Below are 57,671 nucleotides of genomic sequence, written 5' to 3'. Positions count from 1 at the left end.
TCCTCACATACTCTATAAGCTTCATTTATATTATGTGTTACAAATATTGTGCTTCCCTTATATCTGTTCAGTATAACTCTTAAATTTTCTTCAATTTCATCTCTTAAATGATAATCTAATGCCGATAATGGTTCATCTAAAAGTAATATATCTGGTTCTTTCGCTAAAGCTCTTGCCAATGCTACTCGTTGCTGCTGCCCTCCTGATAGTTGATTTGGTAAATTATTTTTTACTTTTTCTAAATTAAAATCTTCTATGTATTTATTACAAATTAAATTTTTGTTTTTTTTATCTATATTTTTTAATCCGATTTCTATATTTTCATATACAGTCATGTGAGGAAATAACGCATAGTTTTGAAATACAAAACCCACATTTCTTTCTTGAGGTTTTAAATTTATATTTTTCTCTGAATCATATAAAACTTTACCATTCAAAGTAATTCTACCTTTATCTGGATTTTCAAGTCCTGCGATGCATTTCAAAGTCATGCTTTTTCCGCACCCAGACTCCCCTAATAATCCTGTAATTTTATTTGTTTGGTCTATAAATACCCTTAGCTTATAATTTTTTAAAGTTTTTTCTATATCCACATATAAAGACATTTTAATTTCCTTTCCCAAATTTTTTATCTCTAGATTTAGATATAAAATTTGATATAGTTATTACAATTGCTGAAATTCCAATGATAATCATAACCCAAATCATAGCTTTATTCATATCACCACTTTCAACTGCAAAAAATATTGCAATAGGCATAGTTTGAGTTTTTCCAGGTATATTGCCAGCAATCATAAGTGTAGCTCCAAACTCTCCAATGGCTCTTGCAAATGATAAAATTACAGCTCCGATTATCCCAGGGTATGATATTGGTAACATTATCTTCATAAATATTTCCTTCTCACTAAGCCCTAAAGTCTTTGCTGCAAATATCATGTTATTATCTATTTGTTCAAATGAACTTTTTAAACTTCTATACATTATAGGAAAAGATACGATTACAGCTGAAATTACAGTAGCTGTCCATGTGAATATAAGATTTATATCTATTGTTTTAAGTATCATTCCCACAGGTCCATTTTTTCCTATTGTAATTAATATAAAAAATCCTACTACTGTGGGAGGTAATACAAGTGGTAAAGTTAGCATAGTATCTATCAAACTTTCATATCTGCCTTTATACCAAAATATTTTATACGATATAACAATACCTAAAATAAAAGTTATTAAAGTTGCAACAAGTGATGTTTTGATAGATATAATTAACGGCGAAATATCCATATATTGCTCCAATCTAAAATATTAAAAGATTATAAAATTTTTTCATAACCTTTTTACGCTTTATTAATTTATACTTTTTATTATATATTCAGCTCATTTCTTAGTCAAATATATGCGTTTGTTTATATATTTTTACATTTTCCGACATTTTCCCTATGTTATAAGTACTTATTCTGGGGTATAATAATAGATATTAATATAGGTGGTGATTTTTTGTTAGATTTAAATTTAGAAGCTAATAGATGTTTAGTTTGTAAAAATGCTAGATGTAAAAGTGCTTGTCCTATAAGTACAGATATACCTACTGTAATAAATTTATATAAAGAAGGTAAAATAAAAGAAGCTGGTGAACTTTTATTTAATAATAATCCTCTTTCTGCTGTTTGTGCAATTGTTTGCCCTCATGAAGATCAGTGTGCTGGTAATTGTATAAGAGGAATTAAAGGAGAACCAATTCAGTTTTATAAAATAGAAGAGGAAATTTCTAAAAATTATTTAAAAGATGCTGATTTTTCTAATATAAGCAAAAACGGAAAAAACATTGCTATAGTTGGATCTGGCCCTGCTGGTCTTACAGTTGCATTTGAGTTAGCAAAAAAAGGCTATAACATAACTGTATTTGAGAAAAATGAGCAGCTTGGAGGAATTCTTAGATACGGTATACCTGAATTTAGGCTTCCAAGAGAAATAATTGATAATTTAATCAATATACTAAAAAATATGGGAGTTAAGTTTAAAATCAATGCTACAGTTGGTCCTATACTTACATTAGACAAGTTACTTGAAGATGGATATGATTCTATATTTATAGGTACTGGAGTTTGGAATCCAAGAAGGTTAGAAATAAAAGGAGAAAGCTTAGGTCATGTACACTATGCTATCGATTACCTACGTTCTCCTAAGAATTACGACTTAGGAAATAAGGTTGTTGTTATAGGTGCTGGTAATGTTGCTATGGATGCTGCTAGAAGTGCTAAACATTATGGTTCAAAAGATGTTTTCGTAGCATATAGACGTGACTTTGATAATATGACTGCAACTAAAGCTGAAATTCATGAAGCTATTGAAGAAGGTGTAGAGTTTATGACTTATAAAGCTCCTATAAAAATAGTTAATGAAGGTATAATTTTAGCTGATACTAAAAAAGTAGTTAATGAAGATGGAACTACGTCTTTAATTACTGTAGAAGATAGCGAAAAGTTATTTGAATGTGATTCTATACTAGTTGCAGTTAGCCAAGTTCCTAGAAATACTATTGTTTCTAATAACAAAGGCTTAGATGTTAATAATAGAGGACTTATTATGACAGATAATAGTGGCCATACTACTCGTGATGGAGTATTCGCTTGTGGAGATGTTACTCATGGTGCTAAAACGGTTATAGAAGCTGTTGTAGCTGCTAAAATTGTTGCTCAATCCATAGATGAATATTTAAAGTAAAACTTATTAACAAATTAGATTTTGAATAGTTATATAAATTAAAATGGAGATGATTTAATGTCAGAAAAAATAGAGAATCTAGCTCAGATTTTAAAGGAAAGTAATAATATAGTATTCTTTGGTGGAGCTGGAGTGTCAACAGCGTCTAATATACCTGACTTTAGAAGTTCCAACGGATTATTTAATGAGAAATTAAATATTACTTTAACTCCAGAGCAATTAGTTTCACATACATTTTATTTGAAATATACTAAGGAATTTTTCAATTTTTATAAGAAAAAACTTATCTATCCTGATGCAAAACCTAATAATGCTCACATTGCTTTGGCTCAACTTGAAAAGATAGGTAAACTTAAAGCTGTAATTACTCAAAATATCGATGGGCTTCATCAAATGGCAGGTAGCAAAAATGTATTTGAACTTCATGGGTCTGTACATAGAAATTACTGTGTTAGTTGTAATGAGTTTTATGACTCCAATTTCATTCTTAATTCAAAGGATGTACCAACTTGCACTAAATGTGGACATACAGTTAAACCTGATGTAGTTCTTTATGAAGAAGGTTTAGATGATTCTATAATAAAAGGATCCATTAATGCTATATCTAAAGCTGATACTTTAATTATCGGAGGGACATCACTTGTAGTATATCCTGCAGCAGGACTTATAGACTATTTTAAAGGGAAGAATTTAATCCTTATAAATAAAAGTACTACTCCTGCTGATAATAAAGCTGATTTAGTTATAAATGATAGTATTGATATAGTATTATTTAATGCTTTAAATAAAATTTAATTAATTTAATTAATATAGAGATTTTGTATATATAACTTAATCTCTATATTTTTATTTTAAATAAAAATATAGAGGATACAATGTAACTTTATATACATCGTATCCTCTTCTTTTTAATATATAATCAATTAATTAATCTTCACTATACTAATACTTTAAATTGATATCCATTATCTTTATAGTATTTTATTAATTGTGGAAGAGCTTTTGCAGTATTTTCTTTACCATAAGTATCATGCATTAAAATAACTACCATTTCTTTTCCCTCTGAAGTTTTTACTGCATAGTTGTATAGTTCTTCAGGTGATTTCTTTTTACCTTCAGCATCTCCACTTAAGGCATTCCAATCTATTGCAGCCATACTATTAGCAGCCATATATTCATCTAAAGGTTCCATACCTTTCCATGACATATGTCCACCTGGACATCTTATAACCTCTGTTGAGAAGTACGGTCCTAAAACTCTTTTTAATATATCATCAGTCTTTTTAAAGTCACCTTTGAAAGCTTCTAAGTCTAATGTTCTATTTGGGTATAATATACCATAATCATGGCTATATGAGTGATTTGCTATTGCATGTCCTTCTTCAAACTCTTGCTTTAGTAAATCTTCAGCTTTCTTTCCACCACGCTCTATATTAGATCCTGTTACAAAAAATGTAGCTTTAACATCTTCATCTTTTAATGTTTTTAATATCTCTGGAGTAACTGTAGTTGATGTTCCATCATCAAAAGTTAAAAATACTATCTTTTCTCCATTATTTGAATAGTCTCCGCTTTTTAATTTCTCTGCAACTTTTTCGGCACTGTAGCTATAACTTTCTGCTCCATGCTTAACTCCGATCATTTTCTTTTTAGCTTCTTCTTCTTCTTTACGTTTTTGTTCTTCTGCTGCAAGTCTTTTCTCCTCTGCAACTTTTTCTTCTTGTTTTTCTTTTATTGTTTCATCCACATAAGCTTTAACTTTATTAAAAGAACCAAATATAACTACACATACTACCATTAGTAAAAATGCTCTTTTAACATTTAGTTTTGCCCGTTTCTTATTTTTATTAGAGCCAGAAAAAATATTGTTATTTTTTTTCATAACTTCCCCCTTACTGTCACTTAATGTCACTTTTTATTATATATACATTATACTCTAATTAATCCATTATGTGTATTACAGCTTCGTAACAACTATTTCAAAATGGTAACATATTGAAAAAATTAAAACAAATTTAATAATTTTATTCCTGTTTTTTAAATTTTATTAAATCATTATATATTATTTTTAAGTTTTATTCGTTTATCTAATGCGCAAAAAAACTGCATACGCAGTTTGTTTTAAGACTAATTAAATTTTTTCTTTTCCGATTTCTTCGTTTTCACTGTAATTATATACAATGCTTCCAAACTCTTGTTGATATCGCATAGTCGTATTTATAATTATATAACCTAACCCCAAAAATATAAAAACTAAGGTAATCCCAATTACCAGTTTTATCTTTAGCCTCATATGGGACCTCCCCTTTTTATTTCCATTTTTTACCTAATTAAATTATATAACATTTTCTGACTATTTAACAGAAATTATTATCTATTTTTTTCTACAAATTAATGCATAAAAAAAAGCTGGTTAAAACCAGCTTTTTTATTTAAACTTTATTTGTCCATTTTCTATTGATTCTAAAACTACTAATGATTGTAAATTTATATTTTTTTCATCTAAAAGTTTAGCCCCATCTTGGAATCCTTTTTCTATAACTATTCCAACTCCAACCAAGTTAGCTTGAGCTTTTTCAACTAATTCATTTAAACCTATTGCAGCTCTTCCATTTGCTAAAAAATCATCTAAAACTAATATATTTTCACCTTTATTTAAATATCTTTTTGAAACTCTTATTGTATAATTTTTAGCTTTAGTAAATGAATATACTTCAGATTCATAAACGTCCTTATCTAAATTTTTAGATTCAACTTTTTTTGCAAATACTACCGGTACATTCCCAAAATGTTGAGATGCTATAGATGCTATAGCTATACCTGAAGCTTCTATTGTAAGTATTTTATCTATTTTTTTACCTTCAAATCTTTTTGAAAATTCTTTTCCTATTTCATTTAAAAATGCTACGTCTAATTGATGATTTAAAAAACTATCTACTTTTAATATATCATTACCTGAAATTCTTCCTTCAGTTAATATTTTTTCTTTTAACTTTTCCATAAATATGCCTCCAAATTTTAGTATACTGCATAAATAATGTTGAGAAAGTTTAAAAAAACTCCTGTCTAAAAAGACAGGAGTTGTATTTACTATAAAAAATAATAAACAAACTTCCTGTAGTCAAATCATTTACGGTGATTTGGTAGAAACTCTTGACCCTTATCGTCAAATTTATACAGATATTGTAATCAGTTTATCTAATTATAAATCATTAGTATGTATTAATCAATATTTATTTTATTTATCTCATTTATGCTAAGTGGCTTAAAATAATAATATCCTTGTATATACATCTTTTCATTTTTTATATTTTGTATAAAATCTTTTTGACATTTATATTCTACCCCTTCACATACAATCGACTTATTCGTGGCTTTACATATATTAGATAAAAATATAATAATTTCCTTTACAAAAATGGAACTTTCTATACTATCTATAAAGTATTTATCTATTTTAACTATATCAAAATCTAATTTTTCTAATATGTCTAAATTGGAATATTCAACACCAAAGTCATCTATAGCTATCATAAATCCACATTTTTTTAATTTTTCTATAGACCTATTTATTTTACTTAAATCATTTATTCCAACTTTTTCTAAAATTTCTATACATATACTATGTTTTTTCATATTCATTAAATTTGATATATCACATATTTGTTTTATAAATGTATCATTTTCAATTTCATTTAAAGACATGTTTAGTGATATATAAAATTCATCAGTTTTCATATTATTGTATTTTTTTATAATGTCATAATCATTTATTGCAAGTTTTAATATATGTAATGAAGTTTCAAATAACATATCATTGTTTTCAATATCTTTTATAAAAAAATAAGGGGTTAGTATTTTATTATCTTTTCTCAATCTCAATAATCCCTCAAATCCAATTATTTCATTTTTTTTAGGATTTATTATAGGTTGGTAGTATAAAAAATATTTATTTTTCTTCAAATCTTCTCTTATGATTTTTTTCATCTTGCACTTTTTAATATATGGTAATTTTTTTTTATAAAAGATATATGCTAAAAATGCAATAATGCTTAATCCTATTAAAATAATTATTTTGAAATTACTTTTATACACACCATCACCTTTATTGAAATATATATCTTTAAGATTATCTATTGGACTATATTTTTGTTTAGAATACAACTTTAACTTGTTATCTATATCTTTTACAAGTTGTTTATTTTTTTTATTTCCAGCTATGTAAACAGGTCCTGTTGAGTATTCAAAAATCTCATTCATATCGCTTAACTTTGTATTATTTATATGAGAAATAGTAGCATCAATTTCATTTTTTATTAGTAAATCATCAAGTTCTTTATAAGATTGCGCTTCAACAGGAATTACTTTTATATCCCTACTTTTTAATAAATCCATTATCCATTTCGAGTTGGTCTCTCCAGGTATATATCCAAATCTTAAATTGTTCAAACCTTTTATATTACCATAATCTATAGGCTTATTAGTATATAATCCATAAGTTTCTAAAGTTATATAGCTATCTGTAAATTCAAATTCATTAGCTCTATCTTCTGTTCTATTAATTCCAATAAGTAAATCTAAATCTCCATTTTTCAACATACTCATTGCTTGTAAAATATTAGTATATTTATACTCATATTCAATTCCCAAATCGTTGCATATAGTGTCTAATATATCATTATAATATCCAGTTGGATTTCCTTTGTCTATATAAAAATACGGGTTATAATCATAAAATCCAACTTTTATAACTTTATTTTTATATGGTTTCTCCTGTGAATATATATTATTATCAATTATGGGTATTAATACTATGAGAATAACTAAAATGTTACTTATTTTTTTAAGCATAATTCTCTCCGTTTCAATCATTTTGTATTTAATAATAATATTATCTTTAATCTTTCCTAACCATATATTCCCATTTTATTCATACCATAGTTTAATAAAATTAATACTCTCTTTTGATGGGTAAAACATTTTATCTTTACCTTTTTCTCCTACAGCAAAAATAGAAAAGCCTTTAATATACTTTTCATCATCAAAGACTATTTTATATGCGTTAAAACATCTAGCTTGCTCATCTCCACTTACCAAGTCAGATACATTATTGTTCCAAGGGTGTGTTGCCGCATATTCAAGTCTTGGAAATCCTAATTCCCCTAAAAAAATTTTTTTATTATATTTATTTGCAAAATTTTTAATTTCTTGTTTTATATTTTGATTTCTATTATTTACTGTAGAACTATTGATGCATTTAACCAACTCCTCAACTGTATTTATAGGTTTATCACTAAGCTCAAAATAAGCTGCAATAGATATAAAATCTACTTTTGAAAACAATTTGTTATTTAATTTTTTATTATATAACTCTTTACTTTTAAGATCCCATTTAGCAGTGTACCACCATGAAGTTTTATATGTTACAAGTCCTTTGAATCTCTTTTTCGTAAAATCGATTATGTCACACCAATGTTGTTCATAAGGTTCAAGCTTACTGAAATTAGACGCTGTATTTATAATATCTACTTTACATGGAACTGCTACCTCATCAATTAGCTCACTTAATATACTTTTCCAATCATTAAAAAATTGTTCTTTATCTTTAGGATTATATTCAGTTTCATATTTACTTCCATTGTCAATCCATGGAAATGCTTCTAATATTACTGTTTTATTATTTTCTTTCAAAATTTTAATAATTTGTATAGCCTTGTTTTTACTATATTCATCTATAATCATTTTGTTAGATTCTAAAGAAGGTATTTTTATAACTATAGGTACATTTACAGTATTTGCATTTAACATTTTTATATCTTGTAATGCCTGATCAATTTCATAATCTGTAGATAAATTTACTGAATTTAATTTATCTGGTACTTCTGCTTTATTATGTCTATATACAACTATGCCTCCACATAAAGCTAATATAAGTGTTAAAATTATTACCTTTTTCAAGATTATCAACTACTTTCTATATTTTAATATTAATAATATAGCTGATATTATTACAGTTAAGAATAAAAATCCTGCAATAAGTATAAATGTTAAACTTGATCTCTCTAATTTAAATTTAGTAGAGTTATCTTCGGGTTCTTCATCTTTTGTGTTGTTTTCTTTGAAGTTTATATCCTGAATACCTCCATCTCTATTTACTACAGCTGCATCCCCTTTTAAATCTCTGGTTAAATTGTTATCAGATAAATACCTTACTGATGAACTCAAGCTATTTTTATCTAAAGAAGATACTATAATAGCTGAATTTGATTTACTATAAGGTGAATTTATAAGTTGTATTGTTGATAATTGTTTTGAATATTTATCATCTAAAAATTTAATCTTATCGTTATTTTCAAATCCACTAAAATTCTTATCAAATTTAATGTATAAGTCTTTATTTATATCTTTTAAAATACTATTATCATCTGGAGTTCCTATAACTATAAGATTTCCTTTTTTATTCGTGTTTAAAAATTCACTATCAGTTAATACATTTAAGTTTCCTGTATTATAAACTGCATCTCTTCCCATATTTCCAATTATATTAGCTATATTACTTAAATCTGAAGAGTTTAAATTCTTAGAAACAACTACATTTATATCATTTGCTTGTTGATTATCTATAAAAGGATATGGATAACTTTTGAAATTCAAACTATTATTGTCTTTAAAATCAAACTTTATAAATGAACTATCCAAAATATAAGCCCATGGGTTATCTGTATCCCTTGTAACGCACATTAAATCTTTTAACTCTAAATTAAATACAACTTTTATTTTATAATAATTTTTGCCTAAAACATCCGTTGGAAGGTTTACTTCTAAATTATCATTATCTGCTTTTTCTAAAGATAATTTTTTACTTGAAATAGGCTTATCATTTACATATACAGTAACTAATGATCTTCCAAAATCTAAATTTTTAGCGTATCTAAACTTTAAATTCAAAATTGATCCAGCCGTACTTATTTTATTTTTAGGTATAGATACATCAAAGTTAGTTTCTTGTGAAAAAGGTCCCTTAAGTAAAAAATCATTATACCCTAAGTCATTTAAAGTCAATTTATTTTTAGTATCTTTTTTTATCTCTGAAACATCTTTAGTTTCATCAATTATGAAGCTACTACTATTTAATTCATTTAACAGCTCATTATTACAGATTAATTTAGTTGCATTTTCAAGAGCTTTGCTATTATCTGAGATTATTAAAATCATTCTTTTGTCTTTATTAAACGGAGAAATTACTTGCTTTATAACAGCTTTATTTTTAGCCTGATTTTTTTCGTCATTGCTTAGCAAGTTCAAAAAATCTGTAGATGTATCATTTGTTCCACCTACATAGATAATATTGTTATTATATTCTTTTAAATTTGACTTTAGTTTTACATCCAATTTGAAATTGTCAGCTTTTAGTTTTTGTCCCATATTTAAGCTTAAGTTCATTATGGAGCTTAATTCATTGCTATTATACTTATCTGGTAATACAAAAGTTGTATCTACATACTCCTCATTACCTATATTTGTAAATATACTATTATAGTCTTTTATTTCATTTGAGTTAGATTTTAATGAATAATTCAATTCTATATCTGATTGTTTATGTATTACTAACCAATTTGCAGTATTAGAATCATCTCTACATATTTTATCTGATATAGTTTTATATGCTTTTATAGAAATGCTATTATATCCTGGTTTTACAAGTTCTTTAGGAATGTTAACTTGCCATTTATCCTGATATTTTCTATCTCCATCTAACCTTTTTGAACTTACAGGCTCTCCATTAATAAATACTGTAATGGTTGAATAGTTTACATCCAATAGCTCACTTTTTGTATATACTAAATTTAATTTCAAATCCTTAACATCCCAATTTTGAGATACATTAAAAAATCTTTCGGTGCTTCCAATAACACCATTTATAGTCACGTCATCTTGAAATTTATATGCTTTTACATCTTCATTATCTGCAAATATCAAACTAATATTAGAAAAAGTTAGTATTAACGATAATGCTATAGTTATTATTCTCATTAAGTACCTCCCTAAAACCTTTCTGTTTTATACCATTTAGCTTCTCTTTTTAAAAATACATCTTGGAAATGTCCAAACATACCCTTAATCGCTACTAATAGCCACATTTGTGAATATGTGAAATACATAATTGCAACTAAAAATATATTTTCAAGTCCACTTTCTCCTTTTTCCATAGATAAAGTTATGCTAACTTGCAAAATAAATAGGACATATGATAATACCCATACAATCCAAAAGTTAAACGGTATATTAACCTGTACTATATTAAGTAAGCTTAAAACAAATATACAGTCTGATATTACAACTGAAGTTAAAAATAAAAAATATACTGAGAAGAAATATACTATATCGAATAATACTCTATTTTGCTTACCTTTAAATATATTTTTTATATACTTAACTAGTACATATATATTTCCTTTAACCCATCTAGTTCTCTGCTTTATCCATACATTTATAGTCTCTGGCTCTTGTTCCCAAGTTACAGCTTGAGGCACATACGTTATTCTTTGGCCTAATTTATAAATTCTAAAACTTATCTCTGTATCTTCGGCTATTGCTTTCGTATCCCATCCACCTAACTGCTCAATAGTTGTTTTTCTTAATACAAAGTTAGTTCCTGGTATCGTACAAAGTCCTAATAATTGTCTTCGTCCTGCTTGAGCTATCCATTGAAAACTCAATGTTTCTATGTTTATAAATTTTGTTAAAATGTTTTTATGTTTATTTCTAGTTCTAAATTTTCCAATAACAGCGCCTAACTTATCATCTTTTACTATGGTTTGGATTAAATATCTAAGTGCTGTTTTTTCTGGAGTATTATCTGCATCATATATTGCAATAAACTCTCCTATTGCTTCTTGATATCCAATATTTAGTGCATTTGATTTTCCTTTACCTCCAGTAATATTATCTGTATTTATAATGGTAAAATTATATTTTTTGTATTTATTTTTTATACTCTGAAGTATATCTTTAGAATTATCACTTGAATTATCATTTATCACTATTAATTCCATTTTATCTCTAGGATAATCTAATAATAACAATGACTCCACAGTTTTTCCTATAACCTTTCCCTCATTATGAGCTGGAACTAATATAGATACAAATGGATATTCTTTTAATCTTTCATCTTTAAAATTAAGATTTTTAAGATAATATACATATCCACTTGCAGCTAAAAGAATATTTATAAAAAGTATTGCCCATATAGATATTAAAGAAAATAAAAATAAGTAATCTACTATAGTAAATCTATTCATAACTATCTCCTTCTAAATTTTCGTCTATTTATAAATCTAAAGAATATAAATATTATCGTAAATATAACCAATACAACAGACACAAATATTACGATTATTTTATTTATATTAGACATAGAGTTTTCAAAGTTTATCTCAGATTTAGATTTTTCATTTGACTTATTCTTATCATACGTAACATCTATTTTGCCATCTTTCGATTTTATATTTATATCATCAATTTTTACATAATTATTTATATCTTTTAAATTTAAGAACTCTGCATCACTGTCTTTTAAGTAAGATATAACTTGTTTTAAATAATCTATATTCATATAAGGATGAAAGAAAAAACCTCCAGTGTATCCTCTTACCATAGAAAGTTTATAAAAGTTATTCTTTATAATATCTATCGAAAACTTATTATCTCGTTCTATATATCCTAAATTCTCAGGAATTAAAATGTTGAAGTTTTTACTTCCTTCTATGATATATGGAAAACTACTTGTAGCAAAGTTTTCGTTATTATTTTGGTATTGCCCAACATAAGTTGAAAAATATTTTTTTAATTCTGTATAGCCATTTTGATCCATAGCATAGTGAGGTGCTTCAAATGCGAGAGGGTAAATACTCTGTTCTACACACAATCTTAATCCACTTAAAACTCTATCCTTAACATAATTCTCCATATTTTCAGATATAGGCTCATCTTTTTCCATATCCCAAAACTCATATCCTTCCCCTGAAATCTCTCTTTTATCTAAAGAATGCATATATCCATGTAAAATAACGCTACCACCTCTATCTTGCATATACTTTATAGTTTGTATAAACTCGGGATCATCTTTTATGGTATTTATTTTCCCAGTTTTGCTATCTACATATGCTGGAATCAATGCTATCATAAAAGGTATGTCTTCAGAATATAAATAGTCTGCAATCTCTTTTAGGTTATTTTTATCTCTAAATAAATGCACATCCTCAATCCTTACAAATACTTTACCTTTTTCAAAGTTTTTTATATTATAAAAATCATTTAAAGTATCTTCAAATATGAAGGACTGATCTATTTTGTACTCTGCAATGAAATATAAATTTTTATCGTTTATAACATAAGGATATTCATTATAAGAATCTTTCATAGTTGCTAATACCTTATTATTTTCACCCTTAGTGTTAACTACATCAAAATAATCACTTCCAGATATAGTTAGCTTTTTCCCTTTATAATTTAATTCATTTATGCTATTTACCTTTTTATCATATATTAAATCATACTTTTTACTATAACTTAAAAAGTCTTCAATTCTATTTCCTATCCAATATATACTGTTTTTATAATTTGATAAATCATCTAACAAATCAGTATTATTTATTTCATTTTCTATATTTATTACAAATATTGAATCGTATTTTGTTAGATTTCCTTTTTTGTAATCATTTACATATATATTATCTACACTCTTGTTAAACCTATATAAAAGTTCATTTAAGTGATTTACTACATTTTCTTTATATGAAAATGTCTTTTGATTTTCATATATTATTAGAGCTTTTTCTTTTTTCTGTATATCTGCAAAAACTATGCTGCTACTACTAAAAACTAATAAAACACTTAGAATTATAGCAATATATTTTTTACACATCATACTGAAGCTCCTCTTCACATAAATTTTTAAATTCTATAGAACCATTTATACTTTCTTTATATTCAACAATAGCTATTTTTGTATCTATGTCTATATATGACTTTCCTTGATTTAATTCTAAATTTAATTCACTTATATTTTTTTTAATTCTTTCTTTTACTGTGTTTGCACCATCAAAATCGGTATATGGCATTATAATCCCTATCATGTCACTTTCCAAGTAATATCTCTCATCTTCAGATCTTGTAGAATCTATTATTATATTGCTTACACTTTTAACTAAGTTATATGTTTTTTCTTCTCCAATTATTTTTCTAATTTCTTTATAATAAGGAAGCTTTATCATCATTAGTGTTAGCTTATTTTTGTGTCGATTTGATTTACTCATTTCTTTTTCTAAAGTAGAATAGAAATGTTTAATGTTTCCAAGACCTGTTACTTCATCAACTGTAACAAGATTTTTATATTTGTCTTTTAATACTTTGTTATCTTTTTGAATCGCTAAAATAACATTAGATAACCTTCCACTAGTCATACATATGATAGGCATACTTAACATCCAAATATAAGATATATAGTTTATATCTATATTCAATACTGTATTTCTATAAAATATTAAAGATGCATATAAAAATATTGCTACTGATGTTAATATAAGACCAAATATAATGCCTCCTATATATGTTGTTATAGAAATTAAAAATGTAATTCCTAGCATGATAAAATTCAATAAAAAATTAGTATTTTCTTTTGATATAAATAATATCATTACAACAATAAATAATTCTAATACTAGTGTTATAATATATGAGTCTATTTTCTTTGATAACTTATCCATTTTCCCCTCCTATTTATATTTTTTACTTAATTAATCATGTGTATATTATACTCCTTTTTTTGCTTTTTTCGCGTTTTTTCGATTTTTTTTAACATTTTTTGCCTTTTAAATTTCTAAATAAAAAATAGAACACACTTAGTGTATTCTATTTTTTATTTAGTTATTCAATTGGTAGTATTATAATGAATTTACTACCTTTTCCAAATTCACTTTCAATATAAATCTCTCCTCCATGTAGGTTTACTATTTCTTTAGTTATCGTTAGACCTAATCCACTGGAGTTTTGAATTTCTTCATTTGCATCTACTACTTGTCTAAATCTATCAAATATAATTTTTTTATGTTCTTCATCTATTCCAATTCCATTGTCCTTTACATATATCTCTACTTCATTTATATGATCTTTTATACCTAATTCTATAATTCCACCTTCTGGTGTGTATTTTACAGCATTACTTATTAAGTTCTCTATGCATCTTTTTATTTCTATTTTATCAAAGCTAACTATTTTTTCTTCTATTTCTGGATCTATTATTAGATCTATTCCTTTACATTCTACATGATTTTTCAACCTTAAGGCTTCATTTTCTATAACCTCAACTATATCTTGCTTAGTTTTATTGATTTTATATTTTCCATATTCTATTTTTTCTATATCCATTAAATTTGTAATTAATTCTAATAACCTCTCTGCATTTTTATTAATTACACTCATATGATACTTTAGATTTTCTTTACTTAAACCTTTTTTATCAAGCATAATACTTATTAGCTGTTCAGTTGATGATATAACATTTAATGGAGTTCTTAATTCATGAGACAAGTTTACAAAATAGCTATTTTTTTTCTTTTCTAAACTTAAAACTTTATTAAATAATTTTTCATTTTTTTCAATTTCCTTTGTAAGTGCCTTTGTTCTTTTATTTACCATAGAGTCAAGCAATTTTACTTTACTATCATAATATAGGATAGCAAATATACATATAATTCCATAGATAACCATAGCTATTTTACTTTTCCAAATCGGTGGTTTTATAGAAAATTTAATTGTTTTTTCATTAGATTCAGCTACATTATTATTTATTGCCTTAAGTTTTAAAGTATATTTACCTGGGTTTAAATTTACCAGGTTTAATTTATTACTTTTAACATCTTTAAAATCTTTGTCTACTCCCTCTATCTTATAATAATACTTAGTATCCCTCATATTCTTATAGTATGGTAAAAACATCTCTATACTTATATTATTTTCATTGAATTTAAAGTTAAAATCCTCGATACTGTTATATCTTTTTTCATTTACATATATATCTCCTATAGATAAGTCTATATAATATTTCTTCTTCTTTAACTCTTCACATCTAAACGAATTTAAGCCGTTCGTTCCTCCAAAGAAAATTTCACCATCATCACTTATATTAAATGATTTTCCATTGAATTCTCTTCCTTGTAATCCATCTACTATATCAAAATTTGTAAACTCATTTTTTTTGTAATCAAATTTTGATAATCCGTAATTTGTACTTACCCATATATGATCTAATTTATCTATAACTATTCCATATATAGTATTATTAGGTAATCCATCTTCCATTGTGTAAACTTCAAACTTTTCTGTTTTTGGATTAAATTTATTAAGCCCATAATTTGTACCTATCCACAAGTTCCCCTGTTTATCTTCATTTATAACTCTTACAGAATTATTACTTATAGAGTTTGAGTCATTTTCTCTCATCCTGTATAATTTTGTTTTTTGAGTCTTAGGATCAAATTTTAAAAGCCCTCCATCTAAAAAATAGCCTACCCAATACATTCCATTACTATCTTTGTAAATACATCCATTTAACTTATCTTCTATATTATATTTAGATGACAAACTAGACATATCTACTATTTCACCTGTAGATATATTTAATGTTAAAACCCCTTCAGTTGTTCCTAGCCATACCTTATCATCATCATCGATAAGCACACTTCTTATATTGCTATTTTTTAAACCATTGTCTTTATTATACACCTTTAACGTTTTTTCTTTTTTATTTATTACATTCAGTCCATCATCTGTCGAAATTACTATTATGTCTCCTTTTCCCTTTATATCATACACTTTGTTACTACTTAACCCATCTTCTCTTTTTATATAATAAGTTTTTTCCTTTTCTCTATTTAAAACCGTTACTCCTTCCGAATTTGTTCCAACCCATAGCACACCATCATTATCCTTATAAATCCCACTTACCATATTGTCTGAAATGGATGTCTTATCTTCTGGATTTGGATCATGTTTATAATAATTTATATTAGTCTTTGAATCAAATATACTTATACCAGAATAAGTGCCAAGCCATAAAAGACCACTTTTATCTTCCATTATGCAAAATATTAAGTTATCGGTTAACCCATTTACATCGTACTTTCCCTTTTGATAAACTCTAAACTTATCTTTTAACTTATCGTATTTTACTAATCCCGAGTCTGTAGCTATCCAAAGTTCTTTATTTTTATCCTGTAATATGTCTCTTATAGATGAGTTTTTATCAATTCCTTCTGGAGGGTCATACTCTTTTACCTTATTTGTTTTTGTATCTATTTTATATAAATTTTCATTTCTAGTACCAACCCATAAATTCTTATCCCCATCAAAATAAACTTTGTATACCGTTAAATCTTTTCCACAAGTATCTTTAGTCAAAAACTGTTCAACCGTTTCATATTTTTTATCAAATTTATATAGTCCCTTTTTAGCCCCAATCCAATAGTTGCCACTATCATCTTCAGTTATATCGTATATATGTTTACTTTTTAATTCATTCAAGTTTTTAATTGCTGGTTTAAACTTATCATTTTTTTCATCATATATATCTACACCATTTGCTGTTGCAATTAAAACCTCACCATCTTTGTTTATTAAAATATCATAAACACTACTATCTGATAAATTTCCATTATCCTTGCTATTGTAGTAGTTTTTTATAGAATCGGTTTCAGTATTTATTTTGCTTACCCCTCCTATAGTTGCAACCCACAAATTACCTTTCTTATCTTCTTTTATATCGATAATATAACTATTTGCTATTCCTTTTTTGGGGTCTTTTTTTTGACCATACACTTTAAACTCATATCCATTGTAAACATTTAGTCCATCATTTGTTCCTATCCATATTCGCCCTTTACTATCTTGTTCTATTGCTTGTACTGTTCCCTGAGATAATCCTTGGTTTATAGTTATATTTTTAAAATTTATACTTTCTTGTGCATTAGAAATATCAGCCCTGAGTATCATTACAAAAACTATAGATATAAATAGTTTTAAGTATTTTATTCTTTGCATAAATTTTTTCTCCTAAATATTTACTTATTAATCGCTGTGTAGACCTTCAGTATAGTTTAAAATTTTTTTATACCTTAATCTTGGGTAACTATCACTTATAAGTGCATAGTTCGAAAGCTTATTTCCTATCCATCTAGAATGTATTTTGCTATATATCCTAATTGATGCTAAAAATATTTTGCAATCTGGACACGTATATATATGATGTATCCTTTTATTTTTATTTTTAAATTCGGTATCTATATTATATGCTCTAATTTTGTAAAGCATATGACTATTGCAGCTAGGACATATATATAGAGATTTATAATACAGTGAATTTTTTTTAAATTCAGAGGTATAACAGTCTTCTTCATTTAATGATTTAATTTCTTTTATTCTATCACTAGACTTAGCCCAATCTATTTTTTTTAAAAACCCTTTACCTCCAGATTCAAAATCAGACTTATCTAAGTAGTCTTTATTTAAGTTAAATTCTTTTAAGTAACTATATCCTGCATACTTTCTATTTAAATAGCTTTTGTTATTTTCTGCTATGTAATTTTTTTCATTACAGTTAGAATTTTCCCGTCTAAATAAATCAAATTTTATTTTCATGGAATCACTCCTTTAATACTTTTTGTTATTACTACGAGTATACACTTTTTAACTGTAAGTTTTTGTCGAAATTAGTATTTTTTTAAAATTTTGTACAGAATCTTAAAAAAATACTATTAAATCTTTAAATTAAAAATAACAGGTATTATGAGTAGCGTTAAGGTTTGTCCTAAATATAGTGATTGTTAAATGGTATGAGTAAAATAAATAAAAAAATTACCAATATAATTATATATTGGTAATTTTTTCATTTATTAAAAGTTGTTAAAATTCAACGTATTTCTTCACATATAGTACTATAATTAACCCCATTTAAATTTATACTGTAAAATTTTTCATTCACTAATTCAAACTTTTTTATATTGTTCTTAATTTCAGAAATTTCATCTTCATATTTTTTTAAAGTTCTATGCGCCTCATATATATCTACTTCTTTAAATTTAACTTTATCTCCGGGTTTACATTGAGCTAATTTGCATAGATCTACGCTTATAACATTAGCTATTTTTGTATAACCTCCTACTGTCTGTCTATCCGACATCATAATAATAGGATTTCCATGTCCTGGAATTTGAATTGCCCCAAACGCTATTCCATCTGAAACTATATCTGCACCATCTAAATGATTAATTTTATCCCCAGATAATCTATACCCCATTCTGTCACATTCATTTGTTATAGTATATACAGAGTTATAAAAAGTTTTTATATTTTTTGAGTCAAACATATTATCTTGTGGTCCCCTTATTGCTCTTAATATAATTTCTTTATCATACTCTTTTGCATATTTTTTAGGCAAAATTGAGTTTATATTTCCATCAAATTTTAAAAGTCTTATATAGTCTTCATCTCTGAGTTCCCTACCTTTATATCCTCCTAGATTGCCTTTTATATACGTTGACTTACTCCCCATAACAATAGGTACGTCTATTCCTCCACCAAATGCAATATAAGTTCTACATCCATTTTTCATCCCAGAAAAAGATAATATATCTCCACTACTTACAATATAACTTCTATACATATCAATTCTAATTCCATTTAACATAGGACCTAAATCTCCACCAGTTATTGCTATGATAGATTTCTCATCGAACTCTATAGTGGGTCCAATTATTAATGATTCTATACATGCTTCATATTCATCATTTCCAACTAACACATTTGCAACTCTTAATGAATAATCATCCATTGCTCCAGAAACAGGAACTCCATATTGTTGAAACCCTATCCTAGAACCACCTTGAATTAAGCTTAGTAATCCTTTATTTAAAACTTTAGCTCCCACTAATTAACTCCCCCTTCATTTAAAAATGTATTGAACTCATCCTTTGTTATAGGTGTAAACTTCACATAATCTCCTGCTTTTAATAGTATAGGATTTTCTCTTTTAGGATTATACAATTTAATAGGTGTTCTTCCTATTAATTGCCATCCTCCAGGGCTCTCTATAGGATATACTCCTGTCTGTTTTCCAGCTATCCCTACAGATCCTTCCGGTATTTTAACCCTTGGATTATCTAACCTAGGAGTCTCTAGTTTACTGTTCATTCCCCCTAAGTATGTAAACCCAGGAGTAAATCCTAACATATAAACTAAGTATTCAGCTTCACTATGAAGTCTTATAACATCTTCAATGCTTAATCTATTATGTTTTGCAACAGTATCTATATCAGGACCACAGTCATTTCCATACAAAACAGGTATCTTAATTATATTTTTTTCTCTTTTATCTAGAATTTTCAAATTGCATTCTATATTTTTTACTGAGTTTATAAGATCATTAAATGTTATTTTTAAAGGGTTATAAATTATCATAAGAGATCTATATGTTGGTATCATCTCATATATAGAATCAATCAAACTAGACGATTCTATACTCTTCATTAAATTTATAACTTTTCTATTTATATCTTCATCTATAATATCTCCAAATTCAACTACTATAGCTTTATCTCCCGCTAATAAGTATTTTGTTTCCATAACTAATTTTGTCCCCCCAAAAAGTATTTTTAAAATAACTTCGTTATATCTTTAAGCGATATCAAACCACCTACAGCAGTAACTATTACTACTAAAACCCCTAAAATTAATAACCATTTTGGATGCTTATATTCACCCACAATTTCTTTGTTTTTGGATGCTAATAGTATAACACCTAAGGTAATAGGAAGAATCAATCCATTTAAAGACCCAGCTAAAATAAGTAAACTTGCTGGCTTTCCTACTGCTGCCATTATTAATGTTGACATAAATATAAACAAAATTATAAATTTATTTTCATGTTTATCTATTAATGGATGAAGCGTTTTTATGAAAGAGACAGATGTATATGCAGCTCCAATAACTGATGTTATACTAGCACTCCACAATACTAATCCAAAAAATTTATATCCTAAATTTCCAGCTCCATATTTAAAAGCTGATGCAGCTGGATTTTCAGGATCTAAACTTAATCCTTGTGAAACAACTGCAAATACCGCTAAAAATAATAAAATTCTTACTATAGTTGCTACACTTATCCCTAATATCGAAGATTTTGTTACATCCTTTAAATTCTCTTCTCCTGTTATTCCCGCATCAATAAGTCTGTGTCCTCCTGCAAAAGTTATATATCCTCCTACACTACCGCCTAAAAGAGTTATTATTGGAAAAATCAATCTGCCTGGATTTTCTGGAATAAATGTTCCTTTTACAACTTGATACATATCAGGTTTGTTTATTATAGAAACATATCCTACTACAACTATTACTATAATTGCTAAGAATCTTGTAAATCTGTCTATTATTGGCCCAGATTCTTTTATTAAAAAAATTGCTATCGCTATAAAACCACATACTAAAGTAGATATTGTAACATTGGAATTAAACATTACATTTACCCCAAGTGCTGCTCCCCCTACATTTCCAATATTAAATGCAAGTCCTCCTATTCCTACTAATATAGCTATAAAATAACCTAATCCCGGCAAAACCTTATTTGCTATATCCTGCCCTCTAAGCCCAGATACGCCTATTATTCTCCATACATTAAGCTGTGCTCCAACAAAAAATATAGTAGTCATTAAAACTACAAAACCAAAACTTGCTCCATATAACTCTGTAAACTTAGCTGTTTGAGTTAAAAAGCCCGGTCCAATAGCTGAAGTAGCCATTATAAAAGCTGCTCCCATAAGAGCTGTTAAGTTTTTTTTATTAGACATAAATACCCCTCCAATTATTTAATAACTTCACTTATGCAACATATATTTATGTCTTCCTTTATAAGCTCTGCTCTTATACTTTTTACAAATTCTATAGCTTTAGGATTATCTCCATGTACACATATAGAATCAGCTTTGATATCTATGTCTTTTCCATTTATATCCTCTACTTTATTTTCTTTTACCATTTTTATAACTCTTTTTATTGCTATATTTGGATCATGTATAATAGATCCTTCAATACTTCTTGATACTAACGTTCCATCGCTATTGTATGCTCTATCTGCAAATACTTCATTTGCAACCCTTAATCCTACATCTTTCCCAGCATCTATAATTGAGCTATTTGCAAGTCCAAGAAGTATTATATTTTTATCAACCTCATATACTGCTTGTGCTATAGATAAAGATATCTCATAATCTTTCGCTGCCATATTGTAAAGAGCACCATGAGCTTTTACATGTTGTATATTTGCTCCATTTGAAATAACAAAAGAATTTAGTGCACCTAATTGATATTTTACATAAGCCTTAACTTCATCTTTACTAATCTTCATTTCTCTTCTTCCAAATCCTATAATATCCATAAACCCTGGATGAGCTCCTATTTGCACATTATTTTCCATCGCTAATTTTACAGTTTTATCCATTTGTATTGGATCGCCTGCATGAAAGCCACAAGCTATATTTGCTGAGGTTATATGCTTTAAAACCTCCTCATCCATACCTATTTTATAACAACCAAAACTTTCTCCTAAATCACTATTTAAATCTACTTTATACAAATTCTATTCCCCCTATAGACATTTTTAATTTTTATTTATTGTCCTACTTAAATTTTATGAATAAAAAAATAATGGTATGACTTAATTTAAGTCATACCATTATTTTATTTTATCTTATTTTGTTTTTTTCTACTTATTTTATTCCATTGATATTTTCTTTTTCTGTATCCAATAAAGCCTGTTATCCTATACCATGAACATAGTTGCCTATACCCAAAACTTTCAAGAAATGCAAATAACATGAGCTTTAATAAAGTTGATAATTTTAAAATATATTTAAACATGTAATTTTCAAGTATTATCGCTGTCAAAGAAATTATTACACTATAGAAAATATATATAAATAAAAAAGTGATTAAAAATTTTAAATTAAGTAATCCACTAAAATACGATATTAAAATTATAATCAACCCAAAAACATCAATTATACATGAAAACATTTCATACACAACAAAGTAAAGAAAAGAAAAAATACCTACTAAGCCGTATTTAGGATTTAAAAATATGTATCTATGACTATTTAAACTAGTGATTAGGCCTATATGCCATCGTCTTCTTTGCCCTTTTAAATCCTTAAGTTTTTCCGGAACTTGCGACCAACATATAGCTTTGTATTCATACTTAATTTTATATTTGATCTTATTTTTTCTATAAAAAGAATGAAGTTTTACCACAAGGTCCATATCTTCCCCTACAGTATCTGTATCATAACCCCCTACATTTAAAACTGCATTTTTTTTAAATAATCCAAACGCTCCTGATATTATTAAATTCCCATTAAAACTATTAAACCAAACCCTTGTTGTTAAAAACACTCTATAATATTCTATTGTTTGAAATATTGTAAGAATCTTTTTAGGTGGCATTACTTTAATAACTTGGCCTTTATCTAAAACAACTTGATTGGCTACTTTTATACTACCTCCTACAGCTATAGTTGTATCATCTTCCATAAATGGCATAACTATATTACTAATTGAATCACGTTGTAAAATTGAATCTGCATCCAAAGAAATAAACAATGGATATTTGGATACATTTATGCCCATATTTAATGCATCTGCTTTTCCTCCATTTTCTTTTTTTACCAATGTCAACTTTATACCATCTTTGATATAACCTTCATATACAAATTGTTCACTCTTACATTTAACCAATCTTCTTATAGGTCTTGGAACTTTTTTTAATTCAAATTTATTTATTAATTTATTAGAAGTATCATCATTTGACCCATCATCTATAACTATAATTTCATATTCTGGGTAATCTACATACGATAACGATTCAACACAATCACAAATTGTTTCTTCCTCATTATACGCTGGAACTAATATAGAAACAGGTACATAGTTATCTGTGCTTTTCAGTGAAAGTTCGTTTAAATACATTTTATTACGTTTATCTTCATTTAAATTTAAAATAGCAAATATAGTAGATATAAAAAATACTATAGCGTAAATAAACATATAATATAAAAAGAACGCATTTAAATAATCTACGAATAATCTTAACATTGATATTCTACCTCTATCTCCTCTAATTTTTCTAAATACTCTTCATACGATATCTTGTTGTCCATAAACATTGCATAGAAAAGTATATCTTTTGCATATTTGTCATCATTTTCCAATATATAGTTTATTAAATCTTTATCACCAAATTTTAATATGCTTATTGCAGAGTTATATCTAACATACCAATTTTTGTCATTTATACTTTTTAAAAGTGCTTTTTCACTACATTTACACTTATAATTTTTTAAAGCAATTGCACATACAGCTCTATATTCCCAATCCCCATTATTTAACAATTCAATGATTGTATCCTTACATTCATCATACTTTATAATAGTAAAGTATTTTACTATACTTATATTAATTTCTTTACTTATATTATCTTTTAATAGGTTTAATAGTTCTTCTTTTACAAATTCAATTTTATTATTTTTAAAATGTCCAACAATTACTTTTTGTAGGCTTTCATTAAACTCTTTAAAATCATTTATCAAATATTTATCTAATTCACTTTTGTCTCCTCCAAATTGATTTATTATATCTGTGAAAACTTTATTATTTATATATTTTTCTTCTTTAGATACATATTCAATAGCACTTTTCAATGTATTTATATTTCCTATTTTCGATATTGATTCTAATGCTGTTACTCTTAGATATATAGATTTAGTATTTATACAACTTAGTAAAAACTCACTTATTTCGTAATTACTAAGCTTGTATTCTCCTAGATTTATAGCCATATATGTTTTTAATGTATTATCCTTTAATTTATGCTTTAAAACGTATCTATTTACTATATCTTCGAAATTCTCCATATAAGTTTTTGTATATTTATGATTATTTCTATCTTTATTAAAAACTTCTATAGTATTATTAAAAACCTTAATATAGGGTTTATATTTTAATTTCTCTATAACATATGATATATCCATTTTGGATATATCAGTTCCATTTTTTACACAACTCAATTGTTTTAAAATTTCAGCTTCAAACTTTGGCTTTATAGCTTTTACTTTTTTCAAAAATCTAAAGTTTAAAATATCTTTTGCTATCATATAAATAACAGCACAAGCTATTATATAAATAAAAAAGCTCAGTACTAAATATATATCAACTATATTTTTCATAAATTTTTCCTCTTTACTTTTTCAACTCATCTTTAACTATATAATAAGATTGCTTTAAACGCTCATGATACTCAGGTACATTCCATCCCTTTAAATTGTACGCTTTGCTATTTAATCTATTTATAGTGTTATTCTCTTCTTTTTCAGTTACTCCTATATTTATAGCATTTATTCTTAGAGGCTTAGTCTTAAATTCTTTATAAAAATCATCTTGAATTTGTTTTGTTGAAGGATCCATAAAGTTTATAAGACCCCATGGTATACGAACCTCTACATAATTGTCTCCTATATAATAATCTGTAGCTGAATTATAGTTTTTGCTATTAGGATTTCCATTGCCTTTAGTTAATTTGCCAGTCTCATAACTTATTTTATTTAATGTCTCATTCAATGATTTAACATACATCTTAGGTCTTATATCCATATAAATAGGTGAGAAATAGTCCATATCAGGTGTATTTTTTATTAAATCTGGTCGTTGTTCATAAAGTGTTTTGTTTTCATAAAAGTTAAATCTATTATAGTATTCATGTACTGATACCATAGAATTTTCATTGTCATTTATACTAATTATAAAATCTACAGGTTTATCAAATTTCAGATTATACTGAGTACTTTTATTTGATCCTGACTTAGGAGTTACATCTAAATCTATATACAATCCTTCTTTCTTTAAATTAAGCTTTCTTTGTGACTTAACCATTAAATATAGATACTTATCATCACTTTTTGCATATAAACTTAATTTATCATTTTTATTTAAAATATCACTATTATTCCAATCACTTAAGCTATCATCCGGGTATGGAGTTTCATTTACTTTACCTGGCTCAAAGTCCATAAGTCCAAAGCTTTGACTATATGTTTGTGCATCACTCCAATAAGCTGATCTATCTAAGATTTTGCTATCTTTAGTATTCCATGACGAAGATGCCCAGCTATCTTGAAACTCAAATATAAAGCATCCTGAAATTCCCGATTTTTTTATAGCTCTGTATGCACTAACCAAAGCTTTACCCTGTTCCTGCTCAGTAATATAGCCTTTGTTAACATCTTTGTTAAAATCTCCGCCTGCCCTGCTTGATGGGACGCCCATTTCTCCGATTATAACGGGTATTTTATAATGATCATTAATCTTTTTAAAGTATTCATCCATATTGTCCTGATATTCTTTTAAATCCGTAAAAGATGGATATATATTGTAACTAGCAACTATACCTGTTTTTAGTGATCTTGTCCTTTTTATATTACTAACATCTACAAAGTTTTTTATTTCTTTTTCATCTTTACTCGATTTCTTATTGATTATATTTGATGGAGATGTACCTATAAAACTTATTAAACTTTGTTTTTTGTATTTTTCAAATTCATATTTAGTTAAATAATCTCCCATACTAGCTAGGTATGATACAAATGAAGATGCATCTTTATTTGTATACATATATTTCCCCTTGTACGGAGATTTTTTGTTCATTATATCTGCATATATTATGTCATGCTTTGCAAATTCAATTCCTACGCTATACCCAATAACATATTTTGATACATCTGTCTTATATCTTTCAAATATATCTGATTTTTTTAAGTTATTTAAATTTCCATGAACAGAATCTATTGCAATTTTAATATTATTTTTAAATGCTTCAGATGCAGTTTTCCCTTCCGGGTCTTTACCATTGTTAAGCAATTTTTCATCAAAGTAAATTCCTTGCATTAAGTATATAGGATTCTTTTTATCTTTATTGAATTTATGTAGTGCATCGTAAAAGCTAGCATCCATTGTATGCGAAACCTTTATACAGTTAGCCCCCATATCATAAATATAACTTATCCATCTTAAATATTCTTCTTCACTTATCATATTTTCACTTGGAAATACACCGGGTTTAGTAGAATTCAAATCTACACCTACGACTTTTAAATTTTCCCATTTATCATTCTTAGCTATATAAATATCTTTTCCTTTAGTTTTCACAAAATAAGTCTTATTTTTTGCAAAAATATCATTTGATATAAAATTTTGAAATACAACCGTACCTATTGCAAAAACTAATATACAAATAGTTAAAAACTTCTTCATCTAATTTCACTCCTATTAAATCGCCCACTTACTTAAGGTATTTATATTTTGATCCATCCACTTACCTCTATTTTTTATAAAATTTTTCATTAAGTTTAACTCTTCTTCATATGATTTAGCTTTGCCTTCTGTGGATTTTAGCAAATGGGAGTGTTTATCTAAAAATTCAATATATTCTTGTGGAGTTTTTATATTCGAATCACTAAATAAATCTGAACTATTCTCCTCAAATACCTCTGCTTGATTACACAGTTTAATTGGCCATTTATTAAAATTCCTTTCAATTGATTTTCCTAATTTTCCTTGAGCTTCATCGATTTCTCCTATCAAATATTCATCGCTTAAATAAGTTTTTCTCAGTTCTTTGTATCTATTTACAACTTTATTAGCAAATAACTTATCTTCAATTAATCTATCAAACCAAGGTCTTTGATTCATAAAAAACCCTTTATAGTCATATGGTTGTCCTATATCTTCAGTATGATTTCCTAATGATTGATTGAAATCCCAAACTGGACCAGCTTTCATTTTTCCATTATAGTCCTTATACATATATGTACTATAAATTCCAGCATCAGTATTTTTAAAAAATTCATTAATTATATAAAAATCAACAAATGAATCATCATCAATATATTTTTTATATCCTATATCTGGATCATTAAATTTATCAGAATAAAGCATTCTTTCAAACTCACTTATATATCTTTGTATGTATCGGTATTTCCCGGGTGTTAAATCTTTTTTAGGATATTCAATATTTAATCCATTATTATATAATGAAATTTCTTTCCCATAACTATCAACTTCTATATCTCCTTCTTTTTGTCTATTTTTAGCTAATATGAAACTAGTATCATTTCTTCCCTCTATAGTTTTAGTTATATCTACTCTGTCTTCTCCTCTATTGATTTTTTCAATCATCATATATACACCTTGATAATTAGAATCATCTATATTAAGACTTTTGTTATCTACTAAAAACACTTCACAAAATTTTACCCTAGGTGCATATCCCATTATTTTGCTAGATGTTTCTAATGCTATATAATTTCTCATTAAAGATTTATCTGCAAAAGGCGCATTTAACACCCATTCAGAATCTCTTGGCATTCCTAGTAAACTTTTTTCTTTCTCCCCACCTTTTTTATCCATAAGTTTTATTATGTATTGTTTTTTAGGGTACTTACTAGTACTATTTCCTCTTATTTTAAAACTCGCTCTACTTGTGAGGTTCGGTGTATCACTTAATCTATTTAATCCTGATTTATTATCATAAATTTGAATTTGTCCTACAGTTTTATCTTCTCTTTTGATGCTGTTTCCATCTGTATCAATCAGAACTATAGGTAAGTTGTAATCTTTGCTTATTTTACTTTCTTGTTGATATGCTTTGAAGTTTTTTTGTTTAACTTTTTCGAATTCTTTTTGCGATAATTCTTTTATATTACTTAGGTTTGCTACTATTAATAATGTTAAAAATAAAAAAGTAATTGCTACAAAGCTTTTAAATATATCTTTTTTCATAATATATCCCCTAACCTATTGTCTCTCCATTTTGAGCAACTATATTTACAGTGCTAACCCCTTCTATACTATATAAGCTACCTATAATATTTTTATCTTCATTATTTTTAATTTTTATCTGATATATTATTTCTATATTGTCTCCTACTGAATTTTTAGCTCTTAATTGACTCCCTTTAAATGAGTTAAATACACATCTCATAATCTCTTCTTCTTTTTCTCTTAAACCTCTTATTATTAATATATATCTGTCTTCTTTTCCAAATCCACTAAAACTAAACATAGATAAAACTGCAAATAAGAATAATGAGCCTATAATTGCTACCATATAATTTGAGCTACCTACACTAAGGCCTATTGCTATACACCAAAATATATAACCAGTATCTCTTGGGTCCTTTATTGCAGTCCTAAAACGAACTATAGATAGTGCCCCTACCATACCTAGAGATAAAGCTATATCACTACCAATAACTATCATTACCATAGTTGTAACTAAAGTGAGCATTACTAAAGATACGTTAAATTTTCTATTGTACATAACTCCGCTAAATGTTATTTTGTATGTCCAAAATACTACTACCGATAGTAATAATGCTATACACATTGTTTCCAATGCTCCAAAAGCTGTTATAGTTCCACTTTGATTTGTTAAGTATTTATATAATGTTTCCTTCATTCCACCACATCCTTATAATATATAATTTTCAAAAAACTGTCTTGAGCTACAATACTTACTAAGAGATCTGTTTGTTGTGTCTAATCCAGCTAAAGCTTGCGATATCCAACAAAATAGTTCCCCATCAAATTTAACTTCTAAAACTGCATTATAATAATCTACAATAGGTGTCATTAATATATCTTCGTTAAACATATCAAAGTCAAATTCATTAGACTTTATATCACTGTCTAATGTAACTCGTATATTATTTTCATTATGTATATAAGCCCTTCTATTGTAATCTACAAGCACTACTGGTCTATATTGACCTATAGTCATTATATTGTACGCAGATTTAGCTGTGTCATTTTCATAATTTAAAAGTACACTATAGTCTTTATTTATAAGAGCAATTGCATCTTCTCTACTTATAGTAGTTGTCTCTTTTCTTTGACTTACATTCATCTTTCGCTTTATTTCAAGTTTGACCTTATCTGTTTTAGTGTCATATATTCTCAACCTTATTTTTTTTCTTATCTCTTCTCCATTTACTTTTGCATAATAATCATCATTGTTTAAACTATCAAAGTATAAGCTTCGTATACGGTACCCATAACTTTTATTGTTTGGATCGGGTGTTAATACCTCCTTAAAAAGTTCATTAACTTTGTAATAATCTGTTTCACCTATCGGGTATTTAAGTTCTCTTCTATTTACTATCAAAATTTACACTCCTTCTGAAAATTTCCTAGTTAATATATTCTACATTCTAACATAATACGATATTTTTTTATTTTTTTCGACATTATAGACAATATTTTATTTATTTAATGGTAAAAAATGTAATTATTTTATTAACTTAAGCTAATATTATACATCTTTACTTAATTGATATACCCAATGTTTATATATTTTAATAAATTTTTCTCTTTTATTGTATTTCTAAATCTGTTGCATCAAAAAATAACTTAACTTTGATGTAATCTATTGATTATCCCTATCAAAATTAAGTTATTTTTATTTATATATTAAAACTTACTAATAAATTTATTTTTTATTAATATCATTATAGTAAACATTTTGACTTACTTCCTCACCTAGATTACTACTTGTATTTGATTTATCTGATTCTTCTTCTGGTTTCACTATAGGATCCTCTGGTCTTTCAGGTGCTATCGGTTCATCAGGTTTTACTGGAGGTTCTACTGGCTTTTCTGGTGTTGTCGGTTCATCAGGTTTTACTGGAGGTTCTACTGGCTTTTCCGGTGTTGTTGGTTCATCAGGTTTTACTGGAGGTTCTACTGGTTTTTCCGGTGTTATCGGTTCATCAGGCTTTACTGAAGGTTTTACTTGATTTTGTTGTTCATTTGTAGGTTTATACTGAGAATTTATTGATGTCTGCTGATTTGAATTTTTATTGACGTAATAATCTTTTTTATGTTTTTTTTCATTTCCATTAGATTTGACCGTAGTTTCATCTTCTTTAGTGATTTCATCTTTTTGATTTTCTTGTTTATCAATCTTATCTTCAATATTTTTTAAAGCTACTTCTTGCTTCTCTACCCTCTTATATTCTTCATTTGCAAGAATGGGAGCTTGTGATAAAGTAAACCCTGAAACTAGTGCAGTTGTTAAAATGGTTGAGACTACTACAACTTTTCCTTCTTTATTCATTTGTTAACTCCTTTGCTTAATATTATTCTATTTGTTTTATATTATCTATTCACTTAAATTCGATAGTTTTCCTTTAGTTAAATTCCTTCATATTTTTCACTAGTTTCTCATAATTTGTGGATTTACTTTATATTGTAAAGAAGGGTGTAGGTAGTTGACTCTTAACACCAAAGTCTCTGACTTTTAAGTGTTTAAAATCAACTACCTACACCCTTCTTCTTTTTCTTTTCCACAATAAGCATAGGGATATAGTTGTATTTTAGTTACATTTCAAGCGTCTTTTGCTTGTGTAGCAAAATACATCCTCTTCTTCTTCTTCTTCTCTTCCACAATAAGCATAGGGATATAGTTGTATTTTAGCTACATTTCAAGCGTCTTTTTGCTTGTGTAGCAAAATACAACTATATCCCTATCTTTACTTATAACTTTAAATCTTTTACTGCTTCTCTTGTTGCTACTAATTTATTTTCTACTTCTTCGATATTTTCTTTAGCCATACCTATAAATAGCATATCGATTATCGCAAGTTGAGATATTCTTGAGCTCATAGCTCCTTCTCTTAAAGATTTTTCTACATAAGGAACCTTTAATGTTATATCAGATAAATCTTCCAATTTATTACTTATACTTGCCTTTGTTATACTTATCACTGGAACATTATTTTTATTTGCATTTTCTACACACTTTATTACTTCTTTTGTCGTTCCCGAATATGATATTGCAACTGCTACATCTTCAGGCTCCATTAAAATAGATGAAGTAATTTGTAAGTGAGTATCCACATGTGCTATACATCTTTTATTTATTCTACTTAATTTATAATAAAAATCTTGTCCTACTAATCCTGAAACTCCAACACTATATATATATATATTCTTTGCTTTAGAAAGTAACTCTATCGCTTTTTCTAAATCTTCTTCTTGAATTAAATTTACAGTTTTATCCATAACTTTATCAATCGATTTTTTTATCCCATATATTATATCTGTTGTCTCAAGTTTTTTGTTTATATACTCAAAATCAGCTTTTTCTTTTATATCTCTTAAACTCATAGATAACTTTAACTTCATTTCATTTAAACTTTCAAAACCTAACTTTTTTGAAAATCTAATCAATGTAGCTGCCGAAGTATTTGTTATTTCCCCTATTTCTTTAGCTGATAAATTAATTATACTCTCATTATTAGAAAGTAAATAGTCAGCTATAAGCTTCTCGCTATCTGTAAAATCTTCATAATTTTGTTTTATATACTCTAAAATATTCATAACTTAAACCTTTCTAAAATAAAACTTTTTACCATCCTTTATATATTTTAATAGATAAAAGTCATCTTGTAAAACTGATGCTACTTTATTTATTCTAGCATCGTGAGCTTGAGTTGTAGTTAAAATTTGAAGCTCTCCCATATACCTCTTGTATCCTTCATTGTCTATAGTTATATCTCCATAATTTTTATCTACTGTATTTTCAGGTTTTATATTATTTCCATTTAATATTAACCTACTTTCACTAGCTCTTATAGCATCTCTTGCTCCATCAGTTCGTGAACTATATATTTCTTCTAATAATTTTAACGAAACTTTCTCTTTAGTATCTACTTTTATTCTTAATTCTACTCCTTCAGTGAAAAGATTAGCTAAATCATTTAACTCTTGTTTGCTTGGAAGTGAATCACCTATAAAAACTGACTGATTTCCTATTGCAAACAAATGATTTGCAGCTTGTCTTACATCTTTATTCCTATGATCTTCTAATGTTGGTAACCCATCTTTTAATGGACTTCTTTTTCTGTTATTAGATTGAACAAATGCACATACCTTTATTCCTCTATCATTTAAAATCTTATTCTTTTCTAACATGCATTCCTCAGATATCCCTGTTCCGATTCTTGGGTAAAAGTTGTGAAGGGCATCTATATTTTCATAATTTGGCGAAAATTTATCTAAGTTTTTGAAAAACGATTCTGTTACTGTAGACGCATTTAATTGTATTTGTATACCATAATCATTTTTACTCATATTAGAGATCTCTTCTTCTGTGTATCCAAAGTCAATTCTTATAGTTTTTACTCCCATATCTCTTAATCCTTTTAAATCCATGTTATCTAAATCTAAAAATTTAAAAGTATTTGGAGATATATCACTAATTATATCCATATCATATTGTTTTGCTAATTCAAAAAACTCTCTCACTTCAACTTTTAAAATATCATAATTAGCTTCTGGAATATGAAGTGATGTGAAAATCCTAGTAAATCCTAGCTCATTAGCATCTTTTAATAATTGTATATTTTCATCTTTTGTATTATCTAGTCCAAAATAAACTGAAAATCCTAAACTCATAAGTACTTCCTCCTCGTCATATAAAAACGGACTGACCTTATTTGCTGGGTCCAGATATAATGCTAATTTGTAGCGACCTTCAAAGCATCTTTATAAGCTTTGGGAGCACAACTTAGTATTATATCTGGAGTGCCCAAACCTTAGGTCAGTCCTTTACTATTTTTTATTCTACTGGATCTTCAAACCCTAATAATTCTGTAAAGAAGTATCCACCTACGTATGATGCTACAACTCCAATTAAGAATACAAACATTTTTCCATCAGCTATTAATAGTGCAAGTGGTAATCCTGATACTCCCATTGCAACTGCTCCAACTTTGAAAAATGCCATTACTGCTCCACCTATTCCAGCTCCTAAACAAGCTCCTAGGAAAGGTTTTCCAAGAGGTAATGTTACTCCATATATTAAAGGCTCTCCTATACCTAAAAAACCTGGTACTAATCCATTTTTTGCTGTTTCTTTTAATCTTTTATTTTTAGTCTTTTTAAAAACTGCTATTGTAGCCCCTACTTGAGCCATACCTGCTGTTGCCAGTATTGGAAGTAAAACTGTTGACCCTGTACTTGCTATTAAATCTGCATGTATAGGTGTTAAAGCTTGATGCATTCCAGTCATAACTAATGGTAGGAATAATGCTCCTGACACTGCTCCTGATATAACAGAAACTAGCATATTTCCTGATGCTACAGTATTTGCTACTACTAAGCCTATTGAATCAGATATAAATCCACCTACTGGTTGCAATATTAATAATGCAACTAAAACTGAAACTGTTAGTGTCACTAGTGGTGTTATAAATAAGTCTAGCACATCTGGTACTACTTTTTTACATCCTTTTTCAATATAAACCGCTAATAGTGCAACTAGTATTACTGATATTATTCCACCTCTACCTGGTGTTAATGTCATTCCAAATAAATTTATATCAGCAAGTACTGGAGATGATAAAATCCCTCCAAGTACTCCACCCATCATAGGCATTTGTGATCCAAATTCTTTTGCTGCATTTAATCCAACTAATATAGATAAAACTGAGAAAACTCCGTTTCCTATTAACCCTATTATCTTAGCTGCAGTTGTACTTGTATATGCTTCTCCAAAATATACACCTGCAATATTGTTAACTGCTAAAACCAATCCACATGCTACAAATAATGGTATTAAAGGTATAAATATATTTCCAACTTTTTTAAGTGCATTTTTGAATTTTGTATTATTTTTTTTCTTTAGTTTATCTTTTGTTTCTTTTATTGCATCATCACCTAATAAAACTTTTTTACCAACTATCTTATTTACTTCTTCAGTTACTTTATTTACTTTACCTGGTCCATAAATAATTTGTAATTGTCCTTCTGCTTGAACTACTCCCAATGCACCTTCTGACTTTTTCAATTCTTCCATTTGAACTTTTGAATAATCAAAAAGTTCAAGTCTACAACGTGTCATACAGTTTTGTACACTTTTAATATTTTCTTTTCCACCAACTAAGTCAATTAAATTTTTTGCTATTTCTTGGTTTGTCATTACAATTCCTCCTATCTATTTTTATATATTTTTAAGAGCTTTTGCTATATATCCATTATTCATTTCTAATATTACTTTAGCTTCTTCTTTTTCTAAGTTTGACAAGATCATAAATATAGATAACTTTACATCAAAACCAGTTTCATTTAAAATAGTTTCTGCTTCTTTAAAACTTACTCCTGTCGCTTCACACACTATTTTTTTAGATCTTTCAACTAATTTTTCATTTGTTGCTTTTACGTCTACCATTAAGTTTCCATATACTTTTCCCATTTTTATCATGCTTCCTGTTGATAGCATATTTAATACTAATTTTTGTGCTGTCCCTGACTTTAATCTTGTAGATCCTGTTACAACTTCTGCTCCAACAACTGGAGATATTGCTATTTTAGCTTCTTTTGCTACTTGTGAGTCTGCATTACATGTAACTGATATCGTTAGGGCTCCTATTTTATTTGCATACTCTAATCCCCCTATTACATATGGTGTTCTACCTGATGCAGCTATACCTACTACCGTATCATTTTCATTTAAATGCTTGTCCTTTAAATCTAATACAGCTAATTCTTTAGAATCTTCAGCACCTTCTTTAGCTCTAAATATGGCTTCTTGACCTCCTGCTATTAATCCTTGAACTAATTCTTCTGATACTCCATATGTTGGAGGACATTCTGATGCATCTAGTATTCCTAACCTTCCAGAAGTTCCTGCACCTATATATATTAGCCTTCCACCTTTTTGCATTCTCTCTACTATTCCATCTATAGCTTCTGCTATTTGAGGTAGTTCTATTTCTATTGCATTTGCTACCTTTTTATCTTCTTCATTTATCATCTTAACCATTTCTAAAGTTGATACTTTATCTATATTTAATGTGTTTTGGTTTCTACTTTCTGTTGTTAATTTCGATAAGTTTAATTTATCCATTTTTTTACCTCCATATTTTCATGAATTCGTTTTCTTATTTGTAATTTCATAATACCACTTTTGAAATATCATTTCAATATATTTTACAAATAAAGAAATATTATTTTATATATGTGACAAAAACTTATATTCTATTAATCTATTTAAGCGAATACATTTTCATAAAACTAAAAAAGTTAACTCACTTTTTATGAGTTAACTTCTACTTTTGACTGCACTTTTCTTTCCATTTTACTAATTTTTTATTGTATATTTCTTTTATAAGTTCAATATCCACTTCATTTTCATAGTTTTGACTTATTATTGAACTTGCAACTATAATAACATCTAAGCATTCTTCAGTTATATCATGCTTTGACTTATTTTTATATCCACATCCACATGCGTTTATACTGCTAAGTATCGCCTGTGCTACTTCTCCTGTTTCTTCTGTTAATTTTAAAGCCCTTTGCTCTATTGTTTTTTTATCTATTTCTGTTAGTTTTTGAATTTCTTCAAAATTAACTAATGTTTTGTTATTCATTGTTATACCTCTTTTCTTTAATTAAACACCATATTTAGTATAACATAAGTCTTAGGTATAAGAGGCTATACATGTTTTGCTCCACAAGCAAAGTTCAACTTTAAATGTCGCTAACCCAGGTATATCCTCTTATATCTTTTTTCTCAAACTTTAATATATATTTAATAGAATTTTAATGTTAAATATTATTAACAAAATAGGTAAAATACCTAGTTTTATTGGTTTAGTATTAAATTTGTGTTAATATATATATATGTAGCTAATCTGAAATTTAATTGGCTACCTCGTGTTTTTACTTCCTACGATTTTCGTAAATTTAAAGGGGGTTGTAATCAGCAATGGATCGGTTGAGAAGAAGTTATAATATGGTTATGTTCTTATTATTAGGACTAATCTGTGGTATATCTGGAAATTTACTAGATAAACCTGTATTAACTCCTGTACTTTATGTAGGTTGCGCATTATGTGGACTTATATTTTCAGGGTTAGTATTCTCTCCAATGAAAAAAGGACTTGAAAGTTAAAACTTAAATAAAAAAGAGCTATTTATATAGCTCTTTTTTTCATGTTATTTTACATTTTCTACATTATAATCATTATCTAACTTTGATTTATATCCATTAACTAGTGAGTCTAATGCTTGCTTTATTTCATATTCACTTGGTAATATTACATATCTTCTTGCATCTAATATAAATTTACTTTCCTTATTAACTATATTAACACTAGAAATTTTCTTATTTACACTACCTTTCATATCTAAAAGTAGTTTTGAAAATTCACCTTTTGTAATATTTTTTAAGATTATGTAAATTTCTTTTTCTGTTAATAAATTATCTCTTGAAACTCTTTCAACTTCTTCATTGAACATTTCCATAACTTCTTGATTAGTATTTTTTATATATTTATCAAGTATTAATTTTGATAATCTAGCTGTTGCAAATCCTCCTGCACCTATTCCTACTATGTTTAGCAATATGTATATATAAGAATTATTTAATAATTTCCCAAAGTTAGTAATAAGAGCCAATATAAAGAAGGCTAATGTCCCTCCTAAAATACCTAATATCAGTTTCACATTGTTAATCTTTTGATAATTTTTTTCGTCTTCTAAATAAAAATCATCTTCTATTGTATGGTTTCTATATTTATACAAATCTATATCAAGTGAATTATTCGTAGAGTGTAGACTATTTGCAAATCTACAGTATTCACTTTTATCCACAGTATTATCCAAGTTTATACTTTCAATAAATTTATCTCCGTAAATTTTTATACTTCTCAAAATAGATTTGATAAGCGCTTCATTTTTCGAATCTCCATTCCATATAGATAGTGCATATTCTATACACCCTGACATGCCTAGTATATGTTCTGTTTCTACACTTCCATCAATTTCAAAAAATTCTACTCCTCTTACTTTACCTTCATTAGCTATAATTTTAGCTTGATTGTATGTAAAAGCTCCTCTTTTTAATATCTCCTTTGGCTCTAATGTTGCATGTGTCATACCTTCCTTTATTCTATCTTCAAAGTCCGCTATAGCTTCTTCATATTTATCTAGAGGTATTTCAATACTCACAGGTGATCCATCTTCGTTTATAAACCTTAATTCACCATAATTCAGACATGCATCAACACATCGTTCGCCACTGCTACTATATTTGCTTTTTAGTATCTTTGTCATATATAATTTTCACCCTTTACAAATGAACTTTGTTATCTATGGTTGTTGTTTATCTATTGTGTCTACTATAATAAGTCCTTTTTTATTTTTTATAAGCCCTGGCTTACACTCATAAACATTATATCCATTTACGCTAAGTAGTGCAACTCCATTCGCTTTATTGTCTAGTTTCAAAACATCTCCTACATTTAAATTAATAAGGTCTCTTACAGATATGTTTGTATTTCCTAATGTTGCAGTCATATCAGCCTTTACACTACAAATGTTTTGATATATAGCATTGGTAAATTCATATTGACCTTCTATATCTCTAGTTTTTAGAAGTTTTTTTGTTTCTAATTGTTCAAGTACTGGCTCCATACAACAATAAGGATTGCAAAAATGCATCTTTCCAATTTCTTCGTTACCATTATACATAGTCATTTGTGCAATAAGTACAGACTCACTTACTGAAAACTTATTACTGGATTCAATATTGGTATAAATATTTGAAACTTCCCTTTTATTACATCCTTCTACTATGTGTAACCTTTTTATAAAAGTTTCAGCAATATTCAAAATTAGATGCTTATCAATTTCAGTTAGTTCTCTATTTTTATTTTTAAAGCTTCCATCTCCACCTAACATTAAATCTATAAGTGTAAGAGCTACTGTTTTATCCATTTGATATATAAGTCCCTTTACTAAGGGTAATATGTCATGTTCTATTATTATCGATTCATATTCAATCGATTTCATAAATTCTTCAAAATTAGTTTGCCTTACTTTTTTAAGTTTAGCATTTATGCTTTTCTGTTTTAAATCATATGCTATATTTAAATTCATATACTTGCAAAAGTCTTCAGCTATAAGTGATAAAAATCTCATATTATCAGCAGAATATCTTTGAGGTTTTTTAAAATCATAATCTCTGATTGTAATTTCCATTTTATATGCCTCCGATTCTATCTACTTTGAAGATTGTTTACCATTGACCACATATCGTCTCCTACCTGTATACCCTTGCTGTTATACTGAAATGACCTTTGAGCCATTATTAAATTTACCATCTCATCTTGCATGTTTACATTAGACATTTCTACATGTCCTTGTAATATGCTTTTATTTTGTACAGCTTCAACATTAGTTAGCTTTGCAGTAAATAAATTATCTCCTACTGATACAAAATCAGCATCTCCTTTAGGTTGATATAAATTAATCACTCCAACTTTGTTATTATCTAGATATATTTCCCCATTCTTATGTATACTTAAATCTCCATTTTTTAGATTAATATTTTTACCATTCCCATTTAAAGGTTGTATATCTAATATATTACCCTTATCATCTACTAATTTACCAGTTGAATCTAAATTAAATTCTCCATTTCTTGTGTATGCGTAGCTTCCATCTGATCTCATCACTCTAAAAAAGCCATCTCCATCTATTGCTAAATTAGTATTTATTTTAGTTTCTTTAATTGCACCTTGTTCATAATTTCTAGTTGCTTGAGATATCCTACTTCCAGTACCAGTTCTAACACTTGTAGAGTTAGTTGGGTATGAATTTTTATGTAATGATTCTTGATATAAATCTAAAAAATTAGCATCTAATTTTTTATATCCTACAGTCTGTGAATTTGTTATATTATTTGAAATCAAATCTATATTAGATTGACTTGATAACATCCCAGACTTACTATTATGCATTATATTATACATATTTTATACCTACCTTACATTTCCGATTTCATTAGCTATTTGTCTTAATGTTGAATCTATAGTTTGTATAACTTTTTGATTAGCTTCAAACTCTTTTACTGTTTCCATCATTTCTGTTACTGAGCTTATGTAATCTACATTTGACCCTTCTACATATCCTTGTTTTATAGAATAGTTATTTGAGTTTTTAGGGTTATTTCCTGAGTATAAGTTATCTCCAACTTTTTTAAGATTTTTGTAATCATTAAAATCTACAATAGAAAATTTATAACTAGCTCCACCTTCTACCATAAGCTCGTTTGAAGGTGTAACTGTAATTTTACCATTACCTACATATATAGGTTCATTAGCTCCACTTGCCTGATTTAATCCCATAACATTATGGCCACCATTTGTTACAAGGTATCCTTGTGAGTTAACCTTAAATGATCCATCTCTAGAATAAAATGTATTTCCACCAAAGTCTCTTATCTGAAAAAATCCACTCCCATCTATTGCAAAATCGGAATTATTTTCAGTTGCTACAAATGTACCTTGCTTAAAATTTGTATTAACTTCGTCTATTCTAGTACCAAAACTTACTCCACCTAAAATTTGTTGATATGCTTTTCCATTTTGGTAATTATCATTATTGGATAAAGTCATTTCTTCAAAACTTTTAGATATTAATTTATCTTCTTTATATCCATTAGTTTTTATATTTGCTATATTGTTTGTTATTGTACTTTGTCTCGACTGTAAATTTAACATCGAAGATACAGATGCATATAGTCCTCTTATCATATTTCCTCCTAATCCAGGTATTTTAGTTTTTTCATCATACCTCTTAAATTTGAAATAGCCTTTTTACTTAACTGTGAAACTCTAGACTCTGTAACTCCTAATATTTCGCCAATTTCTTTAAGCGTCAATTCTTCATAATAATACAGTGATAGCACAAGTCTATCTTTTTCCTTTAATAAGTCTAACGCCTTAGCTACTGTTTCTATAAGTTCTTCTTTTTCTATTGATGCTTCTACGTTTATAGACTCGTCTTTTATTATATCTATAAGCTTTAAATCATTTTCGCTATCTAAAACCATATTATCAAGAGAACTTGTACTTAAATTTAAAGTGCTTTTTCTTATTTTATGAACTTCGTCATTTGATATTTCCATAAAGTCAGCTATTTCATTTACTGTAGGTTCTCTAAAATTTTTATGTTGTAAATTTTCTATACAATTTTTATATGATCTTACTTTACTTATGCATCCTCTAGATACTGGTGATTGTTTTCTAATTTCATCTATTATATAAGATGTTATTCTTATAGAAGCATAAGTTGAAAATTTAACGCCTTTTCCTTCATCAAACTTATCACTTGCATCTAATAATCCCATAACCCCATAACTTACTAAGTCTTCGTATTCCATTCCTATTTTATTTGTATAATACTTAGAAGCAATGCTTCTAACAATAGGCATATTTTGATTTATAAGTTCTTCTTTACTAATCATAATGTCAACAACTCCAATCACTATATATTAATTACCCCTTGAGATTTTATTTGTACATCATTAGGTATTTCATTTAATGACAGTATAGTTAAGTTAGTAAACACCATTTCAACTAATTTTCTAAATGGTGCTCTTATCTTAGGAGAAACTAATACTATTGGTCTATTATTATTAAAATTAACAGACTCTATAGTCGATTGTATTCCTTTGAAAATCTTATTAGTAGTTTCTGGATCTATAGCTGGATATGTTCCATTTACAGATCTTTGTAAACTATTAGCTACTAAATTTTCAATTTCCATAGATAGTGTTGTAACTACTATCGAATTGTTTTCATCTATTAATTCAAGACATATACTTCTACTCATAGCCATTCTTACATATTCGGTAAGTAGCTCTAAATCTTTAGTATTTCTTGCATTATCTGCTAAAGTTTCTAGTATAGTAACTCTATCTTTTATAGATACTTTTTCTTTTAATAGATTTTGGAATACTTTTTGAACTTCTCCTAATGTCATTAAATCTGGTATTAATTCTTCTACAACTGCACTGTATTTTTCTCTTGTAGCATCTATTATCGCCTTTACTTCTTGACGTCCCATAAGTTCATGAGATTTAGATTTTATAGTCTCAAGTAAGTGAGTTACTAATATAGTTGTAGGGTCTACAACAGTAAATCCGTATAATTCTGCCTCTTCTGCTTTGTCTTTTTCTATCCATAAAGCATCTAACCCAAATGTAGGTTCTTTAGTTGATATACCATCCAAATCTACGTCCATGCCCATTGGGTTCATACATAAAAGCATATTTGGCATAAGTTCATATGTTGTTACTGGTATACCTTTTATTTTTATAGTATATTGATTTGGATTTAACTGTAGGTTATCTCTTATCCTTATCGGATGAACTATTATTCCCATATCAATTGCACATTGTCTTCTAACAGATACAATCCTTTGTAATAAATCTCCTCCACTACTTTCATCAGCTAAAGGAATTATTCCATATCCAATTTCTATCTCTATAGGTTCTACATTTAAAAGAGATGAAACATCTTCTGCATTTTCCAGACTTTCCTCAGCTGTCGGAGCAGCTTCAACTTCATATAAGGCTTCCTCTTCAGCCTCTTTTTCTTCTTTTTTAAGTGTGTATCCTATAAATATAGCTCCTGCACCTAAGGTAAAAAATGATAATTTAGGTAACCCCGGCAATAATCCTAGTAATACTAAAACTATACCTGCCATAATTACTGCTTTAGGAATTGATATTAACTGTTTTCCTAACTGAGTACTAAAGTTTTCATCGCCATTAACTTTAGTTACTAATATACCTGCAGATGTCGAAATAATTAATGCAGGAACCTGACTTACTAATCCATCTCCAATTGTAAGTCTTGTATACGTTTGAATCGATTCCATAAAATCCATATCAAGCATTACAACCCCAATAACTATACCTGCAAGTATGTTTATTGTAGTTATGATTATACCTGCAATTGCATCACCTTTTACAAACTTAGAGGCACCATCCATAGAACCATAAAATTCAGCTTCTTGTTGCAATTCTTTTCTTCTTTTTCTAGCTGTCTTTTCATCTATAGCTCCTGCATTTAAATCTGCATCTATACTCATCTGCTTACCTGGCATTGCATCTAAGGTAAATCTTGCTGATACTTCAGATACTCTACTCGAACCATTTGTTATAACAACAAATTGTATTATTACTATTATTAAAAATATGATTATACCAACTACGTAATTTCCTCCAACAACAAAACTTCCAAAAGACTCTATAACATTTCCTGCATATCCTTGTCCTAATATAAGTCTTGTAGATGATATATTAAGACCTAGCCTAAATAAAGTTGTCACTAGAAGTATAGTTGGAAATATTGATAATTCTAATATACTAGTTGAAAATATTGTCATTAGTAATATAAGCACTGACAGCCCTATATTTATAGCTAGCATTATATCTAATAAAAAAGGTGGTAGTGGAATTATTATCATAAGTATAATTCCAATTATCCCAAATCCAACTAATATATCAGTTCTTTTTTTAAGACCTAATTTTTCCATTTAAAACCTCTTTTTATATTTTTTTATATCTATTTTTTATTTTATAAACTGCAACTAATACCTCTGCTACCTCTTGATACATCTTTTCTGGTATCTCTTGTTCAATCTCTACTTCTTTATAAATAAGTCTTGCTAAAGGCTTATTTTCTATAATAGGTATATCATGCTCTTTTGCTATTTCTCTTATTTTAAAGGCTATTAAATCTGCTCCTTTTGCTACAACTGTCGGTGCAGAATCTGCTCCTTTTTCATATTTTATAGCTATAGATATATGAGTAGGATTTGTTACAATTACACTAGCTGATGGTACAGATTCCATCATTCTTCTTGATGACATTTCTCTTTGCTTTTGCTTTATCTTACCTTTTATTTCTGGATTACCTTCCATTTGCTTGAACTCTTCTTTTACTTCTTGTTTAGTCATCTTAAGATCTTTTTTATGTACATACTTTTGATATGCAAAATCTAGCGTAGATACAACTACTAAAACAAGAATTATATTTTGTATTAAATCTCTAATTAACTCAACTATAGTTCTCATTAAATATGGTAGATAAATATCTCCGGTTTTCATTATTCCCATGAAGTTTTTCTCCATAAATGAATATCCTACCTTAAAAAGAACAGTTACAATGACTATACTTTTTATTAAATTTCCTAATGCTTTCTTAGAAAACATATTTTTAAATCCACTTATAGGATTTAGTTTTGATAACTTTGGCTTTAATGGATCTGTTGTCATTAAAAAACCACTTTGCATAAGATTTCCTATTGATGAAAAAAGTATGATAATCATACCAACGGGTATTATAATTTTCATAAACCCCATCAAAAGAATCATCAATAAATCTTTTACCAATGCTATTGAAAACTCATTTGTAAAACCAGTGTTTAAATATTGAACTATATAGCTTTGTAACTCTCCAATTATAAAATCAGACATAGCATAAATTATCATAAGTACACCTAAAAGTGTTACTGTCGTTACAACCTCTTTACTTTTTGCTATATTTCCGCTTTTTCTAGCATCTTTTATTTTTTTACCAGTAGGCTCTTCTGTTTTGTCATCAGTTGAAAGTAAAAAACCTAATGGTGCCATAGATGTTACATGCATCTTGCTAGTGGCTTTAAAAGTTCCATCTAAAATATCAGTCATATTAATCAATAAATTATGTAATTCATTTAATATAAATGGTAATGAAATCACAAAGAACATTATTCCAACAATTACTTTTAAAGGCATTCCTATTACCATTACATTTAATTGTGGTACACTTCTTGAAATTAAACCCATTATAAAATCTGTTATTATAAGTGCTAGTATTATAGGAACTGCTATCTTAAATCCGATTATAAAGCACTGAATAAATATATTTACAACATATGTGTAATTATCTTTTAATATATAACTTCCAACCTCGATAAGTTTAAAACTTTGACTTATACCTTTTATAAGCTCATGATGACCATTTATGCTAAAAAATACCATTATTCCAATCCAATAAACTATATTCTCAATTAGTGTGTTACTCTCATGGCTTGTTGGATCATAAATATTTATCATCGATAACCCAAGTTGTTGATCTATTAAGCTTCCAGCTATCTTTAAACTGTTTATACATATACTTGTTATATAACCTAAAACTAATCCTGTTATAGTTTCCATTACTCCAATATTGACTAGTTCATATACATTTTTAACCTCTACATTAACATTTATTGTAGAAGTAATTATTACCGACATAAATAGTGTGAAAGTAACTTTAAATACATTTGGCGTTCCACTCGGGAAAATTATAGTTATGCATGAAAAAAATGCAATCAATCTTAAAAATACAAATATCAATTTTAAAAGTTATCCTTTTATATTTGCAACCATATTCATAATTTTATTTGTAAATTGAATAAGCTCATTTAACATCCAAGCTCCACCGATTACCAATGTAATAGCTACAACTATCAACTTCGGTATAAAAGATAATGTCTGTTCTTGGATTTGAGTGGTTGCCTGGAATATACTTATTAGTAACCCTACCAATAAAGATAATATTAAAATAGGCCCTGCTATTAACATTCCTGTATATAAAGTTTCTTTTACTATGCTGACTACTACACTTTCACTCATTTTAGTACGCTCCTCAATTATTGAAAACTTAGCAATAAAGATTTTATTAATAAATTCCATCCATCTACCATAATAAATAACAATAGTTTAAATGGTAGTGAAATCATAACAGGTGGTAGCATAAACATACCCATAGACATAAGTACGCTTGATACTACTAAATCTATTAACAAGAATGGTAAATAAATTAAAAATCCTATTTGGAAAGCTGTTTTTAATTCACTAATAGAAAATGCTGGTATTAATATATATAAGGGTATATTTTCTCTAGTTAAATTCTTTTCATTTAAATCTGAGTTTTCAACAAATAGTTTTATATCTTCTTGTCTAGTCTGTTTTAATAAGAACTTTCTTATAGGTTTTTCTGCTTTTTCTACGGCTTCTTCAAACTTAATTTCATGACTCATATAGGGTTTTAGTGCTTGTTCATTTATTTGCTTTACAGTAGGAGCCATAATAAACATAGTCAAGCATATTGCAAGTCCAACTAATACTTGATTAGGTATTGTTTGTTGTGCACCTAGTGCAGACTTTATAAAAGAAAAAGTTATTATAATTCTTACAAAACTTGTCATCATAAAGACAATTGCACCTAAAAACATTAAACCTGTCAAAACTATAAACATTTTCATTAAAGGAGTATAATCGCTTAAATATGGTGTTATATCACTTAATGTTTGCATCTTTTTTCTCCTTTAGCTTACCTATTAAATTTATAGGGTTTTGTATATCTTTTTTTAAGTTCAATTTTTTAAACTTTAATTTATCACCTTTTAATACATTGTTATTTTGTCTTTTATCTTCTATCTCTTTTATATCTTCTGGAGTTAAATCTTTTATTCTTTCTATATTATTATTTGAGACTAACAACACACATCCATCTTCTCCTGTTTTTAAAACAACTAAATATGTATCTTTGTTAATCCCAACTTTTTCTAAAATTTTTGCATATTTATACATTCCAACATTTTGTAAGTTTATTCCATTAATTTTATAAGCAATAGCAATTACTCCAATCATCAGAATTATAAATGCACTTAAGTTTACTAAGTATCTCAATGTTTCATACATAATAAGTTATCTTACTCCTTCGTGTCTTGACTTTGTTGCGGTTGTTGCGGTTGTTGACTTTCTTCTCCTTCTTGCTTAGCTTTTTCTTTTTTATCTACTATTAATATATCGACTCTTCTATTTGTCGACCTATTTTCTGGAGTATCGTTATCTACTAAAGGTCTAAACTCTGCATATCCTTTTACTGCAAATCTAGTTGGTGGAACCTCTTTATTTTCAACGAAGTACCTTACAACACTTACAGCTCTAGCTGTTGATAGTTCCCAGTTTGATGCATATTCCGAATTATGTATAGGAATATTATCTGTGTGTCCTTCTACTAAAACATCATTATCCATATCTTTAACTAATTTTGTTATAGTATCTAATGCCTTTATACTTGTTTCTTTTAAATCTGCTCTACCAGAGTCATATAGTATGTTCTCATCTAGTTGAAGTACTATACCTCTATCTTCTTCTCTTACTTTAACCGAGTCTTGAAGGTTATTATCTTGTACTGCTTTATTAACTTTCTTTGCAAGGTCTTCTTTTTCTAAATTAGATTTACCTACTCCCACTTTTAAGTCTTCTATATTTTCAAGTTTTTCTATAGATGTACTTCCACCTAAAGAACTTTGTAAAGCTTTTGATAATTTACTTAACTTTTGACTATCTACTGCCGATATTGAATATAGTAGGATAAAGAAAGTAAGAAGTAGTGTTATTGTATCAGCATATGTGTCCATCCAAGACCCAGTTTCTACATCATCGCCTTTTCCTCTTCTTCTATCTCTACGCGACATTTACTGATTCACCTTCTATCGTTCCTCTAGTGTAATAAGATTTCTTTTCTTTTGGAGTTAAGAAGTTTACTAATTTTTCTTCAATAACTCTAGTGCTATCTCCATTTTGGATACTCATAATTCCGCAAATCATCATATCCATACGTTCACATTCTCTTTCCCCTTTGATTTGAATGTTAAATCCAATTGGATTTAGTATAGCATTTGCCATTAACGCTCCATAAAATGTTGTTATAAGAGCGGCTGCCATACCACTTGCAATTGCAGATGGACTTCCCATATCTGAAAGCATCTGAATTAATCCTATTAATGTTCCAACCATACCAAACGCTGGCGCATAAGATCCCCATATTTTAAATATTTTTGACCCTGTACTGTATTTACTTTCTACTTCATCTATTTCTATTTCTAATATTTCTTTAATATCTTCCATGTCAATACCATCTATAGCTAGCTCTAAGCCTTTTCTTAAAAATGCATCTTCTATTTCAGAAACTTCTTGCTCTACTGCCAAAGGCCCATCTTTTCTAACTTTTCTAGCTAACTCCTTAAATTGATCTACTAAATCAACTTTATTTATATTACCTGATCTTAATATTTCCTTAGTTATTTTAAATCCCGTTTTTAAATCTTCCATTGAAAATGTTATAAGTACTGATGCAAAAGATCCTCCAACTGTAATTGCTAGGGATGGTGCATCTACGAATGCACCTATCCCTGTTTTTCCTAGTGATATACCATATACAACAAATCCAAGAGCTAAGACAAGACCTACGGGAGTTAACATATCATTTTTTTTCATATTATCCTCCTACTATCTTTTTAAGTTTATTATTTCCTGTAAAAGTTCATCACTTGTTGTTATAACTTTACTAGATGCTTGGAATGCTCTAGTTGTAACTATCATTTCAGTGAATTCTTCTGATAAATCAACATTTGACATTTCTATAGCACCTTGATTTATAAGTCCATATTTTACTCCATACATAGGGTTTCCTGAGTTAGCTGTTTCTCCATAAAGATTCCCACTTAAAGATTCCATTCCTTCTGGATTTTGGAATACTGCTACTTTTAATGTTTGAGCATTTTCAACCTTCGTTCCATCTGCTAGTAAATATGAAATCTTACCTTCTTTTGATATATTAAAAGATAAAACCTTTTGCATTTTCCCATCTGGATTAGGTTGTTCCTTTGGTATTTCTACTGGCTTTCCGTCTGTATTTAAAACTTTATATCCATCAGCTGTTACTAAGTTCCCATTGGCATCTAATGTAAATGATCCATCTCTTGTGTACGCTTCTTGATTAGGTCCTACACTTACAACAAAGAATCCATCTCCATCTATTGCTAAATCTGTTGGTCTTCCTGTTGGTTGTATTGCTCCTTGAGCCATATTTCTAAATATTCCACTTACCTTAGTCCCTATACCTACTTGCCCTGGGTTAACCCCTCCTATTACATTAGGGTCTCCAGCAGCTCCACCAGGTACGCTTGAATATATTACTGTTTGGTTTAATGCATCTGAAAATCTTGTAGTTGATTTTTTAAAAGCTGTTGTCCCAACATTCGCAACATTATTACCAACAATGTCCATTTTAGTTTGATTTGCCTTCATTCCACTTATTCCTGAATACATTGACTTTAACATACTATTACTCTCCCTTTTTATTTGTATTTGACTCTACAGAGTCTTTATTTTCACTTGCTTTTATAAGAGATCCATATTCTATAGATTTTAATTCTCCACTTTCATCTACTCTTACTTCCATATAAACAATACCGTCTTTAATTTTTATGCCTTCTACTACTCCTGTAATAGTTTTTTTATCATCTGGCTTTTCATCCTCTTTAACTACATTATTAGTTTCCTCAGTATCATCTTCCTTTGGAGCATAAGCTTCTATTCTTTTTCCTATAAGTGCTGATGCTGTGCTCATTGCAGAGTTTACTAAAACTCCATTAGTTAAACCTACTAGGTATTCCATTCCCTCATTTAAATTTTGCATCTGCTCTAACGAGCTAAATTGAGCAAGCTGTGTTACATATTGTGTAGGGTCCTGTGGGTTTAGAGGATCTTGATTACTCATTTGTGCTACTAGTAGTTTTAAAAATAAATCTTTATTTGTTTCTTCTCCAGGCATAACTATAGGTGTTCCATTATCTGTTTTACCAGATGACTTGGTATTTGCTACAGTTTTGGTACCTGTTGAACTTTTAGTACTTGCCTGTTGTGTATTTAATTTCATAAAATTATTCATAATTTACCTCTAAGCTAATATATTAAGATTTGATTCATCTATTTTATTTTCATCTAAATCTTCTACAGAATTTAGTACGGTGTCACCACTTCTATTATTTCTTTTTTGCTTTTTTTGTTCTTCTTTTTTGCTAAATTGTTGACTTAAGTTGTCTGAAAAGAAATTTTGGTCATTAGATTTCATTTCAACAACTATATCTTTAGCCTTTATTCCTAAATCTGTTAGATGCTTATTTATATCATGTAAATTTTTATTTAACATATTAAAAGTTTCTTCTTTCCCTACATGTATAAATACCTTTGTAGCTTCACTATCTTTTAAAAGCTTTATAGTCATATCCCCTAGCTCTTTAGGATTTATATTGACTTTGATTTCTTCTATATTATTATTTTTTAAGTATTTAACCATTTTTATAAAATCATCACCAATATTGCTTGCACGTATAGTTACTGCTGGTAAATTTTTATTTATAGAGGTTTCTTGAGTAAATGTTTTATTGTTTATTATAGATAAATCACTTGCATTTTTATCTGCTATATTTTCTAATATACTCAAGCTTTCATCCTTACTTCTATCTTTTTGGTTCACATCTACAATATTATTTTTATTAGCATTTGTTGCTACATTTAATTCTTCATATGACTTTAAAGATTTTATCTCACTGTCTACTTTTTTAATTCCATCTTTAGGGTTTTCATCCTGTTCATTGATATTTTCTGCCAGTTTAGTGTTTTCTTCACCAGCTTTTTTCGACAATTTATCAAGATTTAAACCTTTAGGTAAAATAAGTTCACCATCAGTTGGTAAATCTAAATTTTCATTTTTAGTAAATTTATCTAAATTAAAATTTAAATCAATATAACTACTTACTTCATCATTACTTAATTTCATCATCTTATCGATATCTAATGTTTTTAAGCTTAAGTTTGATTTATCATTTATGCTCAAAATAGTATCGTTTATTGACTTCAAAATTTCTTCTTTTTTCAAATCTGGATTTACATCTGAATTATCCATTTCTTTTAATTTATTTAAATTTGAAAAAAGATTTTGAATTAATGATGCTATTAAATCACAATCTTCATTTTTTTGATCTACATTTGTATTTTCAATGTCCATATCTAAAGAAGCTAGTAAATCTTCAAATCCACCTTTACTTGATAACTTAGTGCTTAAATTACTTTTTCCAAGTGCTAAGTTTACTAAGTCGAAGGAAAAATTCAAGTTAAAATTCATATCTCAATCATCCTTTATGATATATTCTTTTTATTTCTCATGTACGCATATAAAGCAAATTCATCATTTTCTATTTGTTCTTTTCTCGCTTCTTCTTTTCTTAGTCTTATAAATTTATTTTCTTTTAATGTTTCTAATGACTTTCTATTTATTTGTTTTTCAATAAATTTATCTTTAGCTTCTACTACTATTCTTTCTTTTTCTACTAATATTCTGTTGCTTTGCTCTATAGTTTGGCTTATTGAGTGAAGATAATTTAATCTTACTTTCTGACTTACAGTATCCTCTACATCTTCAAACTGAGCATATTTTTTATAGCTACAATCTAATTTTTTGATGTTGTCTTCTAATACTTTTTTATCATTTTGTGCCTTTGTATATTCTAATTTACTTTCTTCTTCTTCTTTTATTTTTATATCTAATAACTTTTGTAGCTTAAACTTGTAGTTTGTCACTTAAACCTCTCCTCGTTATTTGAATATGTTCTTTAGTTCGACTATACTCTCTTCAAATTTAGTTTTTTCATTTACACCTTGCTTTAAAAATGAATTAACTTTATCTATATATTCAATCGCTAGATCTATATTTTTATTAGATCCATTTTCATATGCACCTATATTAATTAAATCTTCAGCCTCTTTGTATGTAGCTAATATATCTCTTGCTAAAGATGCACACTCTTGATGTTGGTCCTCACAAATTTCTTTCATAAGTCTACTTACACTATTTAAAATGTCTATAGCTGGGTAATGATTTTTATGTGCAAGGTCTCTAGATAAAACAATATGCCCATCTAAAATACCTCTTACTGTATCTGCAATTGGTTCATTAAAGTCATCTCCATCAACTAAAACTGTATAAAAAGCAGTTATCGATCCTTTATCAGACATCCCACTTCTTTCCATAAGTTTTGGAAGTAGTGCAAATACTGATGGTGTATATCCTTTTTGTGCAGGCGGCTCTCCTATGGCTAGCCCAACTTCTCTTTGAGCCATAGCAAATCTAGTTACGGAGTCCATCATTAAAATAACTTTTTTACCTTGGTCTCTGAAATACTCAGCTATAGCTGTGGCTGTTAGCGCTCCCTTTAATCTAAGTAAAGGTGATTTATCAGAAGTTGCACAAACTACTACAGACTTTTTCATACCTTCTTCACCTAGATCTCTCTCTATGAAGTCCAGTACTTCTCTACCTCTTTCCCCTATAAGGGCAATAACATTTACATCCGCTTTAGCTGTTTTTGCTATCATTCCTAAAGTTGTACTTTTCCCAACACCACTTCCTGCAAATATACCTATTCTTTGACCTTCTCCACAAGTTAAGAATCCATCAATCGCCCTTATACCTGTAGGCATGATATTTTTTATTCTTGGTCTTTTCATTGGATCTGGTGGTTCATTTGAAAGACTGTATCTTTCTCCTCCTAAAACCTCTTCGTCATCTATTGGGTTTCCAATTCCATCCAATACTTTACCTAATAAGTCATTACTACATTTAACACTAAGTGGTATTCCTCTAGCAACAACTCTGCACCCAGGAGCTACTCCTGCAAGTTCTCCTAATGGCATTAAAATTACATTTTTATCTTTAAAACCAACAACTTCACAGTTTATAGGTTCATCTGCATAATTGTAAACTGTACAAAGCTCTCCTACAAACGCCTTTATACCTTCCACTTCAACAGTAAGGCCTATTATCTTAGTTACCTTACCTTCTGATATAACTTCTTTAACTTCTAAAACTTTATTTTTCAATCTTTCAAAGTCTATATCTATCATAAAAGTTCCTCTTTCACCTTTTCTAAAACACAGTCAACCCCTACTATTAATCTACCTTTATTAGTTTCAATTATTGCGTTTCCTGGTTCTATAAAGTCATCTGCTAATATAAAGGATTCTCCTTTTATTAATTGTTGGTTTTTCAATTCATTTAATTGTTCATTAACTTTTTCTATGTAGATTGCATTCGTTCTTATTACAAAATTTTCTTTAATTTCATATTCTTTTATAGTGGCTTCAAGTATATTATTCATAGACTCTTCGTCTTTAAATTTTTCTTTAAGGACTTTTTCTGCTATGGATACACTCAAACTAATAATGTCTTTTTTACTATCTTTTAAAAAGTCTGTAAATTGTTCATTGGCTTGTAACAAAATATTATTTGCTTTATTTATAATCTCTTCTGACTCTTGTTTTGCTTTTTCAATATTATCTTCATATGATTCTTTGTAGCCATCTTCATAACCATTTCTTAATCCTATGTTATGACCTTCTTCATATGCTTTTTTCTTTATTTCTTCACATTCATTTTGTGCTTCTTGAACAATTCTTTCACTTTCTACTTGCGCGTTTGATATCATATTTTCACAAGTATCTTTTGCTTTATGAAGTTGTTCTTCAATTTCTTCTTTGACTTTTAATTCTTCATTTTCATCAATTATTTCTTCATTGTTAATTTGTTTTGGTTTAGAAGTAGTTTTTAAAGGCTTAACACCTTTAAAAACTACTCCATTAGATTTTAAAATACTGTTACTTTTAAATAAACTCATCGTCTGAACCTCTAGATAATGTTATTTCCCCAGCATCTTCAAGTCGTCTAACAACATTTACAATAGCTTGTTGAGCTTCTTCTACTTGAGATATCTTTACCTTACCAAGTAAATCAATTTCTTCTCGTAATGCTTGTGATGCTCTTTGAGATTGATTTTTAAATATTGCAGTTGAAACATCTGCTGATGCTCCTTTAAGTGCAAATGCAAGGTCTTTAACATTAACTTCTTTAAGAATTCTTTGAATAGCCATATTATCAAGTCTAACGATATCGTCAAAGATAAACATGTTAGATTTAATTTCTTCAGCCAATTCTTCATTTTTCTGCTCGATAAATTTGATAATATTTTTCTCTGTTTTTCTATCAACATTTGTTAATATATCTACCAAGCTATTAACACCACCAGCACTTTCCATCTCTAACTTTCCTAAGCTATTTAACTTTTCTTCGATAGCTTTGTCTATAGATTTTATTACAGCTGGTGATATATTTGATGTAGTTCCTATCTTAAGTGCAATTTCAAGCTTAAGTTCATCAGGTAATTCAGATAATACTACTGCTGCTTTATCAGGTTGAATATGAGCTAATATTATGGCTATAGCCTGAGGACTTTCACCTTGTATGCATGCTAGTATTTGTTCAGGCTCAGCCTTTCTAGCTGATATAAATAATTTTGTATATGCATCATATTTTATACCTTCTAATAATTTAGTAGCTCTTTGACTTCCTAATGCTCCATTAAGTAAAGATTTCGCACAGTCAATTCCACCTTCTATCACAAACTCTTTTCCCTTGTTTAACTCAATAAATTCTTGTAAAACCTCTCTTCTTTCTCTTGGCTTTACAGTATTTATATTAGCTATTTCAACCCCTATTTTTTGAATTTTTCTATCTGAAAGATTTTTTATTACACTTGAAGCTATCTCAGGCCCTAATGTCATTAAAAGTATAGCTGCCTTTCTAGATCCTGTGACTCTTCTAAACTTAGGTATATCTCCTAAGTCATATGCATTACCTTTTATACCTTCTGTCTGCAAATAATCTCACCCTTTACTCATTTAACCAACTATTTACTAGGTCTGTAACTTGATCTGGATTATCAGCTGCAAATTGTTTAACTTCATCTTCTAAGCTAATATTTTCCTCATCCTCTTCTTCGTTACTATTTAATCTATTTTGTTCTAACTCTTCTAGTTTTTTGTTGATTAGTTCTATTTCATCTTCTTCATCTACATAATCTAGCTCACTAGATTCTTTCTTTTTCTTTATAATCATATAAATTATTGTACCTATTATTAAAAGTAAAATAATTACACTCAGTACGCCTGCTATAATTAACACCCTTCCTAATGATTTGTCCTTACTTATAGCACTTTTTATAACGCCAAATGTAGAAGTATCTTCGTCTTCTGAGCCAAATCCCATAGAAACTACCTTAACACTATCTCCTCTTTTAGGCTGCATACCAACTGCATTTGCTACCATTCCTTCAACATTTCTTAGTTCTGCACTAGTAAGTGTTCCATTTATTGCAACTGAAGCAGTTATTCTATTTATGCCACCTTTAGCTTTTATTACTTTTGTCTCAGTTTTCCCAGTTTGATATTCTACTTCTTGCTGAGTATCTTCATCTGTTCCTTTTCCACTTTCATTAATATTACTCATGTTGTTGTCTACAGCTCCACCTGAGTTTTGTCTTTCACTCGATTTACTGCTTGACTTTGATTCCTTTGTAATTACTTTATTTGGATCTATTATAAGTTCAGTTTTTTCACTTGAATCGAAATCTAAATCTGTATTAACACTAGCTCTTATATTTCCTTCTCCAAATATAGGTTCTAACAGACCTAGTATCGATCTTTCTAAATCTTTACTTAAGTCCTTTTCAGCTTTAATAGATTCATCAACTTCACTTAAGCTATTTGTATGTACATTTCCTTTATCATCTATTAATCCATCTGATAATAATTTCATATTTTGATCTATTACTTCAACATTTTGTTTTGGCACATTTTGTGTACTTGCTGAAACAAGTGACATTATAGATATTACTTGATCTTGTTTTAAAGTCTGTCCAGGGTTTAACTCTAAATAAACTGCAGCTTTTCCTGGTACTGTTTCATTAGCAAATACAGACTCTTCTCCTTGAGTTATATGAACTCTAGCACTTTGTACTTGAGGAAAAACTTTTATAGTTTTTTCAATTTCACCTTGAATCATTCTTTGCTTTTTAATTTGGAATTCTTCATCAGTCATCCCAAATGATGATCCCCCATCCATTAACTCAAATCCCTTAGATCCATTAGAAATATTACTTGATAATTCCATTCTAAGTTTATCTACGTCTCCTTTGGGTACTAAAATACTATCGCCTTTTATTTTAGTTTCAATCTTTTTCGACTCTAGCTCTTTAGTTACCACCGTAGCATCATTAGAATCTAATCCTGAAAAAAGCACTGCATATTTATTTGATTTTGCATAATTAATTCCAAATATTCCTGCTACAACCAAAGTCACAATTGCAGTTGTAATTATTATTTTCTTTTTTTTAGGAAGCTCAATAAATTGATCTTTTTTTACTATCACAAAATCTTTTGTTTTTTGCGGAAATTCCTTTATATTCATTTAAAATTCTCCTTGCTATGAAGTTATAATTGGACTCTATTTAGCTCTTGATAAGCTTCATATATCTTGTTTCTAACCTCAATCATCAACTGCATTGACAATTGCGCTTCTTGAGCTGACAACATCACATCATGCATAGAGACATTTTCTCCTTTTATAAGGCCTTGAATTTTTTGATTTGATTGTACCTGCTTATCATTAACTTTATCTAATGCTTCTTTTATTACATCTCCAAAGTTATTTTCTTTTTCAACTTTTCCTGTGTTACTAGCTCCCGTAAGTAAATTGTTATTTGTTGCTATATTGTTTATTGCATTTATAGTACTTATTCCACTCATAAACTACTCCTTTTACCTACCTATTTCTAAAGCTTTTGAAATCATACTTTTTTGTGCATTTAATGTATCTATATTTGATTCATAAGATCTCGATGCTGTCATTAAATCCGTCATCTCAACTAAAATATCTACATTCGGATACTCCACATAACCTTGGGCATCTGCATCTGGGTTATTTGGCTCATATAATTTTCTTAGTGGAGATTTATCTTCCTCTATGGCTACTGATTTCACGCCTAGCATCCCTAATTTTTTATCATAATTTTCTTCAAATACAGGCACTTTTCGTCTATAAGCTCCGCCCTCAGGTGTCCTAGTTGTTTTCATATTAGCTATGTTTGATGAAACAACATCCATTCTTAATCGCTCTGCCGAAAGTGCACTTGCACTTATTCTCATTCCTGAAAAAATGCTCATTTACTTACCTCCCTGTTATTACACTTCTACTCATCCCTAGTTTTATATTCGTCAAAGTTATAAGTGCGTTATATTCAAGAGTTGTAGCCGCCTGGTTAACTTTTTCATTTTCTAAGTCAATGTTATTACCATCTTCTCTTACTTTTGATGATGTATCTGTTTTTATCTCAGGCTTAGTATTTTTATCCATAGACTCTTTTAGTGTATTTTCAAACTCTACATATTTTCTCTTGTAATTTGGAGTATTAATATTTGCAATGTTATTAGCAATAACTCTACTTCTTAATTCTGTTGCATCTAATCCTGATCTTAGTAAATTGTAAACTTCCATTTTCCCCTCCAATGCTTAAAATGTTTTTTAGAATTAAAAAAAACTACTCTGAAAGAGTAGTTCATCACTTTTATAGAATATTATTACTAATTTTTTATTTGAAAATTAAAACAAAACGAGAAAAGAAAATTAATCATAATCATAACTTCATTGTGAATTTTTGCACAAATAGCCTTTATAACATAAAGTATATACAAATTTATGTATTTTAAAAATATACACACTTCACCAATATGTATTAATATGATTTTATAGATTTTCTTAAAATTTTTTAGTATCTCTTTGCTTAATTTTACAATTTTAATATTAGCAATGATAACAAAAAGTTTTATTAACTCTTCGGTAACTGGCGAGCATAGCTTTTCAAAGCCTTAGCCCCTATAGTTTTGCGTAGCTAGATTTCCCTAGTTTTGCCCTTAAATATCATTTTTCGACTTACACTTACATTTTATACCAAAATATTACTTATTTCAAGCTTTTACTTTTATTTTGGATAATTCTAAAATTTGATTTTTTCACAACAGAATAATTCATCATTCTACATTAATTTGCAAAAGCTTCTCATTTAGTTTAATAATCGGCATTTTTATTTAAACCTGTATAGTTTTTTTGAAATTTATAAATTTTTTTTACATTTTTATTTCATTTTATAATTTTCCTATATTTATG

Annotated in this window: 55 protein-coding genes and 2 riboswitches (1 of these 57 running past the window's edge); of the genes, 3 read left to right on the top strand and 52 right to left on the bottom strand. The window is 28.0% G+C overall.

Annotated elements, in window-relative coordinates; translation table 11 throughout:
• Both RWY47_RS17085 and modB read right to left on the bottom strand, forming a co-directional pair.
• On the bottom strand, positions 1-605 hold the 5' portion of the coding sequence (locus tag RWY47_RS17085) for a sulfate/molybdate ABC transporter ATP-binding protein (protein ID WP_021429761.1). Its footprint begins 442 nt before the window's first position; 605 of the gene's 1,047 nt are visible here — the first part of the coding sequence; its start codon is at positions 603-605; its stop codon lies off the left edge, out of view.
• A gap of 1 nt (position 606) precedes the next feature.
• Positions 607-1,281 (bottom strand): molybdate ABC transporter permease subunit, encoded by a 675-nt coding sequence (modB, locus tag RWY47_RS17080; RefSeq protein WP_021429759.1) that lies wholly within the window; start codon positions 1,279-1,281, stop codon positions 607-609.
• A 213-nt stretch (positions 1,282-1,494) separates the two neighbouring features.
• Here modB and RWY47_RS17075 point away from each other — a divergent pair, with 213 nt between their 5' ends.
• Complete coding sequence (locus RWY47_RS17075; protein WP_021429586.1) at positions 1,495-2,721, top strand: NAD(P)-dependent oxidoreductase; 1,227 nt, start codon at positions 1,495-1,497, stop codon at positions 2,719-2,721.
• 57 nt (positions 2,722-2,778) lie between these two features.
• Positions 2,779-3,516 (top strand): NAD-dependent protein deacylase, encoded by a 738-nt coding sequence (locus RWY47_RS17070; RefSeq protein ID WP_150843156.1) that lies wholly within the window; start codon positions 2,779-2,781, stop codon positions 3,514-3,516.
• A 142-nt stretch (positions 3,517-3,658) separates the two neighbouring features.
• On the opposite strand, the gene RWY47_RS17065 is transcribed toward RWY47_RS17070, so the two are convergent.
• The 27 genes from RWY47_RS17065 to RWY47_RS16935 form a co-directional block, all read right to left on the bottom strand.
• Positions 3,659-4,603 carry a polysaccharide deacetylase family protein gene (locus tag RWY47_RS17065; RefSeq protein ID WP_021429631.1) on the bottom strand — a complete coding sequence of 315 codons (945 nt, stop codon included), beginning with the start codon at positions 4,601-4,603 and terminating at the stop codon, positions 3,659-3,661.
• Between the two features lie 249 nt (positions 4,604-4,852).
• Positions 4,853-5,014 (bottom strand): hypothetical protein, encoded by a 162-nt coding sequence (locus tag RWY47_RS17060; protein WP_021429689.1) that lies wholly within the window; start codon positions 5,012-5,014, stop codon positions 4,853-4,855.
• A 135-nt stretch (positions 5,015-5,149) separates the two neighbouring features.
• A complete protein-coding gene (locus RWY47_RS17055; protein ID WP_021429781.1) occupies positions 5,150-5,722 on the bottom strand; it encodes a xanthine phosphoribosyltransferase in 573 nt (190 codons plus the stop codon).
• A 97-nt stretch (positions 5,723-5,819) separates the two neighbouring features.
• Positions 5,820-5,921: riboswitch (purine riboswitch) on the bottom strand.
• A gap of 22 nt (positions 5,922-5,943) precedes the next feature.
• Complete coding sequence (locus RWY47_RS17050) at positions 5,944-7,572, bottom strand: EAL domain-containing protein (RefSeq protein WP_025161611.1); 1,629 nt, start codon at positions 7,570-7,572, stop codon at positions 5,944-5,946.
• 75 nt (positions 7,573-7,647) lie between these two features.
• Positions 7,648-8,679: a glycoside hydrolase family 113 gene (locus tag RWY47_RS17045; RefSeq protein WP_025161612.1), complete on the bottom strand. Its 1,032-nt coding sequence runs from the start codon at positions 8,677-8,679 to the stop codon at positions 7,648-7,650.
• A gap of 9 nt (positions 8,680-8,688) precedes the next feature.
• A complete protein-coding gene (locus tag RWY47_RS17040) occupies positions 8,689-10,755 on the bottom strand; it encodes a cellulose biosynthesis cyclic di-GMP-binding regulatory protein BcsB (protein ID WP_224170409.1) in 2,067 nt (688 codons plus the stop codon).
• Positions 10,756-10,766: 11 nt separating this feature from the next.
• Entirely contained in the window at positions 10,767-12,023 is a 1,257-nt protein-coding gene (locus RWY47_RS17035) for a glycosyltransferase (protein WP_224170408.1), read from the bottom strand.
• 2 nt (positions 12,024-12,025) lie between these two features.
• Positions 12,026-13,651, bottom strand: a complete 1,626-nt coding sequence (locus tag RWY47_RS17030) for a DUF2334 domain-containing protein (protein ID WP_224170407.1) — start codon at positions 13,649-13,651, stop codon at positions 12,026-12,028.
• Positions 13,641-14,489 carry a GGDEF domain-containing protein gene (locus RWY47_RS17025; protein ID WP_168930612.1) on the bottom strand — a complete coding sequence of 283 codons (849 nt, stop codon included), beginning with the start codon at positions 14,487-14,489 and terminating at the stop codon, positions 13,641-13,643. The genes RWY47_RS17030 and RWY47_RS17025 overlap by 11 nt, the downstream gene beginning before the upstream one ends.
• Positions 14,490-14,649: 160 nt before the next feature.
• Positions 14,650-17,820, bottom strand: a complete 3,171-nt coding sequence (locus tag RWY47_RS17020) for a ligand-binding sensor domain-containing protein (protein WP_224170406.1) — start codon at positions 17,818-17,820, stop codon at positions 14,650-14,652.
• A gap of 27 nt (positions 17,821-17,847) precedes the next feature.
• Positions 17,848-18,417 (bottom strand): hypothetical protein, encoded by a 570-nt coding sequence (locus RWY47_RS17015; protein WP_224170405.1) that lies wholly within the window; start codon positions 18,415-18,417, stop codon positions 17,848-17,850.
• 271 nt (positions 18,418-18,688) lie between these two features.
• Positions 18,689-19,705: a biotin-dependent carboxyltransferase family protein gene (locus RWY47_RS17010; RefSeq protein ID WP_224170404.1), complete on the bottom strand. Its 1,017-nt coding sequence runs from the start codon at positions 19,703-19,705 to the stop codon at positions 18,689-18,691.
• Entirely contained in the window at positions 19,705-20,400 is a 696-nt protein-coding gene (gene pxpB, locus RWY47_RS17005; RefSeq protein ID WP_150843166.1) for a 5-oxoprolinase subunit PxpB, read from the bottom strand. Before pxpB ends, RWY47_RS17010 begins: the two co-directional genes overlap by 1 nt.
• 29 nt (positions 20,401-20,429) lie before the next feature.
• The gene (locus RWY47_RS17000; RefSeq protein WP_150843167.1) at positions 20,430-21,620 is read right to left on the bottom strand and encodes an NRAMP family divalent metal transporter; all 1,191 of its coding nucleotides are present in this window, start codon (positions 21,618-21,620) and stop codon (positions 20,430-20,432) included.
• A 14-nt stretch (positions 21,621-21,634) separates the two neighbouring features.
• Positions 21,635-22,405, bottom strand: coding sequence for a LamB/YcsF family protein (locus tag RWY47_RS16995; protein ID WP_150843168.1), 771 nt, complete (start codon positions 22,403-22,405; stop codon positions 21,635-21,637).
• 104 nt (positions 22,406-22,509) lie between these two features.
• Entirely contained in the window at positions 22,510-23,919 is a 1,410-nt protein-coding gene (locus tag RWY47_RS16990; RefSeq protein ID WP_142729926.1) for a glycosyltransferase family 2 protein, read from the bottom strand.
• Positions 23,913-25,049 carry a HEAT repeat domain-containing protein gene (locus RWY47_RS16985; RefSeq protein ID WP_025162913.1) on the bottom strand — a complete coding sequence of 379 codons (1,137 nt, stop codon included), beginning with the start codon at positions 25,047-25,049 and terminating at the stop codon, positions 23,913-23,915. Before RWY47_RS16985 ends, RWY47_RS16990 begins: the two co-directional genes overlap by 7 nt.
• 13 nt (positions 25,050-25,062) lie before the next feature.
• Entirely contained in the window at positions 25,063-27,129 is a 2,067-nt protein-coding gene (locus tag RWY47_RS16980; protein WP_224170403.1) for a hypothetical protein, read from the bottom strand.
• 15 nt (positions 27,130-27,144) lie between these two features.
• Complete coding sequence (locus tag RWY47_RS16975; protein ID WP_224170402.1) at positions 27,145-28,656, bottom strand: CotH kinase family protein; 1,512 nt, start codon at positions 28,654-28,656, stop codon at positions 27,145-27,147.
• 10 nt (positions 28,657-28,666) lie between these two features.
• Positions 28,667-29,335, bottom strand: a complete 669-nt coding sequence (locus RWY47_RS16970; RefSeq protein WP_025162910.1) for a DUF4956 domain-containing protein — start codon at positions 29,333-29,335, stop codon at positions 28,667-28,669.
• 12 nt (positions 29,336-29,347) lie between these two features.
• Positions 29,348-30,040, bottom strand: a complete 693-nt coding sequence (locus RWY47_RS16965; protein WP_142729923.1) for a polyphosphate polymerase domain-containing protein — start codon at positions 30,038-30,040, stop codon at positions 29,348-29,350.
• 324 nt (positions 30,041-30,364) lie between these two features.
• Complete coding sequence (locus RWY47_RS16960; RefSeq protein WP_264319118.1) at positions 30,365-30,991, bottom strand: hypothetical protein; 627 nt, start codon at positions 30,989-30,991, stop codon at positions 30,365-30,367.
• A 419-nt stretch (positions 30,992-31,410) separates the two neighbouring features.
• Positions 31,411-32,256 (bottom strand): MurR/RpiR family transcriptional regulator, encoded by an 846-nt coding sequence (locus tag RWY47_RS16955; RefSeq protein WP_021429740.1) that lies wholly within the window; start codon positions 32,254-32,256, stop codon positions 31,411-31,413.
• A 3-nt stretch (positions 32,257-32,259) separates the two neighbouring features.
• The gene (locus RWY47_RS16950; protein WP_021429634.1) at positions 32,260-33,333 is read right to left on the bottom strand and encodes a DUF871 domain-containing protein; all 1,074 of its coding nucleotides are present in this window, start codon (positions 33,331-33,333) and stop codon (positions 32,260-32,262) included.
• 163 nt (positions 33,334-33,496) lie between these two features.
• A complete protein-coding gene (locus RWY47_RS16945) occupies positions 33,497-34,858 on the bottom strand; it encodes a PTS transporter subunit EIIC (RefSeq protein WP_224170401.1) in 1,362 nt (453 codons plus the stop codon).
• Between the two features lie 21 nt (positions 34,859-34,879).
• On the bottom strand, positions 34,880-35,785 hold the full coding sequence (gene murQ, locus RWY47_RS16940) for an N-acetylmuramic acid 6-phosphate etherase (protein WP_224170400.1): 906 nt from the start codon (positions 35,783-35,785) through the stop codon (positions 34,880-34,882).
• Between the two features lie 202 nt (positions 35,786-35,987).
• The gene (locus RWY47_RS16935; RefSeq protein WP_025162525.1) at positions 35,988-36,308 is read right to left on the bottom strand and encodes a MazG-like family protein; all 321 of its coding nucleotides are present in this window, start codon (positions 36,306-36,308) and stop codon (positions 35,988-35,990) included.
• Positions 36,309-36,646: 338 nt separating this feature from the next.
• On the opposite strand from RWY47_RS16935, the gene RWY47_RS16930 reads away from it, so the two are divergent.
• Positions 36,647-36,832 carry a hypothetical protein gene (locus tag RWY47_RS16930; protein WP_029878197.1) on the top strand — a complete coding sequence of 62 codons (186 nt, stop codon included), beginning with the start codon at positions 36,647-36,649 and terminating at the stop codon, positions 36,830-36,832.
• Positions 36,833-36,876: 44 nt separating this feature from the next.
• On the opposite strand, the gene RWY47_RS16925 is transcribed toward RWY47_RS16930, so the two are convergent.
• From RWY47_RS16925 to flgB, 23 genes are read right to left on the bottom strand one after another with little or no spacing between them, the layout of a single operon-like run.
• Positions 36,877-37,995: a hypothetical protein gene (locus RWY47_RS16925; protein WP_025162524.1), complete on the bottom strand. Its 1,119-nt coding sequence runs from the start codon at positions 37,993-37,995 to the stop codon at positions 36,877-36,879.
• Positions 37,996-38,031: 36 nt separating this feature from the next.
• On the bottom strand, positions 38,032-38,922 hold the full coding sequence (locus tag RWY47_RS16920) for a flagellar motor switch protein FliM (protein ID WP_021429723.1): 891 nt from the start codon (positions 38,920-38,922) through the stop codon (positions 38,032-38,034).
• Between the two features lie 17 nt (positions 38,923-38,939).
• Positions 38,940-39,695: a flagellar hook-basal body complex protein gene (locus RWY47_RS16915; protein WP_224170399.1), complete on the bottom strand. Its 756-nt coding sequence runs from the start codon at positions 39,693-39,695 to the stop codon at positions 38,940-38,942.
• 9 nt (positions 39,696-39,704) lie between these two features.
• Positions 39,705-40,478 carry a flagellar hook-basal body complex protein gene (locus tag RWY47_RS16910; RefSeq protein ID WP_025162522.1) on the bottom strand — a complete coding sequence of 258 codons (774 nt, stop codon included), beginning with the start codon at positions 40,476-40,478 and terminating at the stop codon, positions 39,705-39,707.
• A gap of 8 nt (positions 40,479-40,486) precedes the next feature.
• Positions 40,487-41,191 (bottom strand): sigma-70 family RNA polymerase sigma factor, encoded by a 705-nt coding sequence (locus RWY47_RS16905; protein WP_021429636.1) that lies wholly within the window; start codon positions 41,189-41,191, stop codon positions 40,487-40,489.
• Between the two features lie 20 nt (positions 41,192-41,211).
• Complete coding sequence (flhA, locus tag RWY47_RS16900; protein WP_021429590.1) at positions 41,212-43,269, bottom strand: flagellar biosynthesis protein FlhA; 2,058 nt, start codon at positions 43,267-43,269, stop codon at positions 41,212-41,214.
• A 13-nt stretch (positions 43,270-43,282) separates the two neighbouring features.
• The gene (locus tag RWY47_RS16895; RefSeq protein WP_224170398.1) at positions 43,283-45,115 is read right to left on the bottom strand and encodes a fused FliR family export protein/FlhB family type III secretion system protein; all 1,833 of its coding nucleotides are present in this window, start codon (positions 45,113-45,115) and stop codon (positions 43,283-43,285) included.
• 9 nt (positions 45,116-45,124) lie between these two features.
• Positions 45,125-45,394, bottom strand: coding sequence for a flagellar biosynthesis protein FliQ (fliQ, locus tag RWY47_RS16890; RefSeq protein ID WP_224170397.1), 270 nt, complete (start codon positions 45,392-45,394; stop codon positions 45,125-45,127).
• A gap of 17 nt (positions 45,395-45,411) precedes the next feature.
• Positions 45,412-46,077, bottom strand: a complete 666-nt coding sequence (fliP, locus tag RWY47_RS16885) for a flagellar type III secretion system pore protein FliP (protein ID WP_021429620.1) — start codon at positions 46,075-46,077, stop codon at positions 45,412-45,414.
• Complete coding sequence (locus RWY47_RS16880) at positions 46,061-46,465, bottom strand: hypothetical protein (RefSeq protein ID WP_021429608.1); 405 nt, start codon at positions 46,463-46,465, stop codon at positions 46,061-46,063. Before RWY47_RS16880 ends, fliP begins: the two co-directional genes overlap by 17 nt.
• An 11-nt stretch (positions 46,466-46,476) precedes the next feature.
• Positions 46,477-47,247, bottom strand: a complete 771-nt coding sequence (locus RWY47_RS16875) for an OmpA/MotB family protein (RefSeq protein ID WP_150887101.1) — start codon at positions 47,245-47,247, stop codon at positions 46,477-46,479.
• Complete coding sequence (locus RWY47_RS16870; RefSeq protein ID WP_025162517.1) at positions 47,237-48,049, bottom strand: motility protein A; 813 nt, start codon at positions 48,047-48,049, stop codon at positions 47,237-47,239. The genes RWY47_RS16875 and RWY47_RS16870 overlap by 11 nt, the downstream gene beginning before the upstream one ends.
• Before the next feature lie 12 nt (positions 48,050-48,061).
• Positions 48,062-48,895, bottom strand: a complete 834-nt coding sequence (gene flgF / locus RWY47_RS16865) for a flagellar basal-body rod protein FlgF (RefSeq protein WP_025162516.1) — start codon at positions 48,893-48,895, stop codon at positions 48,062-48,064.
• A gap of 4 nt (positions 48,896-48,899) precedes the next feature.
• A complete protein-coding gene (locus RWY47_RS16860; protein WP_025162515.1) occupies positions 48,900-49,505 on the bottom strand; it encodes a flagellar hook assembly protein FlgD in 606 nt (201 codons plus the stop codon).
• Positions 49,506-49,514: 9 nt separating this feature from the next.
• Positions 49,515-50,741 (bottom strand): flagellar hook-length control protein FliK, encoded by a 1,227-nt coding sequence (locus RWY47_RS16855; RefSeq protein WP_224170396.1) that lies wholly within the window; start codon positions 50,739-50,741, stop codon positions 49,515-49,517.
• A 14-nt stretch (positions 50,742-50,755) separates the two neighbouring features.
• A complete protein-coding gene (gene fliJ / locus RWY47_RS16850) occupies positions 50,756-51,196 on the bottom strand; it encodes a flagellar export protein FliJ (RefSeq protein WP_021429779.1) in 441 nt (146 codons plus the stop codon).
• Positions 51,197-51,211: 15 nt separating this feature from the next.
• Positions 51,212-52,519, bottom strand: coding sequence for a flagellar protein export ATPase FliI (gene fliI / locus RWY47_RS16845; RefSeq protein WP_025162512.1), 1,308 nt, complete (start codon positions 52,517-52,519; stop codon positions 51,212-51,214).
• Positions 52,516-53,289 (bottom strand): FliH/SctL family protein, encoded by a 774-nt coding sequence (locus RWY47_RS16840; RefSeq protein WP_224170395.1) that lies wholly within the window; start codon positions 53,287-53,289, stop codon positions 52,516-52,518. Before RWY47_RS16840 ends, fliI begins: the two co-directional genes overlap by 4 nt.
• Positions 53,276-54,328, bottom strand: a complete 1,053-nt coding sequence (gene fliG / locus RWY47_RS16835; RefSeq protein ID WP_025162510.1) for a flagellar motor switch protein FliG — start codon at positions 54,326-54,328, stop codon at positions 53,276-53,278. Before fliG ends, RWY47_RS16840 begins: the two co-directional genes overlap by 14 nt.
• Positions 54,329-54,341: 13 nt before the next feature.
• Positions 54,342-55,916: a flagellar basal-body MS-ring/collar protein FliF gene (gene fliF, locus RWY47_RS16830; RefSeq protein ID WP_224170394.1), complete on the bottom strand. Its 1,575-nt coding sequence runs from the start codon at positions 55,914-55,916 to the stop codon at positions 54,342-54,344.
• Positions 55,917-55,939: 23 nt separating this feature from the next.
• Positions 55,940-56,254: a flagellar hook-basal body complex protein FliE gene (gene fliE, locus RWY47_RS16825; protein WP_025162508.1), complete on the bottom strand. Its 315-nt coding sequence runs from the start codon at positions 56,252-56,254 to the stop codon at positions 55,940-55,942.
• Between the two features lie 12 nt (positions 56,255-56,266).
• Complete coding sequence (gene flgC, locus RWY47_RS16820) at positions 56,267-56,671, bottom strand: flagellar basal body rod protein FlgC (RefSeq protein ID WP_021429648.1); 405 nt, start codon at positions 56,669-56,671, stop codon at positions 56,267-56,269.
• A 4-nt stretch (positions 56,672-56,675) separates the two neighbouring features.
• Positions 56,676-57,002 (bottom strand): flagellar basal body rod protein FlgB, encoded by a 327-nt coding sequence (flgB, locus tag RWY47_RS16815; RefSeq protein WP_021429676.1) that lies wholly within the window; start codon positions 57,000-57,002, stop codon positions 56,676-56,678.
• A gap of 338 nt (positions 57,003-57,340) precedes the next feature.
• A riboswitch (cyclic di-GMP riboswitch) is annotated at positions 57,341-57,427 on the bottom strand.
• Between the last annotated feature and the right edge of the window lie 244 nt (positions 57,428-57,671).

It is taken from the genome of Paraclostridium sp. MRS3W1, from assembly GCF_032465715.1.
Taxonomy (GTDB): Bacteria; Bacillota; Clostridia; order Peptostreptococcales; family Peptostreptococcaceae; genus Paraclostridium; species Paraclostridium dentum.
Note: the sequence above shows the minus strand (reverse complement) of the source record. Positions and strands in the feature narration are given on the sequence as shown.

Excerpts from the sequence above, each read along its gene's own strand:
- modB (WP_021429759.1), bottom strand. The coding sequence starts at position 1,281 with ATGGATATTTCGCCGTTAATTATATCTATCAAAACATCACTTGTTGCA.
- RWY47_RS17070 (WP_150843156.1), top strand. The coding sequence starts at position 2,779 with ATGTCAGAAAAAATAGAGAATCTAGCTCAGATTTTAAAGGAAAGTAAT.
- RWY47_RS17065 (WP_021429631.1), bottom strand. The coding sequence starts at position 4,603 with ATGAAAAAAAATAACAATATTTTTTCTGGCTCTAATAAAAATAAGAAA.
- RWY47_RS17060 (WP_021429689.1), bottom strand. The coding sequence starts at position 5,014 with ATGAGGCTAAAGATAAAACTGGTAATTGGGATTACCTTAGTTTTTATA.
- RWY47_RS17055 (WP_021429781.1), bottom strand. The coding sequence starts at position 5,722 with ATGGAAAAGTTAAAAGAAAAAATATTAACTGAAGGAAGAATTTCAGGT.
- RWY47_RS17050 (WP_025161611.1), bottom strand. The coding sequence starts at position 7,572 with ATGCTTAAAAAAATAAGTAACATTTTAGTTATTCTCATAGTATTAATA.
- RWY47_RS17040 (WP_224170409.1), bottom strand. The coding sequence starts at position 10,755 with ATGAGAATAATAACTATAGCATTATCGTTAATACTAACTTTTTCTAAT.
- RWY47_RS17035 (WP_224170408.1), bottom strand. The coding sequence starts at position 12,023 with ATGAATAGATTTACTATAGTAGATTACTTATTTTTATTTTCTTTAATA.
- RWY47_RS17030 (WP_224170407.1), bottom strand. The coding sequence starts at position 13,651 with ATGATGTGTAAAAAATATATTGCTATAATTCTAAGTGTTTTATTAGTT.
- RWY47_RS17025 (WP_168930612.1), bottom strand. The coding sequence starts at position 14,489 with ATGGATAAGTTATCAAAGAAAATAGACTCATATATTATAACACTAGTA.
- RWY47_RS17020 (WP_224170406.1), bottom strand. The coding sequence starts at position 17,820 with ATGCAAAGAATAAAATACTTAAAACTATTTATATCTATAGTTTTTGTA.
- RWY47_RS17015 (WP_224170405.1), bottom strand. The coding sequence starts at position 18,417 with ATGAAAATAAAATTTGATTTATTTAGACGGGAAAATTCTAACTGTAAT.
- pxpB (WP_150843166.1), bottom strand. The coding sequence starts at position 20,400 with ATGGAAACAAAATACTTATTAGCGGGAGATAAAGCTATAGTAGTTGAA.
- RWY47_RS17000 (WP_150843167.1), bottom strand. The coding sequence starts at position 21,620 with ATGTCTAATAAAAAAAACTTAACAGCTCTTATGGGAGCAGCTTTTATA.
- RWY47_RS16990 (WP_142729926.1), bottom strand. The coding sequence starts at position 23,919 with ATGTTAAGATTATTCGTAGATTATTTAAATGCGTTCTTTTTATATTAT.
- RWY47_RS16985 (WP_025162913.1), bottom strand. The coding sequence starts at position 25,049 with ATGAAAAATATAGTTGATATATATTTAGTACTGAGCTTTTTTATTTAT.
- RWY47_RS16980 (WP_224170403.1), bottom strand. The coding sequence starts at position 27,129 with ATGAAGAAGTTTTTAACTATTTGTATATTAGTTTTTGCAATAGGTACG.
- RWY47_RS16975 (WP_224170402.1), bottom strand. The coding sequence starts at position 28,656 with ATGAAAAAAGATATATTTAAAAGCTTTGTAGCAATTACTTTTTTATTT.
- RWY47_RS16970 (WP_025162910.1), bottom strand. The coding sequence starts at position 29,335 with ATGAAGGAAACATTATATAAATACTTAACAAATCAAAGTGGAACTATA.
- RWY47_RS16960 (WP_264319118.1), bottom strand. The coding sequence starts at position 30,991 with ATGAATAAAGAAGGAAAAGTTGTAGTAGTCTCAACCATTTTAACAACT.
- RWY47_RS16955 (WP_021429740.1), bottom strand. The coding sequence starts at position 32,256 with ATGAATATTTTAGAGTATATAAAACAAAATTATGAAGATTTTACAGAT.
- RWY47_RS16950 (WP_021429634.1), bottom strand. The coding sequence starts at position 33,333 with ATGAGTTTAGGATTTTCAGTTTATTTTGGACTAGATAATACAAAAGAT.
- RWY47_RS16945 (WP_224170401.1), bottom strand. The coding sequence starts at position 34,858 with ATGACAAACCAAGAAATAGCAAAAAATTTAATTGACTTAGTTGGTGGA.
- murQ (WP_224170400.1), bottom strand. The coding sequence starts at position 35,785 with ATGGATAAATTAAACTTATCGAAATTAACAACAGAAAGTAGAAACCAA.
- RWY47_RS16935 (WP_025162525.1), bottom strand. The coding sequence starts at position 36,308 with ATGAATAACAAAACATTAGTTAATTTTGAAGAAATTCAAAAACTAACA.
- RWY47_RS16930 (WP_029878197.1), top strand. The coding sequence starts at position 36,647 with ATGGATCGGTTGAGAAGAAGTTATAATATGGTTATGTTCTTATTATTA.
- RWY47_RS16925 (WP_025162524.1), bottom strand. The coding sequence starts at position 37,995 with ATGACAAAGATACTAAAAAGCAAATATAGTAGCAGTGGCGAACGATGT.
- RWY47_RS16920 (WP_021429723.1), bottom strand. The coding sequence starts at position 38,922 with ATGGAAATTACAATCAGAGATTATGATTTTAAAAAACCTCAAAGATAT.
- RWY47_RS16915 (WP_224170399.1), bottom strand. The coding sequence starts at position 39,695 with ATGTATAATATAATGCATAATAGTAAGTCTGGGATGTTATCAAGTCAA.
- RWY47_RS16910 (WP_025162522.1), bottom strand. The coding sequence starts at position 40,478 with ATGATAAGAGGACTATATGCATCTGTATCTTCGATGTTAAATTTACAG.
- RWY47_RS16905 (WP_021429636.1), bottom strand. The coding sequence starts at position 41,191 with ATGATTAGTAAAGAAGAACTTATAAATCAAAATATGCCTATTGTTAGA.
- flhA (WP_021429590.1), bottom strand. The coding sequence starts at position 43,269 with ATGGAAAAATTAGGTCTTAAAAAAAGAACTGATATATTAGTTGGATTT.
- fliQ (WP_224170397.1), bottom strand. The coding sequence starts at position 45,394 with ATGAGTGAAAGTGTAGTAGTCAGCATAGTAAAAGAAACTTTATATACA.
- fliP (WP_021429620.1), bottom strand. The coding sequence starts at position 46,077 with ATGCAAACATTAAGTGATATAACACCATATTTAAGCGATTATACTCCT.
- RWY47_RS16880 (WP_021429608.1), bottom strand. The coding sequence starts at position 46,465 with ATGTATGAAACATTGAGATACTTAGTAAACTTAAGTGCATTTATAATT.
- RWY47_RS16875 (WP_150887101.1), bottom strand. The coding sequence starts at position 47,247 with ATGTCGCGTAGAGATAGAAGAAGAGGAAAAGGCGATGATGTAGAAACT.
- RWY47_RS16870 (WP_025162517.1), bottom strand. The coding sequence starts at position 48,049 with ATGAAAAAAAATGATATGTTAACTCCCGTAGGTCTTGTCTTAGCTCTT.
- flgF (WP_025162516.1), bottom strand. The coding sequence starts at position 48,895 with ATGTTAAAGTCAATGTATTCAGGAATAAGTGGAATGAAGGCAAATCAA.
- RWY47_RS16860 (WP_025162515.1), bottom strand. The coding sequence starts at position 49,505 with ATGAATAATTTTATGAAATTAAATACACAACAGGCAAGTACTAAAAGT.
- RWY47_RS16855 (WP_224170396.1), bottom strand. The coding sequence starts at position 50,741 with ATGAATTTTAACTTGAATTTTTCCTTCGACTTAGTAAACTTAGCACTT.
- fliI (WP_025162512.1), bottom strand. The coding sequence starts at position 52,519 with ATGATAGATATAGACTTTGAAAGATTGAAAAATAAAGTTTTAGAAGTT.
- RWY47_RS16840 (WP_224170395.1), bottom strand. The coding sequence starts at position 53,289 with ATGAGTTTATTTAAAAGTAACAGTATTTTAAAATCTAATGGAGTAGTT.
- fliF (WP_224170394.1), bottom strand. The coding sequence starts at position 55,916 with ATGAATATAAAGGAATTTCCGCAAAAAACAAAAGATTTTGTGATAGTA.
- fliE (WP_025162508.1), bottom strand. The coding sequence starts at position 56,254 with ATGAGTGGAATAAGTACTATAAATGCAATAAACAATATAGCAACAAAT.
- flgC (WP_021429648.1), bottom strand. The coding sequence starts at position 56,671 with ATGAGCATTTTTTCAGGAATGAGAATAAGTGCAAGTGCACTTTCGGCA.
- flgB (WP_021429676.1), bottom strand. The coding sequence starts at position 57,002 with ATGGAAGTTTACAATTTACTAAGATCAGGATTAGATGCAACAGAATTA.